Source organism: Arsukibacterium sp. UBA3155 (genome assembly GCA_002364615.1).
Taxonomy (GTDB): Bacteria; Pseudomonadota; Gammaproteobacteria; order Enterobacterales; family Alteromonadaceae; genus Alishewanella.
The window spans coordinates 1-56,683 of record DEYP01000015.1 but is presented as its reverse complement, the minus strand read 5'-3'; the positions used below and the strand labels follow the sequence as shown (position 1 = coordinate 56,683).

Genomic DNA, 56,683 nt, shown 5'->3' with positions numbered 1-56,683 from the left:
AGCAAATGATTGAAGATTATTATCAGATGCAACTGCAACGCTTTGAAACTGAACCCAAAGTGGCTGCCGAGTATGTAGAATTGTCCGCAGCAGCCATTGCTGAAGATATTGAGATTACTGATCAGCAGATCCAGACGTATTATGACGCCAATCAGGCACGTTTCAGCACTGATGAAGAGCGTGAGATTGCCCATATTATGTTGGAGTCTGAAGGTGCTGACGATGCGGTAGCGGCTGAAGCTGCCGCACTGCTGAGCCAATTACGACAGGGAGCAGATTTTGCCGAATTAGCCAAAACACGTTCAGCGGATACCTTCTCTGCTGAAAATGGCGGTGTACTTGGCTCTTTGGAACCCGGCCAAATGGACCCGGACTTTGAGCAAGCAGCTTTTGCCCTGACAAAAAGCGGCGAGCTGAGTGAAGTCGTACAAAGTGAATATGGCTATCACATCATTAAGCTGGTCAGTTTCACCCCGGGACAACAGCAACCTTTGGCTGAAGTTCAGGAAAGCATTGTGGAGCGCTTAAAGCAGGAGCAGGCGACAGAGCAATTCTATCAACTGCAGACCCGGATGGCTGAGATCGCATTTGAAGTGCCTGACAATCTGGAAGAGACTGCAGCCGTGCTGGGTGAACGTGTTCGTTCAACGCCATTGTTCAGCAAAGAGCAGGCCACTGAGCCGCTGACCCATCCTGCTGTGATCAACAAGCTTTTTGATCAACAGTTTATCAATGATGGCTTGAACAGCGATCCGATTGAAATTGGCAGTCAGCATTTGCTGGTTGTCCGGGTAAAGGAATTTCAACCTGCCAGGACTTTACCACTGACAGAAGTTACGGCAGAAATTACTGAATCCCTGAAGGTGGAGCAGCAGGCCCGGCTGGCGCAGGAGCAGGTAGCAGCACTATTGGCTGATCAGGCGGATATCGGTGCTCTGGCAGAGCAGGCTGGTGTCACGTTGCAAACCGCGGCGGCAACCCCGCGCTTCGGTGGTAGCTTAGATCCGCAAATTCGCAGCAAAGCGTTTAAAATGTCACGTCCTATCGAAGGCAAGGCCAGCATAGATTCCGTGACACTGGCCAACGGCGATGTGGCAATTGTTGCGGTGTCTGGTGTGCAGGATGCAGAAGTTACCGCAATACCTGCGGATGAAGAACTTAATAGTATGGCGCAGCGACAAGCAGAGCAGGGTTATCTTGCGCTGGTAGCTGCATTAAAAGCCAACGCCGAGATCAGTCGCAATTTACGTGCGGCTACCCCGGAACAAAACTAAACGGATTTAGCCCGCTTGCTAAAAAAAGAACCGTGCATGTAGCACGGTTTTTTGTTTTCTGGAGCAAGGTTTGCCACGGGGCTGGGTTTCAGACCCCTGAGCTGTTAATAAGCTTTCTGGTATACTCATGAGCCGGAGCAGCAAACACCGACGTGGTGGTGCCATAATCGACAGCTTGTCCCTGATGTAATACCATAATGCTGTCACTAATATGGCGAACTAATCGAAGTTGGTTACTGATAAGCAAATATGCTAACCCAGATTTTTGTTGCAACTCCAGCAACAAGTTGACAATTTGTGCCCGCAACGTCGGGTCTAGTGCGGTAAGTGCTTCGTCCAGTATAAGTAGCTTTGGATCTAAGATAAGTGCCCTGGCCAAAGCCACCCGCTGCAACTGGCCGCCAGAAAACATATGGGGATAGTATTCGGCGTGCTCGTCCAGTAAACCCAGTAATTTTAAAGTTTGACCAATTTTTACCCGGCGTTGCTGCTGGTCAAGCACCGTACTAAAACTCAAAACGTCTTCGAGCATCTGGCCGACCTTCTGCGACGGGTTTAACGATCGCCCCGCATCCTGAAAGATAAACCGGATAACATGGTTGTACTTTTTATAGTGGCTGATTTGCACCGGTTGACCCGCCAGTAAAATCTGACCGCTATCGGGCTTTTCAATGCCCACCAGCAGTTTAGCCAGCGTACTCTTGCCTGAACCTGTCTCACCAACAATGGCCAGCGTTTGTCCTTCTGCCAGGGTAAAACTAATGTTTTTAAGCGCGGTAATATGCTGGCGGCCAAACCAGCCACGTTGTTTACTGTACACTTTGCTAAGTGCCTGAACTTCCAGTAAATCACTCATTTGCTACCCTTAGTCGTTAACGGAAAATGACAGCTGAAATAGTGATTTTGCTGGCGCTCCAATGACGGAGTTTTTACGCATTCTTTGCGGGCATTGGGACAGCGTGGCCCGAGTCTGCAGCCTATTGGCACATGTTGTAATGTTGGAATACTGCCCGGTAGCGCATAAAGCGGCGTTTTGGCGGCTAAATCCGGCTGAAATTCTGGCACACTTTTAATCAGGGCATCGGTGTAGGGATGCAGAGGTGTCTTTAACAGCTGACTGGTTTCACCGGCTTCAACCAACTGACCACAATATAAAACACTGAGTTTCTGGGTGTAGCGCGCCACGCTTTCAAGCTCATGGCTTATCAACAGTACTGACATTCCCTTAAGCTGATTAAAACTGGCCAGTAGTCTGAATAGCTGGGCCTGGGTTGTGCTTTCCAGTGCCGTTGTCGGCTCATCAGCAATCAGTAATTTGGGGTTTTTCGCTATAGCCATAGCAATCATGACTTTCTGGCATATCCCCTCAGACAGTTGATAGGGGTAACTTTGCAATACCCGCTGATGGTCGCGCACGCCAACTTTATGTAGTAGCCCTATCGTTTTTTTTCGTCTGAGGGCATTGCGACGCCACCAGGGACCAATAAGCAGATGATCAGGTATTGCCTCTTCTAACTGTTCGCCAATGAGGGCGGTAGGGTCAAGACTTCGGCTGGGTTCCTGATAAATCATGGCAATGTCACGGCCAATTATTTGCCGGCGCTGCTCCGGGCTAAGTCGTAATAAATCTTTACCCAGCCAATGAAACCGGTCCGCGGTTACCTGCCAGCGGCGGTTTAATACGCCGACAATGGCTTTGGCTATCAGACTTTTACCTGAACCTGATTCTCCGACCAGGCCGCGAGTTTCACCTTCGCGCAAACTCAGGCTTACTCTGTCAACCGCCCGCACCAAGCCATCGGCGGTTTCCAGCTCAATGGTCAGGTTTTTTATATCGAGCAATAACATTTAACTTTGCCGCCTTTTCAAAATTGCGGTTTTCAAACCATCACCAACCAGATTAACCGATAATACTGCGGTGAAAATAAGTAAGCCAGGAATTGCAACACTGCTTGGTGCCAGGTAGATAAGATCAAGTGAATCGCTAATCATTGCCCCCCATTCGGACAAGGGTGCCTGGGCGCCAAACCCGAGAAAGCCCAGTGCCGCGATATCTAAAATGGCGGTAGAAATAGCCATAGTGGCCATTATTGTTAGTTTTTCCCAGATATTGGGGATGATCAGTCTACTCAATACATGCCAGTCGTTTGCACCATCTAAACGGTAGGCCGTGACGTAATCTTGTTTTAACTCTTCATCTATGGCATTGCGGATCCCGTGCACAAATTGGGGTAGCAATGCCAGCATAATAGCCCAGGTGGTATTAATTAGCCCTGGGCCAATAATGGCGACAATGATTATCGCTAGCAGCAAGGATGGGATCGTCAATGCTAAATCGAGGATATGGTTGAACACGCTGGACTTGACGCCCTTACTCATGCCCGCCAGCGCACCAAGCAGTAAGCCCATCAGCAGAGCTCCTGCAACGGTAATAAGCGCGAAACCAAAGGTGTAACTGGTACCTTTAATCATTCGGGATAACAGATCCCGGCCAAGGTCATCAGTACCAAAGGGATATTGCACCAGACCAGCAGCACTCCAGGAAGGGGGTAACAACAACAGTTCATCAACCTGTAAGTAGGGGTCATGTGGGGTGACCAGAGGCGCCAGCAGGCTGATAATAAAGAATCCGATAAACAAGATTAAGCCGGTCATCGCTGAGTGTTGTCGCTTGAACTCCCGCCAGAGTTGGGTTAACGGTGAGCGGTTGTTTTCTTCGAGGTATAAGCGGAATTTACTCATATTAACCTCGCCTTGCTAATGGATTAAAAAAGGCGTGTAAGATTTCAGTCAGCATATTAATGGTGATGACCATGGTGGATATTACTAACAACCCCGCCTGGATTGCCGGATAATTGCGCTGATAAATACTGTCGATTAGCCAGCGACCGATGCCGGGCCAGGAAAAGATGACCTCGGTTAGCATTGCCAGGGTAATCAGGGTACTGAACTGCAACCCAATTTGACGGATAACAGGGAGTAGTGCATTGCGCAGGCCATGCCGGTACAGAACCTGCCCCCGGTTTAAGCCTTTTGCCCGCGCTGTTTTGATATAGTTTTGTTCCCATACATTTAACATTGCATCGCGAACGAAGCGGATCATTACCGTCGTTGGAAAGGTTGCCAGTACCACCGTTGGCAGAAACAAATGCTGCAGTGCATTGTGCAGCGCTTCTGTGCGGTAGCTGATGTCTGCTTGCCAAATGTCGTACAGCATAAAGCCACTGCGGTGTGGAATTTCATACAGCACGCTAATACGGCCTGCAGAGGGTAGCAAGCCAAGTGCCAGCGAGAAAAACATGATTAGCAATAATCCCCACCAGAAAATAGGCAGTGAATAGCCAATCATCGCCAGTGCCGAAATAGATTTACCTATGATGCTGTCCGGTTTAAACGCAGCCACTATCCCCAGGGGAATGCCAATAACAAAAGAGAGTAACAACGCGTAGGCTGCCAACTCCAGAGTGGCGGGTAGTAACAGTTTTATTTCCTGAAGCAGCGGCTGCTGACTGGCAAAAGAGAGTCCCCAATCACCGTGGGCAATGCGGTTCAGAAACGCCAGGTACTGTTGTAAATAATTTTGATCAAGTTGATAATAACTGACCAGTTGCTGACGCTGATTTTCATCAATCTGGCGCAGGCCACTAAGGTTTTGCACGATGTCACCAGGAAACATATAGCCGAGACTAAACGCCAGCAGGCTTAGCGCCAACAATACAAACATCATCAGAAAAAGACGTCGAAATAAGTAGCGGGTCATGGCTCAACTCTTTTCGCATGTTGCAAAGCAATACCGCCATAGGGGTTAATGCTAACGCCGGTTACGGAGCTGCTGATTGCCTGAAAGCGCTGTGAATGGGCAATGGCGACCAGGGGTTGCTTTTGGTGAAGATACTGCTGAGCAGCTAAATATAGCGCCCGACGCTGCTGTTGGTTTGCGGTCAATAATGCTTGACTAATAATGTCATCAAACGCTGGATCACACCAGTTTGCCCGGTTACTGCCACTGTCTCTGGCCGCACAGCTTAACAGCGGACGAAAAAAATTATCAGGGTCAGGGTTGTCTGCCGCCCAGCCTATAAGTACGGAGTCGTGCTCAAAATTGCCCAGCTTCTGGCGAAAGCTATTCCACTCATAAGATACGATATTGGCTTTAACGCCAATCTGGGCTAAATCAGCTTGCATCAACTCCGCCATTTTTAACGCATTGGGGTTGTACAGTCGCTGAACCGGCATCGCCCAGATGTCCATGGTAAAGCCATTGGGATAGCCAGCCTCTGCTAATAACGCCCTGGCTTTGGCAGGAGAGTACAACGGCGCAGGCAAGCCATCATTGTAAGCCCATGAAGTGGGGGGCAAGATGCCATAGGCTGGCGTTGCCTGGCCATAGTACACCGCTTGCAAAATAGCGGCCCGGTTAATGGCCATTGCTAATGCCTGGCGAACGGCTAACTGATCAAACGGCGGCTTTTGCGTGTTAAATGCCCAGAAGCCAACATTCATACTGGTACTTTCCTGCACGGTAACATCAGGCCTGGCGGCAATCAGCTCCAACTCTGCTACCCGGGGATAAGACACAATATCGCACTCGTGGGTAAATAGTTTGGCCATACGCCTGGCATTATTCGGAACAATATCAAATACCAATTGTTCGGGTTGGGTATCGCCGCGCCAATAGTCGTCGTTGCGGTACAATCTGACCAGAATATCTTTCTGGTACTCACGAAAACGAAAGGGTCCGGTACCAATGGGCAAACGGTCTATCTCGCCCGGCTTTCCAGCGCCGAGTAATTTTTGCCCGTATTCGGCAGACAGGATGGCAGCAAAGTCGGTGGTCAGATTCGATAAAAATGAACTATCGGGACGCTGCAACTCAAACACCACAGTATGTTGATCCGTCGCCAGTACCTGCTTTACCAGTCCCGCCCAGTCAACGCTTTGAAAGTAGGGATAAACGCCTCCGCCCTGAAGATGAAATGGATGTTCAGTATCGGTTATACGATTAAACGTAAATACCACATCTTCAGCATTAAACTTTCGGCTTGGAGAAAAGTAGCGGGTAGTATGAAACGCGACATCCTGACGCAGGATGAATTCATAGCGGGTACCATCTGTACTCACTTGCCAGTCTGAAGCCAGCCCGGGAATAATATCGCCATTGGCCGGATTAATATCGACCAGCCTGTCATACAATTGCTGGCTTATTATATCTATAGTGGTACCAGAGGTAACCCGTTGTGGGTTAAAGCTCTCTGGAGAGCCCTCAGAGCAATAAACCAGACCACTGCGGGCAGTTTCAGGCAGATGAGGCTGACAGCCCGCAAGTAGCAGCAAGAGGCTGATTATTGTACTGCGGCAAACCAGAACATAAAAACCATGATGAGGTGACTTCATCCCTGCTGACTTTCCAGTAACTGATACTTTTTCATATAACCACGCAACTGATGATAGGTAAGGTTTAATAAGTCTGCCGTTTTTTTCTGGTTGTACTGACTGGCGCTGAGCGCTTCTTTAATAAGTTTCACTTCAAAATCTTGTGCCAGAGTTTTGAAGTCTACGCCATTACTAAAATCGATACCGTTGCCGGCAGGGCTATTACTGCTGCCTGTCTCGCTATTATCAATAGGATCAGGCGTGGTTACCAGTGGTTCTGCCGGTTTTTGTGCTGCATGTGCCCTGGTTTTAATACGTTGGGTTGGCCGGTAAGCCGATTCGAAAGGGTTTAACTGGATATGGTGTACCGGGACATAGGGATTATTTGTGCGATATACGCTTCGCTCTACGACATTCTTTAATTCCCGGACATTGCCGGGCCAATGATAGTCAAGCAGGGTATTTTTGGCTTTTTCACTAAAGCCACTAAACAGCTCAAAGCCGAGCTCCCTGGCCATATTCATCGCAAAATGCTCGGCCAGTAATAATATATCTTCGCGGCGCTCGCGCATTGGCGGCAGGGTAATAACATCAAAGGCCAGGCGATCGAGCAAGTCAGCCCTGAACTCACCGTTGTCAGCCATTGAAGGTAAATCCTCGTTGGTGGCACACACCAGTCTTACGTCAACCCGCACCGGTCGGCTACCGCCAACGCGTTCAAATTCACCATACTCGATAACCCGCAGTAACTTTTCCTGCACCAGCGCCGGCGTATTGGCAAGCTCATCTAAAAATAATGTCCCGCCATTGGCTCGCTCAAACCGGCCTTCATGCCTTTTGCCTGCGCCGGTAAAGGCGCCGGCTTCATGACCAAATAACTCACTCTCCAGCAGGTTTTCATTTAAGGCTGCACAGTTGAGGGTCAGGTACTGCTGATCCCAACGCTGTGATAAAAAATGCAAACGGGCTGCGATAAGCTCTTTGCCCGTGCCTCTTTCACCAATTATCAGCACTGGTTTATCCAGTGGTGCCAGTTGTGACACCTGGTCCAGAACATTTAAAAAACTGTTGGCCTGTCCAATCAGGTTATCTTGTTGATATTTTTTATTCATTGGCAGCTATAAAGTAGTTAATTTGGCTAATAAATAGTGTATTTCATAAAGGGCAGGAGCTAAAGCTTTTGTTTTAAATAAATAAAGTTGTTATATATTAAAGTGTTATGTTAATTTGAAAAGTTGGCAAGAAACCTGAATAAGCAATAGCGTAATAACATCAACATACAGAGGTAACTAAGATGGGTATTTTTTCACGCTTTTCAGACATTGTGAACTCAAACATCAACTCGTTGCTGGATAAAGCCGAAGATCCGGAAAAGATGGTCCGGTTAATTATTCAGGAAATGGAAGATACGTTGGTTGAAGTGCGTTCGTCTTCTGCCAAAACGATTGCTGAGAAAAAAGATTTGCAACGGGTAGTCAGCAGACTTCAGGGTGAAGTCGATGACTGGCAGGCTAAAACAGAGCTGGCATTAAGTAAAGATCGTGATGACCTGGCTCGCGCCGCGTTGATTGAGAAGCAAAAAGCCGCCGAGCAGGCAGACGCTTTACTTCGAGATATCGCAGTACTGGATGAACACATCAGTAAGTTGCAGGATGAAGTATCGCAACTACAGGAAAAACTGGCGGATGCCAAAGCACGGCAAAAGTCTATGCTGATGCGTCGTACCACGGTTGAGAACCGGCTTGAAGTGAAAAAATCACTTGATAGCAATCGGATCAATGATGCCATGTACAAGTTTGAACGTTACGAGCAGAAAATCGATTCGCTGGAAGCGCAGGTTGAGTCTTATGATCTGGGTAAGAAAACCCTGAAAGACGAGTTTGCACAGTTGGCTGCGCAAGATAAAATTGATAACGAGTTGGCTGAACTGAAAGCCAAAGTAAGCAAGAAAACCAGTAAAGGAGACGCCTGATCTCAGGCGTTGCAGGAGCAGCTAAATGGATATTCATGAGTTAATTTTTGTGCCCCTGATCTTGTTTATGATCTTTGTGGCACCTTTGTGGGTCATTATGCATTATCGCAGCAAAGGTAAAATGCAGCAGGGTTTAACTGATGTTGAACTGCAACAGTTAAATAACCTGGCGGCCCGGGCAGAGAAAATGGCTGAGCGCATCCATACCCTTGAAGCGATTTTAGATGCGGAAAGTCCCAAATGGAGGAACCAGCATGACTAAGCCAAAAAGAGAATTATTGCGGGACGATAGTAACGGCAAGTTGGCCGGGGTGTGTGCCGGCATTGCTGACTATTTTGGCTGGGAGTTGTGGTTGGTACGTATTATTACCGTGTCTGCTTTTTTTCTGGGCGCCGGTGGTTTTGTCGTCGTATTGTATATTGCAGCCTGGGTGGTGCTGGAAAAAAAGTCAGTGGTCGCTGCGAAGCGGCCGCTGGGCAGCAGAGTAGACGCTGATGAGCCCGGTGTTGAGGTAAAAACACGGGTGTGGCAGCGCGGTGAGCCACCAAAGCAGGCCTTGCAACATCTGGCAAATCGCTATAATAGTCTTGAGCTGCGGCTGCAGGATATGGAGCGCCATGTTACCTCAAGCCGCTTTCAGTTAAATCGGGAATTCAATAACTTATAAACGGAGTACTATGACCTGGCTTGATAAGCTGCAACATCAAAGTCGTCAGTTACGTCATCGCGCCCTTGACCGGCACGTCCGGCTGGGCGTGACGGGTTTAAGTGGAGCAGGCAAAACCGCATTTATTACCTCCTTGGTGCATCAACTGACCCAGGGAGACAGTCCGCAAAACTTACCTTTTTTTTCTGTGGTGCAGCAAGGACGTTATCTGGGGGGCCGCCTGGCAGCTGAACAGGCATTAACTATTCCTCGTTTTCCCTTTGAACATAATATGAGCTTTTTGCAGCAGGACCCACCGCAATGGCCGCCGTCAACGACCGGTTGGAGCCAGCTTAGTCTGGCGTTACGCTACAAAGCAGGACAGGGGCTGCGTTCTCATTTGCAAACTTACAGCGAGCTGGAACTCGATATCGTTGATTATCCCGGCGAGTGGCTGCTCGATTTACCGCTGTTACAATTGAATTATCAACAATGGTGTGAGTTCAGCTGGCAATTGTTTGCAAAGCCGCATCGTCAGGCCCTGGCAGCAGATTTTAAAGCGCTGCTGACAGCCACGGATCTGAATGACGCCAGCGAACAGCAGTTGCATCGTGTAACGGACGCTTACAAAGCGTTATTGCAACAGTTCAGTAGTGCAGCCGGTACTTATTTAAACCAGCCGGGACGGCTATTAGTACCGGGTGAATTGGCCGGTGCGCCAATGTTGCAGCTCATCCCACTGCTACCAGAACAGCTTAACGAAAACAGCGCTTTATTAAAAAAACTGACAGATCATTACCAAAGCTACCGCGATTATGTTGTTAAGCCATTCTATAAACAGCACTTCTCTCAACTTGATCGCCAGGTTGTGCTGGTCGACTGTTTAAGTGCACTGAATGCGGGGGCTGCGGCAACCGCCGAACTCAGTCAGGCGTTGCAGCTAATTATGCAGAGCTTTCAATATGGCCCGTCCAGTATGCTGCGACGCTTGTTTAAGCCGCAAATCAGCAAGGTATTATTTGCGGCAAGTAAGGCAGATCATGTTACCCCGGAACAGCACCAGGCGCTGACTTTATTGTTACAAAACTTATTGCGTCAGCCGTTGAAGCAAACGACCTATCAACTTGCTAAAACTGAAGCCATGGCGCTGGCTGCCGTTAGCGCCAGTAAGTCGGGCTATGTTGAACAACAGGGCCAGCGACAACCGTGCCTGACCGGAACCGACAGCGGCACTGCTAAGAAAATCAGTTTGTTCCCAGGTGATGTGCCGTCTGAGGTGCCGGATGAACACGTGTTTTCCCGTCACCAGTTTAGCTTTCCGTCCTTGTTGCCCTTGCCCTTTGCAGCTAATGCTAATGTACCCCATATTCGGATGGATCATGCGTTGCAGTTTCTATTGGGAGATAAATTACGATGAAAGCGCTAAAACCTGCTCAGGTGTTTACGCTGCCTGATGACAGCGATAAAGTTGTGCAACAGCCACTAAAAGCCCGGGCCGAGTTTGCCACATCGGACTGGCAGAAGGATCCTGAACCACCAGCGGCGGCAATGCCGGCTAAGCCCGCAGTGTTAAGCCGGTTGGTATGGCTGGCCCTGGTTAGTCTGATTGCATTAGCGTGCTGGCAATGGATCGATGCGTTAATAGTAAGCTGGCAGCAGAACGTGATAGAGGCGCTGCTATTTAGCGTGTTAAGTGCAGCAGTGCTTGGCGTGTTGAGCTGGTTGTTATGGCGGGAGTGGCGGTTGTGGCGCCGGCTTTCGCAAAACAATAACTGGCAACGCAGTGCCAGGCGCATTGCGCAAAGTGTTCAGTATGGTGAGGCCGATGCACTTTGCCAGAACATTATCAGCCAGTTGCCTGATACTCCTGCCAGACACATTACGGCGCAGCAGTGGCAATCGGCCGCACAGCCGCAGCATAGCGATCTGGAAAAGCTGCAGTTGCTGGATAAGCTGGTACTGGATCCTATCGATGCACAAGCAAAAACCATTATCTTGCGAGCCGGCACCGACACCAGTCTGGCCGTAGCGGTAATTCCGTTTGCGTTTATTGATATGTTAATGGTGGTCTGGCGCAGCAGCACAATGGTCCGTCAATTGGCAGAATTATACGGCGCGCCGGTTGGACAACTGCGAAGTCTGGTGATGTTAAAACGTGCTCTGGCGGCGATATTGTGGGCCGGTGGTAGTGAGCTGGCGCTGGATATGGCGTCTGATGTCATGAGCAGTGAACTGACCGCAAAATTGTCAGCCAGGGCAGGTCATGGGGTGATCGCTGGTTTACTGGTGGCCCGGCTTGGCAATATGGCGATGCAACAATTACGGCCATTGCCACTGGCTGAAAAACAACGGATTAACGTTGCAAGGCTGAGCCAAAGTCTGATCCAACGGTTGCGTGGCAACAACCCTGCCAGCGAAAGTTGACAGTTAACCATCAATTAAATGATTGCGGCCAGACTGCAAGATGTCTGGCATGCTTCCATAAATTCAAAATTCTGCTAAATCTGTGCGGGACTTTCATTACCTGACGCAGTAATCCAATGCATACTAAAAATGTTCATCCGCACACTCTGTGTATTCATGCGGGCAAAGAAAAAAATCAACATGGTACTTTAGCAACGCCACTTTACCAGACTTCGACCTTTGTGTTTGAAAATGCCGAGCAGGGTGCCGCCAGGTTCGCCGGCGAGCAGGAAGGTTACATTTACACCCGGCTGGGTAATCCTACTACCCGTGAACTGGAACAAAAAGTCGCGGCATTAGAGGGTATGGACGATGCGGCTGCAACAGCGACCGGTATGGGAGCAGTCGCCGCCAGTACCATGGCTTTTTTACAACATGGCGACCATTTAATTGCCAGCAAAGCCATCTATGGTTGTAGCTTTGCTTTGTTCAATCATATGTTCGCCCGCTACGGCATTGAGGTTAGTTTTGTTGATATGACCGATCATGCTGCAGTAGCCGCTGCGCTAAAACCCAATACAAAAATGTTGTTTGCAGAAACACCGATAAATCCTAACCTGGTGGTGCTTGATTTAGCTTTTCTGGGCCAGTTTTGCCAGCAGCATAAGCTGATTTCGGTAGTTGATAACACCTTTCTGACTCCGCTTTTGCAGCAACCTGCTAAGTATGGCATTGATATTATTATCCATAGCGCGACCAAGTATCTGAATGGTCATGGCGATGTCGTTGCTGGCATTATTGTGGCAAATAGTGAAAAAATTGCGACAATTAAAATGACCACGTTAAAGGATATGGGCGCCACGATTAGTCCGCACGATGCCTGGTTAATTATCCGTGGTTTAAAAACGCTGGCGGTAAGAATGGAGCGCCATTGTCAGAATGCACAACAGGTTGCTGAGTTTCTAGAACGGCACGACGCGGTAAAGGAGGTGTTCTACCCTGGGTTGCCCAGTCATCCTGGTTACCGTTTTCTGGGAGAACAAATGCAGGGCGCCGGTGGTGTGCTGGCTTTTGAACTCAATGCCAGCCTGGAGCAAAGCCGTTATTTCATTAATCAATGCCGGTTGTTAAGCCTGGCAGTAAGCCTGGGTGATGCCGAATCGCTAATTCAACATCCTGCTTCAATGACTCACAGCCCTTATACGGCGGAAGAGCGGCAAATGGCAGGGATCAGTGATGGTTTGATCCGGGTATCGGTCGGATTGGAACATGTTGCCGATATTATTGCAGATTTAGAACAGGCCCTTACAAAAATGCAGCAACTAAGCTGAAGCCTCGTTAAGCTGCGGCCTGCTCTATCGTTGTAATCTATACTTTACAACAGTGGCGGCAGCTTTACAGTGCTTTTGGTGAGCGTATGATACCCAGGCGTAGCCATATCCACTAGTATCCGCAGTACGTTTATGGCAGTGCGAGCTGCCCATTTATTTGCAACAGGTTATTTATGAGTAAGACAAGTCAGTATGTATCCAGACAATCAGATGAAAACGGTATTATTGCCTGGTCTGATGAAGAAAATCAGATTTGGCATGAACTGATTACCCGCCAGCTTGGCGTTATCGAAGGCAAGGCATGCGATGAGTTCCTGGCCGGGCTGGAGAAATTGCAACTGCCCACTGACCGGATCCCGCAGCTGGAAGATGTAAATAAGGTACTGCGAGCGACAACCGGCTGGGAATGTGCTGAAGTACCGGCACTGATTAGTTTTGATAAATTTTTTGAGTTGCTGGCTAATAAGCGTTTTCCGGTCGCTACCTTTATCCGCTCCCGCGAAGAATTTGATTATCTGCAAGAGCCCGATATTTTCCATGAGATTTTCGGTCACTGCGCGATGTTGACCAATCCGGCCTTTGCGGAGTTTACTCATACTTACGGTAAACTTGGCTTGGCGGCCAGTAAGCAGGATAGGGTATTTCTGGCGCGCCTTTATTGGTTTACCATTGAGTTTGGGTTGTTAAAGACCCCCGACGGTTTACGAATTTATGGCGGTGGTATTTTATCCTCCCCTGGTGAAACCGTTTATGCGCTGGAATCTGATACACCGGAGCGCAAACCCTTTGATGCTGTCGATATGCTGCGTACGCCTTATCGGATTGATATTATGCAGCCTATTTATTTTTTATTGAATAATATTGATGATTTATTTGATGTCGCTCATCTGGATATGATGGCGTTGGTTGAGCAAGCTAAAGCCCTTGGCTTGCACGCCCCTCGCTTTGAGCCCAAACAAAAACAAGCAAGTTAGGAGTGGTAATGACAGAATTAACAGCAATGAAATGTGAAGCCTGTAAGGCTGATGCTCCGAAAGTCTCTGATGCTGAGCTACCTGAGTTAATGCGGCAAATTCCAGACTGGACCCCGGTTGCTCGTGACGGTATTTTGCAACTCGAGCGGTTATATAAATTTAAGAACTTCAAGCAGGCTTGGGCATTTCACAATAAAGTGGCGCAACTGGCAGAAGATGAAGGACACCATCCCGCATTATTACTTGAATGGGGCAAGCTGACCGTCACCTGGTGGTCCCACTCTATTAAAGGGTTGCATAAAAACGATTTTATTTGTGCCGCTAAAACAGACAGTCTGCTGACTGACTAGGCTTACCACCCCGCTGCTTTTCGTGAGTCCGCGCGATAATATCGTCAGTGAGCAACCGCTCGCTGGCGTTAATCCTCAGAATTGATTATCTTTTTAGCCGCTATTTGTCTTATCCAGGGCCGACTCTGGCGTATTTGTTCATATATCTTTACAAACTGCTGGTCTGACAATGGCCAGATACCGTATCATAGCGTTATTAACTGGTATCGGGGTACGTCGCTATTATGCGTTTAGAAATTCAATGTCAAAACCGCCTGGGGCTTGCACAGGAGGTATTAAATATTCTGGTGGGTTATCAGCTGGACTTGCGTGGAATTGAGGTGGACCCATCACTCAACCGGATGTATGTGTCATTTCCCACCGTGAACTTTGAAAAGTTTCAGGAGCTGATGGCCAAAATACGAAGAATTGCCGGAGTAGAAGATGTAAAAACAACGGCTTTTCTGCCATCGGAGCGCGAACACAATGAGTTAACCACGTTACTGAAAACTTTGCCTGATGGCTTGATAGCCATTGATATTAAAGCCAATGTAACAGTAATTAATGACGCTGCTTTGGAAGCATTGTCAGTTGCTCAGCAGGATATTCAGGGGCAGTCTTTGCAGGGCATGGTTAAAGGCTTTAATTTTCAGCGCTGGCTGGAAAGTGATGAAGTACTGGCGCAAACGCGCCGCTTTGAAATTCACGGCAAGCGGTTTATTGCCGACATTTTGCCAGTGATGGTACCGGACGAAACCGGGCATGAGATCCTGGCCGGCGCCGTCATTAACTTAAAATCAGAGAGCCGGCTCGGTCAACACATGGTGGCCTTTAAAAAAGGCGACCAGGAAAGTTTTAATACCTTACAAGCCAACAGCAACCTGATGCGAAAAGTGGTGCGTGAGGCGAAAAAAATGGCTCAGCTTGATGCGCCAATTTTAATTATGGGTGAGACGGGTACCGGCAAAGAGCTATTGGCCCGGGCTTGCCATGCCGCTGGTAGCCGCGCAGGCAAACCTTTTCTGGCGGTTAATTGCGCGTCATTGCCCGACAATGTCGCTGAGTCGGAATTATTTGGTTATGGATCTCACGCCTTTGCCGGCAGTACCGAAGGCAAGAAAGGGATATTTGAACAAGCGAATGGCGGCAGTGTCTTTCTGGACGAAGTGGGCGAGATGTCGACGCAGCTGCAAACTAAACTTATTCGCTTTTTGCAGGACGGCAGCTTTAGGCGTGTCGCTGATGAAAACGAGGTGAAAGTAGACGTCAGGGTAATTTGTACCACGCAAAAAGATCTTCCCGGGATGGTGCAGGAAGGACGTTTTCGTGAAGACTTGTTTTATCGTCTGAACGTACTCACCCTGACGTTGCCTCCCTTGCGCGAGCGCAAGCAGGATGTGGTGCCGTTAGCCGAGTTTTTTATTGCACGTTTTGCAGCCCGGCTGGGTCGCAAAGTCCCCCGCTTAACGGAAAGCTGTAGCCAGTTTTTACAGCAATACCCGTGGCCCGGTAACGTGCGCCAGCTGGAAAATGCGCTGTATCGGGCAGTGACCTTACTTGACGGTTACGAGCTGGAAAAAGACCATTTGCAATTGCCCAGTTACACCAGTGATTTTGGTTATCTGGAGCAGGACTTTGATGGCACACTGGACGAGGCCGTCAAACGCTTTGAGGCTAACCTGCTACGCAAGCTGTATCCTGCATACCCCAGTTCACGCCAGTTAGCGAAAAAGCTTGGTTTAAGCCATACCGCAGTGGCCAACAAGCTCCGTGATTACGGCATAAACCGTAAGACTGTAAAAATATAATTACGCCTTTGTGCTGAATGCTTTACTAATGGCGGGCTGGCAGGCTTATCTGTCGGCCCTTGCATTCAGGTTTCCGGCTAATGGGCCTTTTGTAGTTATTTATGTACAACTTCTGCTATAAATCCGTTACGGGCTACAGTAAGCCCCCCTCTTTCTTTTTTTATTGGTAAGCGCATGATAGCGCCCACATTCGTTGTTCGGAGAACCCCTAAATGCCAACTACTAAAAATACAATTAATCCGCTGGGTACAGATGGTTTTGAGTTTGTTGAATATACCGCGGCAGATGCTGATGGTATTCAGAAATTAAAAGCGTTGTTTTTCTCGTTGGGCTTTACCGAAGTGGCAAAGCATCGTTCTAAGCAAGCCTGGTTGTATAAGCAGGGCGACATTAATTTTATTATTAATGCCGAGCCTAATTCACAGGCAGAAGAGTTTGCACGTTTGCATGGGCCTTCCGTATGCGCCATGGCCTTTCGTGTCACCGATGCTGCTGCGGCGTTAAAACACGCACTGGCCAATGGCGCGAAAGAATACAAAAACCAGGTTGGGCCGATGGAGCTGAATATTCCAGCGGTGTATGGTATTGGCAGCAGCTTGCTTTATTTTGTTGACCGTTATGGTGCCAGCTCTGTCTACGATATTGACTTCAAATACTATGATAACTGGCAATCTGACATGGCTGAACATAGTGTTGGCCTGGAAGTGCTGGATCATTTAACCCACAACGTGATGCGCGGTAACATGAACCTGTGGGCCGGTTTTTATGAAAATATCGGTAATTTCCGTGAAATTCGCTATTTTGATATTGAAGGCAAACTGACGGGTCTCGTCTCAAAAGCAATGACAGCACCCTGCGGCAAAATTCGTATTCCTATTAACGAGTCATCTGATGATAAATCACAGATTGAGGAATTTATTCGCGAATATAAGGGCGAAGGCATTCAGCATATCGCGCTTACTTCAGACGACATTTATGAAACCGTGCGGACACTGCGTAGCCGCGGCATGGAATTTATGCCAACCCCGGAAACGTATTATAACAAGGTAGATGAGCGGGTTGAAGGCCACGAGGAAGATTTAGATCAAATGCGTGAGCTACGTATCCTGATCGACGGCGCACCGATGAAAGACGGTATTTTGCTGCAGATTTTCACTAAAACGGTGATTGGACCGGTATTTTTTGAAATTATTCAGCGAAAAGGCAATGAAGGTTTCGGCGAGGGTAACTTCAAAGCACTATTTGAGTCTATCGAAGAAGACCAAATTCAGCGTGGAGTGTTAAGCAATGCGTAAATGGGCATCTTTTCCTTTAAAGGAAGGCGATGTATCACGGCAGGCGCATGCCGATTTCCCAGAGCAGGCAATATACGAGCGGGAAACGGGTCGCAGTGGTTTTTTTGGCCCGGCAACGCATTTCCATCATACCCACGCACCAACTGGCTGGAGTGAGTGGCAGGGGCCTTTGCGGCCCCACTTGTTTAACTTCAACGAAATTAAGCAGGATAAAACGCAATCGCCGTGGGCGGTACCGGATTTGCTGTTTAACAGCCACTGCAAGATGCGAACCTGGCGTCTTAGCGACAGCATGAGCGCTTTAGCGCGCAATGCTGATGGTGATGAGCTGTTATTTATTCATGAAGGCAGTGCAGAGCTGTATTGTGATTATGGTCATCTGAGTGTGCGTGACGGTGACTATATTGTGATCCCACGTTCAACCATGTGGCGGCTGGTACCCAATGAGCCGATGTTTATTCTGTTGATTGAGGCGACAAACGATAGCTATCAGCTGCCGGAAAAAGGCCTGGTGGGCAACCACGCAATCTTTGACCCGGCAATGCTCGACACACCAAAAATTAATGATGCTTTCAAAGCGCAATACAGCGAAGACAGCTGGCAGGTTGAAGTGAAACGCCACGGCCAGGTGTCAGTGATTACTTACCCCTATAATCCGCTTGATGCGATTGGCTGGCATGGGGATTTGGCGGTAATGCGAATTAACTGGCGTGATATCCGGCCATTAATGAGCCACCGTTATCACCTGCCGCCCTCTGCCCATACCACGTTTGTGGCGCAGCGCTTTGTGGTGTGTACCTTTGTTCCGAGGCCAATTGAAAGCGATCCGGGCGCATTAAAAGTGCCGTTTTATCACAACAATGATGATTACGATGAGGTTCTGTTTTACCACGCTGGTGATTTTTTCAGTCGCGATAATATTGAAAAGGGCATGGTAACGTTTCATCCGGCTGGTTTTACCCATGGCCCTCATCCAAAAGCGTTTGCTGCCGGGCGCGAGCATAAGAAAAAGTTTACTGATGAAGTGGCGGTAATGCTGGATACCCGTGATGCGCTATCGTTTGGTGACGCAGCGCTGGCAACCGAAAATCCGGATTACGTCAACAGCTGGAAAACCAAGCCTCAGGTATGAACACAGTTAAGGATTGATATGAAGTTAGCAAGTTTAAAAAATAATACCCGCGATGGGCAGTTAGTGGTGGTAAGCCGTGATTTAAGCCGGTGTATCGCTATTGATGATATTGCAAAAACCATGCAGCAGTTACTGGATAACTGGGCAGGCCTGGCACCAAAAGCTGAACAAGTGTCAAAGGCGCTGAATAGCGGTGCGCTGGATGGCGAAATGGCCTTTAATGCACAGCAGTGTGAGTCGCCGTTACCTCGCGCTTATCAGTGGGCTGATGGCAGTGCGTATGTTAACCATGTAGAACTGGTGCGAAAGGCACGTAATTCTGAAATGCCACCAAGTTTCTGGACCGATCCGCTGATGTATCAGGGCGGCTCTGACGATTTTATTGGTCCGCGTGACGACATTGAGGCGATAAGTACTGAGCATGGTATCGACTTTGAGGGCGAAGTAGCAATAGTTACAGATGATGTACCTATGGCCGTAAGCCCGGAGCAGGCGCTTAAGAAAATACGGCTGCTGATGCTGGTTAATGATGTATCTCTGCGCGGTTTAATTCCTAATGAGCTGGCTAAGGGCTTTGGCTTTTTTAACGCAAAGCCAGCCTCAAGCTTTAGCCCGGTTGCCGTTACCCCGGACGAGCTGGGCGATAAATGGCAGGATGGCCGGCTGCATTTACCGCTATTGTCGACGTACAATGGCCAGCCATTTGGTAAGCCGAATGCCGGTGTTGATATGACATTTCACTTTGGTCAGTTGATTGCCCACGCGGCGAAAACCCGCAATCTGGGTGCTGGTGCAGTAATTGGTTCAGGTACCGTGTCGAATAAACAAGGCACCGAGTATGGTACTGCCATTACCGAAGGTGGTGTAGGTTATAGCTGTATTGCGGAGATCCGGATGATTGAAACTATTCGCGACGGCAAACCCAGTACCGCTTTTATGCAGTTTGGTGATACCATTAAAATGGAAATGCTGGATAGCGATGGCCAGAGCATTTTTGGTGCTATCGACCAGCAAGTGGTGCAATATAAGGGTTAACCACAGGCCCAGCGGATGCGGATGTACTTTTTTCTGTGACCGTTGAAGCCCTGGACGGGCGGAAACGAGCCCCCAAGGATGGGTTCACGGCGTGTCGCAGGAAAATGTACGTAGCAGCAGCGGGTTCTAAGCGCTAAAGGTAACACGATGAAACTCTACAGCTATTGGCGGTCTTCCGCTGCCTACCGGGTGCGTATCGCACTGAATTTAAAGCAGCTCAGCTTCGAAACCATTCCTGTACATCTGTTAAAAGACGGGGGTCAGCAGCATAGCGCAGAGTATCAGCAGCTAAACCCCAATCAGTTGGTGCCCACCTATGTTGATGGTGAGCTGACCCTGAATCAGTCATTGGCGATTATTGAGTATCTTGACGAGATGTATCCTGAGCCAGCATTGTTGCCTAAAGATGCTGTAGCAAAAGCACAGGTGCGCTCACTGGCGCTGGATATTGCCTGCGATATTCACCCGCTGAATAATTTACGGGTGCTGCAGTATTTAACCGGGCCACTAACATTAACGGACGAGCAGAAAACTGAGTGGATCCATCACTGGTTACACACAGGCTTTACCGCGTTGGAGCAGCGTTTGCTGCGCACCGCTGGCGAGTTTTGCTATGGCGACAGCATTACCCTGGCCGATATATGTCTGGTGCCGCAGGTGTACAACGCTCTGCGTTTTAAACTCGACACCCTGGAGTATCCTACTATTAGCCGGCTATACCATCATTGCCAGCAACTGGCCGGGTTTGCCCTGGCAGCGCCAGAGCAACAAAGCGATGCCCAGGTTTAAGCCATGACGGATTTCAAGCAGCGGGTAAACGTGCAGCCGAAAAAACTGCCTACAATGCCAAAACGATTTCTTAATCGAGCGCTGGTGTATATCGGTGTGTTTGGTATTGTATTTCAGTTAACGGCTGCACTCTATGCGTTGTGGCATGGCGTTCAGCTACAGCCACTTTGGTTTGTTACCTTACTGGCGCCTCTGCTGTGCATCGCATCCGGCATGTTACCGGCGTTGCAATTGCAGCGCGAACCGGATTAAACCCGCCGTTTATTCCTGCGGTTTGGTGTTTGGCAGTTTGAACATACCTTTAATTTCTACTCTGGCTATGCCTTCGTCATTGAAAACAAAATTAACTTGTCCCGGACCGCGGTCGAAGCGGTAGCGGCCGCCGTCATAATGTAAGATAAAATTACCCCGACCGTCTTTTAGTTCAGGTTCCTGAGTCAGCTTAATGTTGAAGCCGCTTATTTCGTAGTCGAACGCCACAATCGGCGAATTGACAAAGTCTGGCACCCATACTTCGTCTTCATTTTGCAGAATTAGCGACAACGAATATTTCTGTGGCAGGCTGCTTACGGTAAGGCTTTGTTTACCGGCACTAAAATGAAACGCGCCGTCTTTTAAGGTATAGCCAAAGCCGTATTGCAAGGGTACGGTTTCTCCGCTTTGCAGGGTATAGCTGCCATTACCCATTACTTGAAACTGAGCAAACGCAGGTAAGCTAAACAGTAAGCTGAACATGATCGTTAATACTTTCATAGTGTTGCTCCTTAAACGGCGATGGGTAACCATGGGTTAGCTACAGTAAAGTAGATTACACTTGAGTCACATCAACAATCAGCTTCAGCTGCTGCCCGGGTTGCAGATAACGCTCGGTGTTAATATTATTCCATTTAATTATTTCAGCAACTGACACGCTAAAGCGTTGCGCTATCCTGGCCAGTGAATCACCTTTACGAACTTTGTAGTTTACTGTTCTGGTTATGGCGGTAACAGGGTTGGTTGTACTGTCGTGCCACATAACCAACTTCTGCCCGGTTTTTAACGGGTCACGTTGTACCATACCATTCCATTTTGCCAGTTCAGCTACAGTAACTTTGTGCGCCCGGCTAATATCCCACAAGGTATCGCCACTTTGGACAATATACTCGGTTTTTACATCACCGCTACTGCGATTCTGTGCTTTTGCTATCCGGTTTTGCTGGCTAAGTTCATAGCTATCGGCAGCTTTTGCTGACATAGGGATTAGCAAATGCTGACCTATCCGGATAGTATTGCCAGTGAGTTCGTTCAGTCGGGTGATGGCGTCTACCGTGGTTTTATGCTGACGGGCAATTTTACCCAGTGTATCGCCTCCGATGACGGTGTAACGTTGCCATTGCAAGCGGTCCTCACTGGCCGTTTCTGCCAGCATGCGACTAAAGTTGTCGACCTTCGCGATGGGCAATACCAGTTGATGCGGGCCATCCGGATCGGTAGCCCATTGATTAAACCCTGGGTTCAGTGCCTGCAATTCAGCGACACTTAAACCGGCCAGTTCGGCAGCAATAGCTAAATCAATCTGACCTTCAGTAGCGACAACCGCAATTTTTGGTTCATTGCTAATAAATTTCCAGACGATATCAAAATCGTCCGGGCGTTTTAATATATCAACCAGCGCAAGTAACTTCGGGACGTAAACGGTGGTTTCGGCGGGTAAATCCAGTGACCAGAAATCTGTTGGTAAGCGCCGTTTCTGATTGGCGCGAATGGCCCGGCCAATTCGGCCTTCGCCTGCATTGTAGGCAGCAATAGCATTTAGCCAGTCATGTTCCAGAGTATTGTAAAGGTACTGCAGATAATCCAGTGCCGCCCGGGTAGATTCAATCACGTCACGGCGGCCGTCATACCAGAAATTCTGTTTCAGGCCAAACCTTGTGCCGGTGGCGGGCATAAATTGCCACATCCCGGAGGCTCTGGCGTGCGAATACGCAAAAGGGTCAAAGGCACTCTCAACAATTGGCAGTAACGCCAGTTCCAGCGGCATATTGCGCTTTTCAAGCTCTTGCACTATGTAATATAAAAAGGGTTGTGCCCGATTAGCAACCCGGTCAAGGTAACTTTGATGCTGGCTGTAAAAATTGCGTTGCTCAACGATGGGTCTGGTTTGGGGCACTTCAAAAGTTAGCTGTAATTGAATTCGTTGCCATAAATCTTCCAGCTCAGTGGCATCGAGCGGTATAAGTTGTTCAGGTGTTGCAGCGCCATTCCATAAGCGACTGGCAATTAGCTCTGCACTGGCACCTTTCACCTGGACTAAAGGTGGCGTGTTGGTTTTCGGCTTGCTGCTGGCCGGAGCAGACGTTTCTGTCGTGCTGACACAGCCGCTTAGCAGTGCAACTAACATGACGGCAGAAATTTTTAAATGCATAAGGTCATTCCGCGAAAAAAAATTCATGTTACCTGTTCAAAGCATGATTGCAAGTCAGGATTTAAACTGATCTTTCATTGCTCTGAGCCGGGTAAACAGGCCAAGTGCATTATCTTGCTGGAACTGACGTTGCAAGATATTGTTTTCGCATCGCAAAAACGGATTTACCTGCTTTTCAGTAGCTAAACTCGATGGCAACGTAGGGCGGTTTTGTGCCCGTAAATTCAGACAATCTTGCTGATAACTCAGCAACGCCTGATTATCAGGTTCGATGGTTACAGCGAAGCGTAGGTTAGCCAGTGTATACTCATGGGTGCAATACACAGCGGTATTCTCGGGAAGCGCCGCGAGTTTCTGCAATGAGTGATGGAGTTGTGCCGCGCTACCTTCAAATAACCGGCCGCAGCCGGCACTGAACAGGGTATCGCCACAAAACAAGTAAGGTTCGCTGTAAAAACCAATATGGCCTAAGGTATGGCCGGGTAAATCTATCACCTGAAACTGACAGTCCAGTGGGGGCAATTCAACAATATCGTCTTGTCGCACTTGCTCTGTCAATAAAGATATTTTGCTTTGCTCAGCGGCAGGGCCAATAATCCTGACGTCCGGGTAGGCTCGTTGCAATTGTTCAAGGCCACCGGTATGGTCAGGATGGTGGTGAGTAATCAGAATGGCATAAAGTTTTTTTTGCTGTTGCTGCAAAAATTCCAATACAGGTTTGGCATCACCCGGATCAACCACAACACAATAAGAGTTGGCAGGCTGACACAGACACCAAATGTAGTTATCCTCAAAAGCAGCCAGCGGACTAATACTCAGCATCCGATCTTCTTTTAACATTAAAGCGCCCTCAATCTAAAAGCAGGCACCAGATTATCATGAAACCAGCATTGAACAAAAATGAACCGCAGGTACCAACAAGCTGGCAGGCATTTTTGCAGGGGCCGGCTTTAGCTCAGGCGATAGGCAAACAGTTGCAACCCTGGTGGCAGCAAATATTTGGCTATTACTTATTAAAAGTAGGTGATTTGAGTAGCGACTTAGACTTGCCGGGTTGCAATATTAAACATCAGGTGCATTTAGGCAGCAGTGATAATGGAAAAAGCCATCTGATTGGGTTGCCTGACACGTTGCCAATAGACAGTAACAGTATAGATGCTGTATTACTGAGCCAGTGCCTGGAATATCAGGCCGATCCTCACCATATTGTTCGCGAGGCCCATCGGGTACTTATTTCTGATGGCTACCTGTTATTAACGGGGTTTAATCCGTTAAGCGTGCTTGCGCTGGCTGGCATTGCGCCCTGGTTAAAACAACGATACCCCTGGCAAGGCCGGTTTTTTTCTCCAGGCAGGGTTAAAGACTGGTTGCATTTGATTGGCTTTGAAGTACTTGCGGAGCAGCGGTTTTTTTATGGCAGCATGCTGGTTAATGATTACGCAGATAACGCTGTGCAACGTTTTGCTGAACAATATCTGAATTATTTTGCCGGTTGTTATGTGCTGGTCGCCCGAAAGCGTGAACTGCCTCTGACGCCCATCCGCCAGCACTGGCAACTGACGCCGGCCTTTGCTGACGGGGTCAAAGGGGTCAGCGCCCGCCAGGGCTGCCGTTAACCAAAGCAGAATGAGTAACTTGCCGGCTTGTTATCTCTTCGCGCAGGCTTATTCTTTAAGCTGAGTTAAGGTATAGCCTTGTTGTTGCAACAACTTCAGCAGGCCGTCTTCGCCTGCCAGATGCAATGCACCTACCAGAACCATCGTGGTGTGTTCATTGCCGCTTAAAGCCTGTAGCATGGGCATCCAGGCATGGTTACGGTTCACCAGTAAAATCTCATACATTTGTGGCACCTGCTGCAAATCTTCGACAAACAATCGCTCTAATTTGTCAGTGTCACCGCTGCGCCAGGCGTGTTTCATGTCGGTTAACTGACCTTCAACTTTGGGCATGTCCTCCAATGTCGAGCGGATGATAACGTCAGCATCCAATTGGTTCATGCCATCAAGCACCGCCAAGTGCTGGTCTGTGGTCTCCAGTCCGCTGATTTTTTTACCTTGCTGCTGGCCTAATTGCAGATAATGCATGTCAACCCCGGTTTCCGCTGCTCCTAAACGTTTCATTTCGACACTGGCTAACATCATGGCAGCGAATCCTGGTTTGAACCGACTGACTGCGGCCACGGGCATTTGGCGTTCTGTGGCGTAATGTTTCAGTTGCTGATAAACCTCAGCTGACAAAACCTGCTCCAAGGTTCTACCATCGCTATAGGTATTTTGTTGCATCATTTTGCTTAGGCCAGCTGGGCTGGTCAGCGCATTTAAATCGGTTTCAAACAGTAATTCGCTGCTAGCCTCGAACGCAGTATCGTAGGGTGCAGGCAACGGGTAGTCATTTTTACTGAGTAAATGAACAGTGCCAGCCAGATAAAAATGCTGGCCCTCTTTACTGACTTTCCAGACACTGGAAGCCCACACGGAGCTGCTGATAAGCAAGAGCGTACAACAAAAAAAATGAGTGAATAAGCGCATGGTATTTCCTTTATAAGTAACTGACTTCAAACTGCAAATTACCACATTAAATCATCAGGGATCTGATAATCTGCATAGGGGTCATCTTCATCAGGTTGCTGTTGTTTGGTATTGAGCAGAACAATACTGCTGGCATCACGTTGCATAATTTTTTCTGCCACCTGAGCTGGTATTACCTGATATTGCTCTGCCTGGCGTGCTATGGCGACTAACCCTCGGCTAAGCTCATCGTGTAATTTATTACTAACGTATAACTTTTTAACCAATTTACCGTCAACAAAATTAAAACCCAGCTCGCCCTTACTGGTAATAGCATTGGTTTCGATCATTTGTTTTACCTGAGCGGCGATTGCTTTTTGCGCTAATTCGGCCTGTTTTTGCCGGTTAAGCTCTTTATCCCGAGCTACCTGTTCCGCTTTTGCTTGCTGAGCCAGACTAGACGCATCGTTGCTTAATACCGCATGCTTGCCAGCCTGGGTTTTTTGTTGGTGCTTCTCTTTTTTCACTTTTTTTACTTTTTTGGCATCGGCCAAACCAGCTTTAAGCAGCTGGTCACGAAACGCATTACTCATAATGGGGCTACTCAGGTTGCAGGGTAAATTAGTTGGCCTAGTGTAACCTAAGCAATCTTATTAACTCAAATGAGCCAGTTCGGTTATCATATAGCAGTACTCTAAGGTCATGAGGTTCATTTTGCCATTTAAAGATTTAGCATTAGATCCACGCTTACTCAGATCAATTCAGCATCTGGGCTTTGATAAGCCAACCGAAATTCAGCAAGAAGCTATTCCTGCGGTGATGGTCGGCCGTGATTTAATTGTGTCGTCGCAGACGGGGTCAGGTAAAACGCTGGCGTATCTGCTGCCCATGATGCAACGTTTATTGAAGAGCCGGGCGTTATCAAAACAAGATGCCCGGGCATTGATTCTGGCACCCACCCGAGAGTTGGCCAAGCAGGTTTATGCCCAGCTTCGCTTGCTGGTGTCTAATACGCCTGTTACCGCAGCATTAATTGTTGGTGGCGAAAACTTTAACGATCAGGAAAAAATCCTGAAACGCCAGCCGACAATCGTGGTGGCGACACCAGGGCGATTTGTTGATCACCTGGAACATAAAACCCTGTTTTTACAAGGTCTGGAGATGTTAATTCTGGACGAAGCAGACCGAATGCTCGATTTGGGTTTTCTGCCACAACTTACCGTCATTAATAAGGCGGCAGATCACAGATTGCGTCAAACCCTGTTGTTTTCGGCCACGTTGGATCATGCAGAAGTGGATAATCTGGCACTGGCATTATTAAAGAACCCGCATCGCGTTGCTGTCGGTGCGGGCTATCAGCCCCATCAGGATATCGAACAACGGTTTTTTCTGGCCGATAATTTGAGTCATAAGGAAGCGCTGTTAAGATTTTTTCTAACGCAGCAACAGATTAAGCAGCTAATCATGTTTACCGCTACGCGGGTCGATGCCGAACGATTAACCAGTGTATGTGAGGCCGCCGGTTATAGCGCCGTCGGGTTAAGTGGTAAATTAAGCCAGCAACAACGAAACAGTGTAATGCAACAATTTGCTACCGGTAAATTTCAGGTGCTGGTTACCACCGATTTAGCATCTCGTGGCCTGGACTTGTTGCAAGTGTCACATGTTATTAATTTTGATCTGCCCAAACATCCTGAAGAATATGTTCATCGTATTGGTCGCACGGGTAGGGCTGGCGCGAAAGGCCAAGCCGTTTCTCTGGTTGGTCCGAAAGATTGGCCAAGCCTACAAAATATTGAAGCATTTTTGCGTCATGCCATTGAGTTTTCAGTTGTGGACAGTTTGCCGGCGAAGTTTAGCGGTGTTGTCCCTGAGCCTGCACAATCTGGCGTGCGCAATAACGTTAAAAACACTGCCCCGAAAAAAGTGGCCAAAGCGGCTAAGACTAAGCCTGATGCGACAAAACCAAAAGGTCCTAGTTTTTTTGAGGGCGGTGATGATGGCAGCGGTCCGGTACGTCGTAAAAAATAATTGGTCGCTGGTTAAATGTTCAGCACTTTTGCTGCTACACTGAAAAGTGTAAGTCGTGCCAGTTGGCGTTAACCCGTTCTGGCGAATACGATTTCGCTGGTACGGCTGGCTGGAAAATATATTTTCTGCTCGTCCGGTATTTATATTGACCGCATGATCAGCTTAACTGATAATGCGTTTGAATATTTAGCCGCTCGATAAGCTGGCCGAGAATATTTAAGTCGCCGAAATTTCGGCAAATTTAGTTAAAGTAAGAGAGTGTTATGTCACAGTTAATTTCTGGTACAGTTAAGTGGTTCAACGAAGATAAAGGTTTCGGTTTTATTGAGCGCGAAGGCGGCAAAGACGTATTCGTTCATTTCCGCGCTATCAATGGCACAGGCCGTAAAACTTTAGTTGAAGGTCAGCGTGTAACTTTCGAAGTTACCGAAGGTCAGAAAGGTCCACAGGCTGAAAACGTCACTGTAACCGGTTAATCTGATAGTTTTCTTGTAAAGAGCCAGCCGCAGAGCTGGCTTTTTTATGTCTGAAATCCGGCCAGGCCCGATAACTAACTATTCGCTTAAAAAGGTAAATTAAGCTGGCCTGGGTTAGGCGCGGCAAAGCCAAGCTGTATGCCGACCAGACGCACGCCTTGTTGTTGCCGGCGTTGCCACGCTTGCTGTAACAAGGGTAGAAACTGCTCCAGTTTCGCGGTTTGAGCCTGACATTCCACCGTTGTTTGCCTGAAATCGCTGAATTTAAGTTTAACCCCGATCTTCTGCAGCCCTTTATCGCTTTGATGTTCCAGGCGCAATTGTAGTTTTGGCCATAAAGCACTTAAGGCCTCAACGCAATCCGGATAATCGTCGATATCTGTCGCCAGAGTGTGTTCAACACCGACTGATTTGGCATGACGTTCCACCCGCACCGGACGCTCGTCGATACCCTGACTACGCTTAAGTAAACTATCAGCCATTGCACCAAAATGCTTTACCAGCACTGCTAAATCGCAGTTGGCAATATCTTTGCATTTTGTCAAACCGAGCCGGCTAAGGCGTTCAGCGGTTTTAGTTCCCACTCCGGGGATTTTAGCAAGTGGTAAATTATCGACAAATGCCGCGACTTGTTGCGGCGTTATAACAAAAAGGCCGTCAGGTTTGTTTTCATCGCTGGCAATTTTGGCCAGAAATTTATTTGGCGCTACCCCTGCTGAGGCGGTGAGCCCGGTTTCTGCCAGAATGACCCTGCGGATATCATCAGCAATGCGGGTGGCACTGCCGCCAAAATGCTGGCTGTTACTGACATCCAGAAAAGCTTCATCCAGTGATAAGGGTTCTACTACATCACTATAGCGGTGAAAGATAGCCCGAATTTGCCTGCTAACCGTCTTATACTTCTCCATATTCCCGGCCATTAAATGCAGTTGCGGGCATAGCTTTAAAGCTTGCCCGGTAGGCATGGCAGAGCGGACACCAAAAGCGCGCGCTGGGTAATTGCAGGTGGCAATAACGCCGCGGCTACTGCGACTGCCGCCAATCGCCAATGGAATAGCGGCCAGCATCGGGTTATCGCGCATTTCTACTGCGGCAAAAAAACAATCCATGTCGATATGAATAATTTTACGCTGACTGCTCATAATGCTAAGTAGACTGTATTGATATACAGTATAGTAGTGTCAGCGGTTGGCCTTGTAAAGCGTTGTTAGCTGTAAAGCAGACTATCCAGTTATTAAAACAGTCAGTGCGCGGCCTTTAGTGGACGGCCGGATGGCTATATTTTCGGTGCATCCTGAATAAAATCAGGGTAGAATAAGCGCCAATTACCAGTCCCCAATTATTTAACCAGTAAGCGTGACCTGCGCCCAGGAGAAAGCATGTTAAAGCGTGAGATGAATATTGCCGATTTTGACCCGGAACTATGGCAGGCGATAGCCGATGAAACCGCCCGTCAGGAAGCGCACATTGAATTAATTGCTTCTGAGAACTACGCCAGTCCGCGTGTTTTACAGGCACAGGGTTCGCAACTTACTAACAAATATGCTGAAGGTTATCCACACAAACGTTATTACGGCGGCTGTGAATTTGTCGATGTTGCAGAGGATTTAGCGATTGCCCGGGCTAAACAACTTTTTGCTGCGGACTATGCGAATGTGCAACCTCATGCGGGCTCACAAGCCAACGCAGCAGTATTTTTAGCTTTATTGGAAGCGGGTGACACGATTTTAGGCATGAGTCTGGCTCATGGTGGTCATTTAACCCATGGCTCACATGTTAGTTCATCAGGTAAGTTGTATAAGGCTGTGCAATATGGTTTACATCCTGATACCGGCGTGATCGATTATGACCAGGCCGAAGCGCTTGCCCTGGAGCATAAACCAAAATTAATTATCGCAGGTTTCTCGGCGTACTCCGGGATTGTTGACTGGCAACGGTTTCGAGATATCGCCGATAAAGTAGGGGCGTATTTACTGGTTGATATGGCGCACGTTGCCGGATTAGTCGCTGCAGGCTTGTATCCTAACCCGGTACCGGTTGCAGATGTTGTGACCACCACTACCCATAAAACGCTGGCTGGTCCTCGTGGTGGTTTAATTCTGGCACGTAAAAATGAAGCAATCGAGAAGAAGCTTAACTCGGCGGTATTCCCGGGTAGCCAGGGTGGACCATTAATGCATGTTATTGCTGCCAAAGCGGTAGCTTTTAAAGAAGCATTAGAGCCGGAATTTAAAGTGTATCAGCAGCAGGTATTAAACAACGCCAAAGCCATGTGTGATGAAATGATCAAACGTGGTTATAAAATCGTCTCTGGTGGTACTGAAAACCATTTGTTTTTAATGGATTTAATAGATAAAGACATTACGGGTAAAGCGGCTGATGCGGCCTTAGGGCGGGCGCACATTACCGTTAACAAAAACTCAGTACCGAATGACCCGCGCTCACCTTTCGTCACCAGTGGCTTACGTATTGGTACGCCGGCGATTACCCGTCGCGGTTTTAAAGAAGAGCAGGCACGTCAGGTTGCCGGTTTTATTTGTGATGTACTGGACAATATTGATGATGACAGTGTTATCGAGCGGGTAAAGGCTGACGTCGGTCAGTTATGCAGCCGTTTTCCGGTTTATGCTTAAGCATTAATTTAGTGCTATTATGGCCGCATTTGCGGCCATTTTTATCTCTGAGAACTGTCCATGTATTGTCCCTTTTGTAATGCTGATGACACCAAAGTCATTGATTCGCGCTTAGTGGCGGACGGTCATCAGGTTCGCCGCCGCCGGGAATGCCTGGCGTGTCATGAACGCTATACCACGTTTGAAGTCGCTGAGTTAGTGATGCCCCGGATCATTAAGCGGGATGGTTCGCGTGAACCTTTTAATGAAGACAAGCTGCGCAACGGATTACTAAGATCGTTGGAAAAACGGCCGGTATCGACCGAACAAATAGAACAGCTTATCCAGAAAATTAAGTCACAATTACGTGCAACAGGTGAGCGTGAACTTGGCAGTAAAATGCTCGGCAATCTGATTATGGACGAGTTAGTTAAGGTCGATAAAGTCGCGTATGTGCGGTTTGCATCTGTGTACCGTTCGTTTAAAGATATTCGTGAGTTTGGTGAGGAAATTGCCCGCTTAGGAGAGCAGTAATGGCCTTTACTGCGGCCGACATCCAGTTTATGACACTGGCACTGCAGCTGGCCGCCAAAGGCAGGTTTACCGCTGATCCTAACCCCAATGTGGGGGCGGTGATCGTCCGGGATGATAGGGTCGTTGGCTCTGGCTATCATCATCAGGCCGGTCAGGGCCATGCCGAAGTTTATGCGCTGGCTGAGGCTGGTGACAACGCCCGTGGTGCTACCTGTTATGTGACACTGGAGCCGTGCAGCCATTTTGGCCGCACGCCTCCCTGTGCTGAAGCACTGATCGCAGCTGGCGTTTCACGGGTAGTAATAGCGATGCTGGACCCGAATCCTCTGGTTGCTGGCAAGGGTGCTGCGTTACTAACCCAGGCTGGGATCAACGTGCAAACTGGCTTGATGCAAGCTGAAGCGCGGGCAGTGAACCGGGGCTTTCTCAGTGCCATGGAAAGGCAAAGACCCTGGCTGCGGTTAAAGTTGGCTGCCAGCATTGATGGTCGTACTGCTTTGGCCAATGGCCAAAGCAAGTGGATAAGCAGTGAGCAGGCACGAGCCGATGTTCAGCAATACCGGGCACAAAGTAGTGCGGTGTTATCTACCGCCAGTACGGTGCTGGCTGACAACGCCCGCCTGAGCGTCAGACAGCCCGACGGGGGACCAACGCTAACGCCGTTATCCGATGGTCAGTTGCGGCAGCCAGTAAGAGTGATCCTTGATCGGCGCCGCCAATTAACCGGCAACGAGCCGTTATTCAATTTAGCCGGCGCTATTTTGCTGTGTGTGACGGACAATGCGCCACCGTTAGTGATGCCATCACAGGTTCAGCAGTTAGCCGTGCCGCTTGGCGTTGATGGATATTTTGATTTGCGCGCGTTGCTATATCTGCTAGCCGAACATCAGGTTCGTAGCATCTGGGTAGAAGCGGGTGCCACACTGGCCGGTGCGTTATTGCAGCAGCAACTGGTGGATGAATTTATTTTATACCAGGCTCCGATATTATTGGGTCCGCAGGCCAGAGCCATGGCGGAATTACCAGAATTGACGGCGTTGAGCCAGGCTTATAGGTTTGAATTTAATGATATTTGCCAGGTGGGGACCGACATCCGGCTGACGGCGCTACTGAATAAGATAAACACGCTCTGATACATTTAACAACCGGCTTAACGTCGCATCCTATTTACCGGTATTATTGTGCCAACTTATAACAAGGGTTTTTATGCAACTGAATACACCTGCTGAAATTATTGAAGATATTCGTCAGGGCAAGATGGTTATACTGATGGATGATGAAGATCGTGAAAACGAAGGTGATCTGGTGATGGCCGCAGACTATGTTACGCCCGAAGCTATTAACTTTATGGCGAAGCATGGCCGTGGTCTGATTTGTCTTACCCTGAGTAAAAAGCGCTGCAAACAACTTAATCTGCCACTGATGGTCGATGCAAATAAGTCTCCTTTTGCGACTAACTTCACTGTTTCCATTGAAGCGGCTGAGGGTGTCACCACCGGTATTTCAGCTGCAGATCGCGCTCGCACCGTTAAAGCTGCAGTGGCTCGTGATGCCGGCCCTGCAGATATTGTCCAGCCAGGACATATTTTTCCGCTGATGGCCCAGGATGGTGGGGTGTTGGTCCGGGCAGGGCATACGGAAGCCGGCTGTGATTTGGCAAGGCTGGCAGGCCTTGAGCCCGCAGCAGTTATCGTGGAAATCCTGAATGATGACGGCACTATGGCCAGACGGCCGGATTTAGAAATATTTGCCCGTGAACATAATATTAAGATCGGTACTATCGCTGATTTAATTGAATACCGAAACCTGAATGAAACAACCATCGAGAAGGTTGCTACCTGTCAGTTACCCACTGAAGTGGGTGATTTTCAGCTGGTTACGTTCAAGGATACCATCGACAATCAGCTGCATTTTGCTCTGGTTAAAGGTGATATTAAGCCGGATGAGGCGACGTTGGTGCGGGTGCATTTACACAATACGTTTTCGGATTTACTGCTGGCTGATCGTGCCGCGAATCGCAGTTTTCCACTACATACCGCAATGAAGCGGATTGCGGACGAAGGCGGGGTGTTGGTGTTGCTTGGCAAGCATGAGTCAACGGCAGAGTTGGTGCGGATGGTGCAGGCATTTGAAGCTGAAGATAAAGGCGAGCAACCCAAAACAGTACCCTGGAAGGGCACGTCACGTAATGTTGGGGTGGGTTCACAGATCCTGGCCAGTCTGGGCGTTAAAAAAATGCGGTTGTTAAGCCAGCCTAAAAAGTATCATGCCTTATCTGGTTTTGGACTGGAAGTCGTCGACTACGTCTCCGAATAACAGCGATGCCGCAATTGTAGATTTTGTGATATTATACGCGGCTGATTTTTGCAGCCCCAGATTCGAGAGGATTTACCATGCAAGTGATTGAAGCCGGCTATGTGGCCAAGGGCAAAAAGTTCGCGTTAGTCGTGGCTCGGTTTAACGGTTTTATCGTTGAAAGCTTGTTAGATGGCGCCGTGGATACTTTAAAGCGAGTGGGTAACGTCGACGATCAGGATATTACTGTCGTGCGGATCCCTGGCGCTTTTGAAATGCCACTGGCGCTGCAGCGGGTTGCAGCGAGCAAAAAATATGATGCCATTATTGCGCTTGGTGCAGTGATCCGTGGCGGTACCCCGCATTTTGAGTACGTCTCTGGCGAATGCACCAAAGGTATAGGCCAGGTTGCCATGCAACACGATTTACCGGTTGCGTTTGGCGTACTTACCGTTGATAGCATAGAGCAAGCGATAGAGCGTGCCGGCACCAAAGCGGGCAACAAGGGCGCAGAGGCTGCTATGTCAGCGCTGGAAATGGTTAACGTGCTGGACCAGCTGTAACAGGAAATTTTATGAAACCAAATGTGCGTCGTCAATCGCGTTCACTGGCGGTACAAGGGATATACAGCTGGCAAGTCAGCCATAACCCGATAGCCGACATTGAACAGCAGCTTTTGCTGGAAAATAATGTAAAACAACTGGATGTTGCTTATTTCCAGGATATTTTACGCGGTGTTGTCTTGCATCACAGCAAGTTAGATGAAGCATTAAAGCCTTATCTGGAACGACCGTTTGAAGATATCGATCTGGTAGAAAAAGCGGTGTTAAGGGTATCCGCGTACGAGCTGAAATACCGGCTGGACGTGCCTTATAAAGTGATTATTAATGAAGCCATTGAGCTGGCAAAAGCCTTTGCTGCAGATGACAGCCATAAATTTGTCAATGGTATTCTTGATAAAGCGGTTCGGGTGCTGCGAACCAACTAAAGGAGAGCCGGCATTTGTCGGCTTTTTTACTTACTATGGGTGAATTCGAACTTATTGCCAGCTTCTTTGCTGACGCTGGTATCGCGCGTCAGGACGTGTTGGTGGGCGTCGGTGATGATGGCGCTGTGCTGCAAATGCGCGACGGTTATGATCTGGTTGTCACAACCGATACGATGGTCAGTGGCACCCATTTTTTCCCGGATGTTGATCCCAGGGCACTTGGCCACAAGCTGGTCACGGTAAACGTCAGTGACTTAGCAGCAATGGGGGCTGAGCCAGCCTGGTTATCTCTGGCATTGACGCTACCCAAAGTTGATGAAGCCTGGTTGCGCCAGTTTGCGGCAGGTTTGGCAGAAACCGCTGATTATTATAATTGTCGTCTGATAGGTGGTGACACAACGCGTGGTCCGTTAAGCCTGACCATGATAGCAAAGGGCCAGGTACCACGTGGCCGGGCGATTACCCGCAGTGGTGCGAAAGTGGGCGATTACATTTACGTGACGGGTACCCTGGGCGATGCGGCGCTGGGTTTAAAAGTGTGTCAGGGCCATGCTCAGGCAAGTAAGAAACATCAGGCGCATTTGTTACAACGTTTTCATTTTCCCTCCGCCCGTGTTGCGCTGGGCCAGGCACTGCGAAACATTGCCAGTAGCGCAATGGATCTTTCTGACGGCTTATGTGGTGATTTGCCCCATATATTACGCCGCTCTGCTGTAGGTGCTTATATCGACGTGAATAAACTTCCACTGTCTCAGGCACTAAAAGACAGTTGCGATCACGCTACCGCACTGAACATGGCATTATCCGGTGGTGAAGATTACGAACTGTTGTTTACGGTACCAGAGAGCAAACGCGGCAGCCTGGATGTATTACTTTCGCCCTATGGTGTACCTGTCAGTTGTATAGGCCGGATTACCGGTGTTGCCGGAAAACTGGAATTAAAAGCCGGCGAGCAACCATTTGATTACCAGCATCAGGGGTTTGTCCATTTCCCATGAATAATAATAAATTTCAATTAGGTCGCTGGCAGCATTTGCTGGCATTAGGGTTTGGCGCAGGTCTTGCGCCCCGCGCGCCGGGAACCTTTGGTACTTTGGTTGCCATTCCATTTATCATTGCGTTCGCCGCTTTGGGTACCGTTTGGTATCTGGCATTTCTGCTGCTGGGGACACTACTGGGTATCTATATTTGTGGTAAAACAGCAAAAGATGTCGGTGAACACGATCATGGCGCTATTGTCTGGGACGAAGTTATCGGCTTTGCACTAACCATGCTATTGGTACCGCTGAGTGTGCAAAGTTTATTGGTTGGTTTTTTATTATTCCGCCTATTTGATATTGTAAAGCCGTGGCCAATAGGTTGGTTTGACCTGCGGGTGCACGGTGGCCTGGGAATTATGCTGGACGATATACTGGCAGCTGTGCCTGCCTGGCTGATACTGCAATTGCTTTTTTATTATCAGCTGCTGAGTTAGCGGTAAAAGACCACAGTGCGGGGCAAGGGAATGAATAAACTGATAATACCAGGATTAATGCTGCTCACTGTGGCTAACCTCGCGTTTGCTGAGCAAACTGGTTCTACTGGCAACAACGCAACAAATCACACGCCGAACATAGCAATGCAGTCAGAGCAGGATAAACAAGGCGTACCATCAGTTTACGATTTTGATATCCGGCACTGGACCAGTAACGACGGCCTCTCCAGTAATTCTGTGCGGGCCGTGACTCAGGACGAATTGGGTTATCTTTGGCTTGGGACCTTGTATGGCCTTAACCGCTTCGACGGCTTGCAGTTTGAACATTTTACCAGTGATAACACCCGGCATCTGGCCAGTAATACCATTACCCGCTTACTTATGGACAACACCGGCTATATCTGGGTTGGCACCAAAGCCGGGCTGTCGGGGCTTGATCCAACAACGTTAAAATTTGAACGTTATCCGATTGTGGCAGAGGTCACGGCTATTATCAGCATCGCCGATGATGAAGTCTGGGTGGCAGCAGATAATTTATTTCGAATTAAAGCAGGTAAAATCAGCAGAATTGAAGCGGTACGCAGTCAGGTGCATCAGCTCGAAAAAGCGCCTGAAGGTATCTGGGTAAGCACTGCCGAACATCTTTATCAATTGAGCCCCGATGGTAGCCAGCAGCGGCACGCCTACCCGTTACCTTTAGAGCTCGCCCAGACACCGGTTTATGATTTGACCGTGACCGAGCAGGGTTTACATCTGGCCAGCGAAAGTGGTTTTTATCATTTATCGCCAGAAGGCGAAATTCTTAAGTGTCAGCTACCTGATGGTGAGCACAGCGCTGTTTACCGGCTGTTCAAAGACAGTCAGCAAGGAAGCTGGATTTCAACCTATCGCAAGCTTTTTTACCGGCAACATCGGCAAGAATGGCAAACGGTTACTACGGCTGAACTTGGCACTACACCCTGGTTCAGTGACGTATTTGAAGATAAACAGCAAAATATCTGGCTGGCCAGTTACAGCGATGGAATTTACCGCGCCGCTGCCGGGCACGTTAGACGATTAGTTGATGGTCTGGCAGATCCGGTAGTACGCAGTGTTGGCTTAACACCTGATGATGAGCTTATTATTGCCAGTCAGTCAGCGCTGCAAACTCTGAATAAGTCAGGTGAATTTACCACCTTGCTTGGTGCTGAGATTATGGGCAGTCAAACCATACACGATTTCTTCTGGCCCGAATCACAATTGCTTTGGTTTGGAGCAGATAGTGGTTTGCTGCAATATAATCTGAAAACCCGGGAACTCAGTGTCCCTTTCCCGAGTTTGCAGGGCAATACGATTAAAGTGGTACAGCCTGCTGTTGACGGCGGGGTATGGCTCGGTGGCGTGCGGGGACTCTACTACTCCTCAGATAAACAGTTAACTCTGTCACCGTTAAATGAGCAATTTGAATCGCGTAATATCACCGCGTTGCAGCACAAAACAGATCAATTATTTGTCGGTACCACAAGAGGGTTATATCAGTATCAGCAAGACAAACTTCAACGGCTGGGCGTAGGCAACGCACTGTACAACAGTTATATATTGGCACTGCTGCATTTACCCGATGGCAGCTTGCTGGTCAGCACCATTGATGATGGAATTTTTATCCGGCGGCCAGAGCAGCAATGGCTGCAGCTTCACACCGGCAACGGCATGCCACATGGCCCAGCGGTTAGCTTCAGTTATGATGAGGTCGATCAACAGGTATGGGTAAGCAGCCATAAAGGTATATACCGGCTGGCACTGGCGACATTGCCAGAGAGTAGTAATCAGCCTTTTATTATTGATGAGGTGCTGACTCCTTTTGACCGGCAGTTAGGCAGTGGCCCAAATCGCTGCTGTAATGGGGCGGGGCACGCTAAAATAGTGCAGTGGCAGGACGAGTATTGGTTTCCGACGCTTAAAGGGTTGATAGCAGTACAGGCAAATTTAAAGCAAACGTCAGAGCAGCCGTTAAAGCCGCAGATAAAACAGGTTACCACCAGTCAGCAATATCAACTGACCCAGGGGCAGCAACAGCTCGTGCTGGAAATGGATGAGCGCAATGTCAGGTTGCATTATTCTGCGTTGGAGTACATTAAACCTGACGCGTTGCAATTTCGCTATCGTCTGGAGGGTTTTGACAGCCACTGGCACGAAGTAAGCCAGCGTCGAGAGGCCGTATATACTAACTTACCTCCGGGTGATTTCATTTTCCGGCTCCAGGTACGACAGGCCGGCCACAGCTGGCAATCTGCCTCCGAGACCAGTTTGGAATTGATCGTGCCGGAGCGTTTTGATGAAACGCTGCTGTATCGCTCATTGTGGTTGCTATTATTGTTGTGTTGTCTGTATGGCGTATTATGGCTGGTCAGGCGAAATACATTGCACAAACAATTGGAACTGGAGCGATTGGTCAGGCAGCGCACCCAGGAGTTAGAAAATAGTAATGTGCGGTTAAATGAGCTGAATGAGCAACTTGGGCAGTTGACCCATAAAGATAACCTGACGGGGTTGCGTAACCGGCGCTTTATGTTCGAACAATTACCAAAAGATATTGAACACTTCCAGCGTAACCGGGAATTAATGCAGGATCAGGGTAAGTGCCTGGCGCTATTGCATGTTGATTTAGATAACTTTAAACAAATTAATGATCAGTATGGTAACAGTGCTGGTGATAGCCTTATTCAGCAGGTTAGTGGCCTGTTGATCCGGGAAACACGCGGCTCTGATTATGTCGTGCGTTTCAGCGGCGCTGCGTTTGTACTGGTGTTGCGTGATATTCAGGCAGATTTGGTTCGCCAGTTTAGTTACCGGCTCAACGAGCAAGTTGCGAAAGCGGCATTTAACTTACCTGACGGTCAAACTGTCAGACTAACCTGTTCTATCGGTTATGCCCACTATCCGCTGCCGTTACTGGGTGGGCAGTTAATTAACTGGGAAGTGTCGCTGCAACTGGCCGAACTGGCGCTTTACCATGTTAAGCATCATGGCAAAAATGCCGTAGCCACCCTGGAATTTGATAGCCAACTGGATGCATTCGAATTTGAAGACTCTGCCCATATTGAAGCACAAATTGAAAAACTGCTGGCAGAGGGACTGGTGTGGTTTGAACAGGGAGATAGCCAGGCACTTTAAGATGCCTGGCTAATGCCGGTTTTATGCTGATAAAAACGCGTTTATTTGTCTGCTGATACCCTCGCTGTCTAAACCCAGCTCGGCATAGATTTCCTGCTGACTGCCATGTTTTACAAATTGATCAGGCAGTCCAAGGTTAAGCACGCTCACGTTGCAGCCATGGCGCAACAATACATCGTTAACAGCAGAACCTGCGCCACCAATAAGCGCGTTATCCTCTACTGTGACAAAATGGCTGTGACGGCTAACCAGTTGCAGCAACAGGGCTTCGTCTAACGGTTTAATAAAGCGCATATCTACCAGAGTGGCATTCAGATCTGCAGCAATGGCTTGGCATTGTTGCAGTAATGGTCCAAACGCCAGAATGGCCAGTTTTTCACCCTCTCTGACAACACGGGCTTTGCCGTGCGCCAGTAACTGCATATTTTGCTCTGCTGCAACGCCTGAACCAATTCCGCGTGGATAGCGCACTGCAGCAGGCCCCGGGTGCTGATAACCGGTATAAAGCATTTGACGGCATTCATTTTCATCCGAAGGCACCATCAAAAGCATGTTAGGAATACAGCGTATAAAGCTGATATCAAACGCGCCCTGATGAGTAGGGCCATCAGCGCCGACAATACCGGCCCGATCAATTGCGAACAAGACATCAAGATTTTGCAGGGCTACATCATGAATGAGCTGATCATAACCGCGCTGCAGAAAACTGGAGTAGATGGCCACGACCGGTTTTAATCCTTCAATCGCCATACCTGCAGCCAGCGTAACTGCGTGTTGTTCCGCAATGGCAACATCAAAATAACGTGTCGCAAAACGTTTAGAGAACTGCACCATATCAGAGCCTTCACGCATGGCGGGAGTAATGCCCTGCAAGCGTTCGTCCTGAGCTGCCATATCACAGAGCCAGCTACCAAAAATATTGGAAAAGGTTGGCTTACCGGGTTTTTTTATCGGTTGGCTACTGGCTTCAGGATCAAATTTCGCGACAGCATGGTAGCCAATAGGATCGGCTTCAGCCGGAGCATAGCCCTTACCTTTTTTGGTGACGATATGCAGTAGCTGCGGGCCTTTCAGATTTCGCATATTGCGAATCGTATCGGCCAGGGTAATCACGTCATGGCCATCAATTGGGCCGATATAGTTAAAGCCCAGTTCTTCAAAAAAGGTACCCGGCGTTACCATGCCTTTAAAATGCTCCTCTGCCCGGCTGGCCAGTTCATGCAGCGGTGGCACGCCCTGTAAAATCTTTTTACCACCCTCACGCAGGCTGGTGTAGAAGCTACCAGATAAAATCCGGGCAAAATATTGGTTTAACGCACCGACATTTTCTGAAATCGACATTTCATTGTCATTCAGAATAACCAGCATATCGGGTCGAACCTCACCGGCATGGTTAAGCGCTTCAAACGCCATACCTGCGGTAATCGCGCCATCGCCAATTACCGCTACGATTTTGCGTTTTGACTTAGCCTGCCTGGCGGCAATGGCCATACCTAATGCGGCGCTAATCGACGTGCTGGAATGGCCTACGGTCAGGGTGTCATATTCACTTTCCTGGCGGCAGGGAAAAGGATGCAAGCCGTCTTTCTGACGAATACTATGCATTTTATCACGCCGACCGGTTAAAATTTTGTGCGGGTAGGCCTGATGACCGACATCCCAGATTAGCCGGTCAAAAGGCGTGTTGTATACGTAATGCAGTGCAACGGTCAGCTCTACCGTACCCAGGCCCGAGGCAAAATGGCCACTGCTCTGGCTGACGGTTTTTAACAAAAAACGCCGCAACTCAGCACTCAGAGCCGGCAGCTTATCCTGTGGTAATTTACGCAGTTGCTCTGGCACATCGGCTTTAGCTAACAGCGGGAAATCGGTCATATCTAATGCCATCTTCAATGCCTTTATTAAAACTTGCGGGCAATAATGTAATGCGCGAAGGCTTGCAACTCAGCGGTATTGTAGGGCAGTCTGGCCAGTGCGGCCAATGCTTCCTGATACAAATGATGCGCTTTATTCTTGGCTTCCTGCAGCCCTAACAGTGCCGGATAAGTCAGCTTATTTGCTTTGCTATCAGAACCCTGTGGCTTACCCAGTACTAAGGTATCGCTCTCAATATCAAGGATATCGTCCTGAACCTGAAACGCCAGACCCAGCGCACTGGCAAAAGCAGTTAATGCCTCAAGTGTAGCAGGGCAATCCAGTTCACTGCTGTAATAGGCCAGTTGTACGGCACACTCTATTAAGGCACCTGTTTTCAAACGGTGCATTTGCTCCAAAGTGGCTAAACCGGTGTGTTGATTGGTTTGCGCCAAATCAATCGCCTGTCCTGCACACATCCCTGCTACGCCACTGGCTTTTGCCAACAGCGCGACGCGCTTTAATCTGCGCTGGATGCTTAACTCACCCTCAGCACTGGCGAGAATGTCAAAGGCCAATGCCTGCAGCGCATCGCCAGCCAGAATAGCAGTGGCTTCATCAAATGCTTTATGGCACGTTGGCTTGCCGCGACGCAGATCATCGTTATCCATTGCCGGTAAGTCATCGTGAATGAGCGAATAACTGTGCAGGCATTCGATGGCACAGGCTGCGCTGTCCAGTGTATCCAGTGACACGCCGAGCATGCTGCCACAGCTATACACTAAATAAGGCCGGATCCGCTTGCCGCCATTAGTCAGGCTGTACTGCATTGCATCGTGTAAGCGGCCGGCAATCTGAGGTTGAGCAGCCATAGTAAGTTGTAATTGTTGCTCAATGCGATATTGATACAATGTCAGGCTATCAGGTACCAAGCTACTCTCCAGGCGGTGGTGTGAACGCTTGCAGACTCTCCTGCTGTTGCTGTTGCAACAGCAACTGGACTTTCTGCTCCGCACTTTGAAGTTGTTGCTGGCTTTGCTTAACCAGGCTGATACCGCGTTCAAACTGGCTTAGTGAGGCATCAAGTGACAAGTCGCCTTGCTCAAGTTGCTGCACTATACCTTCAAGTTCGGCCATCGCCTGCTCAAACTGGCTCAGGTCGGCTTTCTTTTTACTCATGACGATCCCCAAAAAAACTGTGCGCAACGTTACCTTAGCAGGCTATTATGGTCAATCATAACCCATAAGTGAAAGCCTAAATTGCGTCTTTTAAGTAATTGCGCACTTAATATTTACGAAGCTTTGTCGATAACCGACTATAAGCTAATATAAAATAATCAAAATTGCCGTTTGGGCGTGTGTTGAGGAGTAAAGAGTGGATATAGCAACCCTGGTTGGGATGATTGGCGCTATTGGTTTTGTTGTTATGGCGATGATTATCGGTAGTAGTGGCGACCCGGCTATGTTCGCTGATTTGGTGTCAGTACTGATTGTGGTCGGTGGCTCAATTTTTGTGGTTATTGCCAAATTTACCATGGGCCAGTTTTTAGGTGCCGGTAAGGCGGCTGCAAAAGCGTTTATGTTTAAAATAGAAGCACCTGAAGAGCTGATCGAAAAAGCAGTGCAGTTAGGAGACTCTGCGCGGAAGGGGGGCTTTTTAGCTTTGGAAGAAGCTGAAATACCCAACGCCTTTATGCAAAAAGGGGTTAACATGCTGGTGGATGGCCATGACGCCGATGTGGTCCGGGCAACGTTGTTAAAAGATATCAGCCTGACCGAGAAGCGCCATGAGACAGCGATCGCGATATTCCGCAGTCTGGGCGACGTTGCGCCGGCAATGGGTATGATTGGTACCTTGATTGGTCTGGTGGCAATGCTGTCGAACATGGATGATCCTAAGGCTATCGGTCCGGCCATGGCAGTAGCATTGTTAACCACGCTGTATGGTGCATTTATCGCCAACGTTATTGCTATTCCGCTGGCGGATAAGCTGGCCATCCGTAATCAGCAGGAAAAGCAAAATAATCAGCTGATCCTCGATGCGATTCTGGGTATTCAGGATGGTCAGAACCCGAAAGTGATTGAAGGTATACTGCGCAATTACCTGGCACAGGGTAAGCGCGAGGTTGCTGTCGGAGAGCCGGCATGAATAACGAGGAAGAACAGGAGTGTAAATGCCCACCCCCTGGGCTACCTCAATATATGGGAACTTTCGCCGATTTAATGGCCTTGTTAATGTGTTTCTTCGTGCTGCTGTTGGCATTCTCTGAAATGGATGTGTTGAAGTTTAAACAAATTGCCGGCTCGATGAAGTTTGCTTTTGGGGTGCAAAATAAGATTGAAGTAGAGGACATTCCCAAAGGTACCAGTGTCATTGCTATGGAGTTCAGACCCGGCAGACCTGATCCGACACCGATTGAAACCTTGCAACAGCAAACCATGGAAATTACCCAGCAGGTCATTGAGTTTCAGGCGGGTGAGGAAGATTCTGCTGGCGGGCGCCAGGAACAACGTGATGATATGACGGGCGGCCAGTCGGCAGCAAACGCTGAAGAAATGGCCGATGCTGAAGCGGCGGCAGAAGCAGCCGCGGAAGAAATGCAGCAACAAACCAATGAAATGGTGAAAAAGCTGGCGGAACAACTGGAGCAGCAAATTGTAGACGGCGCCGTTGAACTGGAGTCATTGGGCCAGCAAATTATTATCCGGATCCGTGAGAATGGCTCGTTCCCCTCTGGCTCTTCATTTTTACAACCGCGTTTCAGGCCGATTATTCAGCAAATTGGCACCTTGCTAAATGATGTGCCTGGTGAAATTACGGTTAGCGGTCATACAGATGATATTCAGGTGTCTGACGAGCTGCACAGCAACAACTGGGAACTCTCTGCAAAGCGGGCGGTATCAGTGGCAACCGAGCTGATCCGCGCGCCAGAGTTTGACCGGCAACGTGTGGTGGTTATGGGGCATGCTGACACCCGACCGTTGGTTGAAAACGACTCTGAGTTAAACCGCAGACGCAACCGTCGGGTAGAAATATCCATTTTGCAGGGTAAGGCCAAAGAGTCTGATCCCATCAGCTTTGAGCCGCAGGCTAATTAGCCTGGCGGCATTCTGCCGTAACGAGAAAACATTAAAGCCAGCAATCGTCTTCACGCCCTAGGTGTTCTGCTGGCTTTACGCTATAATCCGCGCCACTTTTTAACGCCGTAACCGCCATGTTTGAATGTTATGCTTGAATTCATTATTAAATTACACCCTGAAATTGCCATTAAAAGCAGGTCGGTGCGTAAGCGCCAGACGAAGTTACTTGAACGCAATCTGAAAACTATCCTGACGCAGGTAGATCCCGGCGTTATCGTGACTAACCTGTTTGATCATCTGATCGTCAGTTGCCCTAATACGTCACCACGCATTCGTACTAAGCTGATTGAGCGCTTAACGTGTATACCGGGCATCGTCACGTTCTCTGAGATGCGTACCGCATCCTTTACTGATTTACATGATATTTTTCTGCAGGTGTTGGCGGTATATCAGTCACAGCTATCAGGTAAAACGTTCTGTGTCCGGGTGCGACGTCAGGGCAAGCACAGTTTTAGCTCTATTGAAGCAGAGCGTTATATCGGTGGCGGGCTAAATCAGCAGGTGGTGTCGGCAAAAGTCCAGTTAAAACAACCTGATATTACTATTAAGCTGGAAATTAAACAGGACAAGTTGCTGCTGCTTAGTGAAAGTTTTCGCGGTATGGGCGGGTTTCCGCTGCCCTCTCAATCCGATGTACTATCGCTACTCTCCGGTGGTTACGATTCGGCCGTAGCCAGTTACCTGATGATCCGAAAAGGCCTGCGTACCCACTACTTATTTTTTAACCTGGGCGGAGCAGCCCACGAAGCCGGTGTGCGGGAGGTCGCGAATTTTTTATGGCAAAAGTTCAGCTTGTCGCATCGGGTAAAGTTTGTCAGTGTTGATTTTGCGCCCGTGGTTAATAACATTCTGGAGCACGTTGATAACGGTGTTATGGGCGTTATTTTAAAACGGATGATGTTAAGAGCCGCCAGCGCCGTAGCGCGGGATTTGGGCATTAATGCGCTGGTTACCGGAGAAAGTATCGGTCAGGTATCCAGTCAGACGATCGCCAATCTGGCGGTTATTGACAAAGTGGTTCCGGATTTAGTGCTACGACCACTTATTTACCATGATAAACAGGATATTATTGATATTGCCCGTCAAATCGGGGTGGACGAGTTGTCAAAAAGCATACCGGAGTATTGCGGTGTTATTTCAAACAAGCCCACCGTTAATGCTGTGCAGTCAGACATTGAGCAAAATGAAGCCCGCGTAGATATGACGCTGCTGGATCAGATGGTTAAGGCGGCAAAAATTCTGGATATCCGTACCATTGATTATCAGGCAGAGCAGGAGGCACACGTGGTGTGCGAGCTTAGTGAACTGGCTGACAACGCGGTTATACTTGATATTCGCAGCCCGGAAGAAACAGAGCTGGCACCGCTTAATGATCTGGGTATACCTGTTGTCGAACTGCCTTTTTTCAGACTGGCCAGTCAGTTTGTAAACCTTGACTCAGGTCGCCATTATTATTGCTACTGCGCTCAAGGCGTGATGAGCAGGTTGCAAGCGGTGTTGCTGCATGAGCAGGGCCATCGCAATGTGTCTGTTTACCGGCCGGTCAGCTAGTCGCTGTTTTTGCCAGAACCCGGTCCAGCATCTGCTGATTGACCGGCACCGACAGTTGCAGCTGCGCTGCTTGCTGACAAATGTAACCACAAATAGCGGCAATCTCAGTCTGTCTGCCGGCTTGCATATCCTGTTGCATTGATGAAAAGTTGCCGGACGTTGCCGTTATTACCTGATAAACCCTTTGCACCGTAGCAGTAGGTTCCATCGGATAACCCAGTGCGTTGGCGACCAGGCATACCTCTGTGGTAAGTGCGCTGATCTGAGACTGATATCGCGGGTGCGCTAACTGACCGTTCTGACAATTCTCTAGTGCGGTCAGTGGGTTAATTGCTACGTTTATCGCAAGCTTTTGCCATAGCATGGGATAAATATCCGGCACTACCGTAACGGGTCCTAACGCGGCGTTCATTGCCGCGATGACTTGACTGTCATTGCCATCAGAAGCCGTCAGTTTTGCCAGATAACTTAGCCCCTCACCACTATGAACAACATGATCTGCTGCGGGTTTATAGGCCGCCTGACTGGTTGATAAAAACCACAACCCCTGCGCAGGGCGTAACCGGGCCAGCAAGGGTGCAATAGGTATCATGCCATTATGGCTTATTACCAGCTGGGCATTGGGGCTAAGATAGGGCAGCAACTGCGCTACCGCGTTGAGGACATCATAGGCTTTTACCGGCACAAGCAGGCGTGCAATAGCCTGATCCTTTGGCTGAGGCAGCAGTATTTGTTGCTGGTATTGCTGCGTTAGATCGGTGAATTGCAGTGGAATGGCATCAGGTTGTTTTAACCACAGGGTAGCAGTATAACCCGCCTGTTGCAGCCGCGCGCCCGCAAGCAGGCCAATGGCGCCACGGCCAACAATACACCAGCTTAGCGCTGACTGCGGGGACGAAATTGGTGCCATAGTGCCCGGGCCAGATAAAAAGTAACGATACCCGCAACATCGGCCAGCCAGTCTAACCAGTCACCGGTGCGGCGGGTAAAATAGTGTTGCGCTAACTCTACGCCGCCGCCGTAAATGCCCAGCAGCAAAAAAGCCGGAATGACGGTGAGTTTAAAGCCTTTCCAGAGTAACGCAGTTAACAGGATAAAAATGCCGAAGTGAGCGACCTTGTCTACATGCGCGAAACCTCCGGCTATCCGGTGACCACTTAGCTCAGCCAGAAAACCAGCGGTAGCCAGCACAAAACATAATACACATATCCAGCGATAAAAAATCTGCGGCACAGCGAGCCCTCTGTCAGAAACTGCGCTCGGATTGTAGCAGTTTTCTGGTTATAATCACCAGCAGACAGAATGGCTTATGCTAAGGAGAATTTTAATGCCCTCATTTGATATCGTATCGGAAGTGGACCAGCAAGAAGTACTGAATGCTGTAGAAAATGCAAACCGTGAATTGACTACCCGCTTTGACTTTCGCGGGGTGCAAGCAGAATTCATCCTGAAAGAAAAGGTTATTACCATGAAGGCTGAAGCGGAATTTCAGCTGCAACAAATGCTGGAAATCTTTTTAGCAAAAGCGGTAAAACGTGGGCTGGATGTTCGCTCTTTTAAAGAAGGCGACGTGGTGCACTCTGGTAAAACCTATAGCTTGGCCGTCAGCTTATTGCAAGGCATAGAGCAGGATATGGCAAAAAAGCTGGTTAAGCTTATTAAAGATAATAAGCTTAAAGTTCAGGCTGCTATTCAGGGAGATCAGGTCAGAGTTACCGGTAAAAAACGCGATGACTTGCAAGAAGCCATGGCGTTGGTGCGCGGTAGTGAGCTGGAACAAGCTTTTCAGTTCACTAATTTTCGGGACTAATAACCTAACTGGTTATTTTAGACATCCAGGCATCTATTGACATTTTCTGGTGCACGGTTACACTGCTCGCGGCCTTAAATAAGGCCGCTTTTTTTCAGGTGCTGCAGCACGCTGCAGTTAAACGGGAATCTGGTTAAAGCCAGAGCTGCCCCCGCAACGGTAAACAACCATCAGAACTTTAAAAACCACTGTCATTTGATGGGAAGGTAAAGTTTTGGCGCAAGCAGGTTGTAAGCCCGGAGACCGGCCTGAAAAGTCCACTAACTAACGTAGATGTGCGGTGGGCACATTCTAGGAGCTTTGATGTTTAAACCTGCTTTTGCAGCCTTGCTGGTTGCATCCTGCTGTCCGGTTACTGCCAGTACCCTTGTTACCGATAGCCTGAACGACACTTCTGTTGCAAATAATAACCCTGATGGGGATATTGAGCGTATCAGTATCTACGCTAATCGCGCGGCAACGTTGCAGCAAGACGTGCTGGCCAGCGTTACGGTGCTGGAGCGGGAGGATATAGTCGCGCGTCAGACCAATGATTTACCCGAGTTATTGGCGCAGTTGCCCGGGATTAACTTAAGCCGGGATGGTGGCCGTGGTCAGAACAGCAGTATTTACGTGCGCGGCGGCAATACCGGTCATACCCTGGTGCTGGTCGATGGGGTGCGCAGTGGCTCTGCGACCTTAGGATATAAAGCCTTATCGATGGTGCCGCTGGAGTTGATTGAACGCATTGAAGTTATCCGCGGGCCGCGGGCAGCCTGGTATGGTTCTGATGCACTAGCCGGGGTTATTGCTATTACCACCCGACGTAGCAGCGCATTAGAATTACATGGCCGGGTTGGTAGTTATGGCCAGGGCGGCGCTGATATCAGCGTTAGCCAGCAACGTGAGCGGCTAACGCTGCGGGCGAGTACCGGTTTCAGCCAGGCGGATGGTTTTAATGCGCAGCCAGCATTGGATCCAGACAGCGATGGTTATCAGCAACAGTATCTGAAAGTAGCTGCTGACTACCGTTCACCGTTTGGGCTGTGGACAGCTCAGGCTGACGTGAATTCCGGTTTTAATCAGTTTGATACCAGTTTTGGCAGCGAAGATGAAACTGACACCCTTAACCGCGCCTATCTGCTTGGCTGGCAGCAGCGGCTAAGTCGCTGGCAACATCAGGCTCAGCTTAGCCGTAATCTGGATAGCGATACTACTTTTGGTCCTGTTTCGCGCAGCCCATTTGTCACTGAGCGCGATGAGTTCAGCTATCAGGCAGCGTCAGAGCTGGCTGCAGGCTGGCAATTTGTTGGCGGCGTTAACTGGTATCAGGAGCAGGTGGCAAAATCTGCTACGGCTTACGAGCAAACCAGCAGAACTAATCGTGCAATATTCGCCGGCATTAATTATCAGTTAAACAGGCTACAGCTGGAATCGGTAGCACGCTATGATGAGATTAATCAGTATGGTGCTCAGACCACCTGGCAACTGGCTGCAGGGTATCAATTAACCGACCGTTGGCAATTGCGGGCCAGTCGTGGCACTGCCTTTAAAGTACCGTCGTTTAATCAGTTGTACTTTCCTGGGTTTGCTAACCCGGATCTTAAACCTGAGCGCTCGATATCCGATGAAATTGCCCTTAACTATCTGACACGTAGTTTAACGCTGCAGCTTGCCTGGTTTGATCGCGAGGTTACCAACCTTATTCAGGGAGTTGAGCTGGCTGAGAACGTGGTGTTGGCAACGGTCAGTGGAATTGAATTCAGCTTGCTCCAAACCTGGCAGCAATGGGCCAGTAATTTCAGCTATAGCTGGCTGGATACCGAGAATCGTAGCAATGGCCTTAAATTGGAGCGCCGGCCTGAAAATACCATTAACTGGCGGGGCAGTTACATCGCTGACAATTGGTCTGCATTTATTACGGCAGACTATCAAAGTGCGACCTACCAGGGCGCCGATTGGTTTACCGGCGACGCTTTCCCTGATGCGCCGGCCCATACGGTGTGGGGGCTGGGGCTGAGTTACGCTATGACACCAGCGCTAACAATAAGGGCCAGGCTGGCGAACCTGACTGATAAAAATTATTACACCAGCCGGGGCTATGCTACCGCCGGTGCTAATTTTGGTCTGTCAGTCAGTTACATTCTGCAGTGATCAGAGCCAGGCTTTAATCAGCCTGGCAACCTCGCTGGCGGCTGTCATATGACAATGATGGCCGCCGGTTATTTGCTTTACCGTCAAGCGCTCATACCAGCTTTGTAGCTCTGCCAGTTTACTGTTAAAAGGACCATCACTGGCTAAAATAGCCAGTACCGGCGCCTGAACTTCCAGGCAAAGCGCCTTGGCCTGAGCGTCAGTCAACCGATGTACCGAGCGATAACGTAAACGATAGTCATTGTCCCAGCTAACACCCTGTTGATTGGTCACCGTGCCACGTTCAGCCAGTAGCAACGCTTCCTGTAAGCTAAAATCACTTTGCCGGAGCCGTGCCTCTGCAGCAGCGGTAAGGCTCTGGTAATAGGGTTTTCGTGCTGGCGGCCCTTTTAACCGCGACACAATACCCTGACGCAATTGCTCACAGGTATCGTTAGGCTCAGCGGTAACAAAGCCCAGGCTATCTATCAGTACCAATCTGGCCACCAGCTCCGGGAAAGCCGCAGCCAGCGCAGTGGCCACCATCCCCCCCATGGAATGGCCAACCACAGTCAGCTGTTGCCAGCCTTGTTGCTGACAGAGGGCAACCACATCTTCTACCCAGTCAAAAAAATAATAATGGGCGTCATTGCTTCGGTTAGCCGACAGACCATGGCCCGGAAAGTCGAGCGCCAGTAAAGGTAGTGAAGCAAGTTCACTGGCCAGAGGCCGGAAACTGGCGGCATTATCCAACCAGCCATGCAGGCAGAGTATCGGTGGTTGTGACGCGCTAAATGTCGGCCGGTTAGCCAGAGCTGCCAGTTGCATGCTATTTTTATAGCCAGCTAACCTAAAATATAAAGAGTGATCCATAACAGGTGTTTATTGCGTTAGTTTGTTCACTATTAGTGAAATTAGCAGTATTGCTGACAGGCTATACCAGCGAACTGCTTTACACAACAAAGGTTTAAATATGCCCTATACCCACAATACTATTGTTAAATTACAGAAGAGCAGCCCGGCACAAACCGAGTTTTATCAGGCCGTTGAAGAAGTCCTCGATTCATTGGGGCCGGTACTGGATGAAGAAAGCCGCTTTTGTCAGCATGCCATTATCGAACGCATGGTAGAGCCGGAGCGACAAATTATGTTCCGGGTAGCATGGGTTGATGACCAGGGCAAAGTGCAGGTTAATAAAGGATACCGGGTAGAATTTAACTCTGCGCTTGGGCCTTACAAAGGCGGGATCCGCTTCCATCCCAGTGTTAATGCCAGCATTATGAAGTTTCTGGGGTTTGAGCAAGTATTAAAAAATGCACTGACCGGTCTGCCACTGGGTGGTGGTAAAGGCGGTGCCAATTTTGACCCTAAGGGTAAGTCAAACGGCGAGATAATGCGATTCTGCCAGGCATTTATTAACGAGCTGTATCGGCATATAGGCCCCAGAACAGATGTCCCGGCCGGTGACATTGGGGTGGGAACCCGTGAAATTGGCTATATGTTTGGTCAGTATAAAAAGTTAACCAACAATTTTGATGGTGTGTTTACCGGCAAAGATCTGCTTTGGGGCGGTTCTCTGGCGCGCAAGGAGGCGACGGGTTATGGTTGTGTTTATTTCGCCGAACATATGCTTGAAGGCAATAAAGACACCCTGGAAGGTAAAGAATGTCTGGTTTCAGGCTCTGGCAACGTCGCCATTCATACCATAGAAAAGTTACTGGCGCTGGGGGCCAAACCGGTGTCCTGCACTGACTCTCAGGGCACGATTTATCAGAAGAGTGGAATTGATATTAGTTGCTTGAAGCAGATAAAAGAGGTTGAGAACGGCAGGCTCAGTGATTATGCAAAACGTCAGTCAGATGCAAAATACATTAGTCGCGACAACTATCCTGAAGATGGTCATGCCGTGTGGCGTCTGCAGGGGCAAGTTGCCTTCCCGTGTGCGACCCAGAATGAGTTAACTGCAGCTGATGCCCGCGCTCTGCTTGACAATGGCTGCATCGCCGTGTGCGAAGGTGCCAACATGCCCTGTACTTCCGACGCGGCTGACGTGCTGTTAAAAGCCAAAATTGCCTACGCTCCCGGAAAAGCGGCGAATGCAGGCGGGGTAGCAACCAGTCAGCTGGAAATGGCTCAGAATGCTAGTATGCAGCGCTGGACCTTCGATGAAGTTGATCAGAAATTGAAGGACATCATGCGGGGTATTTATCAGCGTACCAGAGACACCGCTATCGAGCTTGACCAGCCGACAAACTTTATTCTGGGCGCTAACGTTGCAGGGTTTCGTCGGGTAGCCGACGCCATGATCCAGCAGGGCGTGGTGTAGTCTTGTTTAGCGGTGTGTGATTAACGGTCTGGCGACAGGTACTCATTGTCATAAAAGGTTCTGAGCCAGTGGGGCCGGTATACGCTCATTAATGTAATGGCCATGCCGTTTAACAAGGCTTCGGCGAACCAGATAAGCAGTGCCAGTTGCAGATAATTCTGGTAAATGCTGTTCCAGCTGTAGTCGCTTTGCCAGTATACCCAGACTGAGGTAAGTAACATCTTAAAAGTAATGGTCAAGGCGGCGTTGGCGAACCCGGCAATAAAAATATAGATGAATAAGTGGCGCGGCAAATACTGATAAGACAGCACAAAAATTAAATAACTGAACAGGGCGGGAAGCAATACCGTCAACAATGCCATATTGCCGGCATCAGCCAGGGATATTTTCCCTATTGCAAGCAGAATGACAATAGCGACACTGCCAATCAGCCAGGCAATCCGCCAGCCATGGCATAGTACCAGAGTGGTGATCCCAAGCAGATGCAGCTCTAGGCCAGGTTGAATCCCGGCTTGGGCCAGCCACAGTAAAGCGACAATGATGGCGGAACTACACCACAAATGCTGATAGCCACTGTCATTTATCAGCCGGCTAATAACGTCACGTGGGAAAAAACGTAATAACAACCCCAACCACAACAGCCAGCTCGCCCCTTGCCAAAAGGTCATTAGTCACTCCGGATTACGTCATGTTCAGAACAGTATACCGGGCAGGTTCCTCTGGATCAGTACACCGTTTAAAAATCCGGGTTATTTGCTTAGGGTATTGGCAGTATCCAGATAGTGCTTGGCTTGTTGTTTCACTTTGCCAAAATCCATGCTCTCTGAACCGAGGTGAACATCTTCCAGCACATTTTTTAATTCCATCGTTTCACTGTGAATTTTATCTAATGCATTTTCAAGGGTATAAGTTAACTGATGTATTTCTACCATCTTTGCAGGAGTGAGTTCACCTTGCAGCAATTGCTGCAATTTCTGATTACCATCACGAAACAACGTCACAGCTTCAGATAGTGTGCCGACTTGCTGACCTTTAAAGTGATCCGGGCGCTGCTCGTCCGCCACGCTGCCAAAGGCAAAAGTGCATAGACATAACGTGGCGGAGATACGGATAACTGTTTTCATAAAACCTCACCTTTATAAATGATAATAATTATCAGTTACAATACCACAGCCGTTAACTGTTGCAACATGATTATTAGCATAATGCGATTCACTCTTTAGACGAGAATCTTGCCGGGTCATATCTGCCCGGCGGCTATTATTTTGTCCGCAGGTAGTCAATCAGCGCCAGATACGCATCCAGGCTATTGATATCCTCGTTTGGGGTGATTAAGTAGCGACCATTTACTACTAACGCCGGCACGCCGCGAATAGTATTGTCCTGCATCTCGCGCGCACTGCGGCGCATTTTTTCTACGACCTGTTCGCTGTTTTCCGCTATATCAAAAAATGCTTTCTGATCAACCTGATGTGTTGTTAAAAACTGTTGTAAATCTAAGGGGGTAAGCTGACGCTTTTCTTCATAAAGCTTAAATAACGGTGCCGTCAGGTGCTCTAGCCCCATTTGCTGCAGGCTGTAAAATATTCGGGCGTCGGTTTGCCACTGTGGTACGGCAGCGGCATGTTTGCGTACCAGGCTGAGTTCAGGGCGACGCAGCATAATAGCTTCCAGCACAGGTTCAAATTGCTGACAATGCTGGCAACCAAACCAGAAATACTCTACAAGAAAAGGCGGCTTGGCATTTTCAGCGTCAATATTTTCCACCAGTTTATAATGCACGTCTTGCTGAAACCGGACCGTGTCAGGGCTTATTTGCTGCGATTTATCGGCCCCGGCAGAGGTGTTTTCTGGTTTCGCAGGCTCAGAGCAGGCAAGCAGCAAACTTACACTGGCAACTGCCAGTAATTTTGCATAATGGGTTAAATAAATTTTAGTGCTCATAACATTCTATGGTATTGCCAATAAAGTGACGTTATAACAACAGGGCCGGTAAAGCTTGTCAACTGGCGATTAAAAAAGGCCGCGAAGGCGGCCTTGTCAGACGGGAAAGTTTAAATTTTCTTATATTTTATCCGGTGAGGCTCCAACGCAGCGGCACCATAAGTGGCTTTAAGCCACGCTTCGTAGTCGGAGTAGTTTCCTTCAAAGAAATTTACCTGGCCCTCATCGCGGTAGTCGAGAATATGGGTCGCTATGCGGTCAAGGAACCAGCGATCGTGCGAAATCACCATCGCACAGCCTGGGAAGTCCAGCAGAGCGTTTTCCAGTGCTCGCAACGTTTCCACGTCTAAATCGTTGGTCGGTTCATCCAGCAGCAACATATTGCCACCCGCTTTTAACAGTGCAGCTAAATGCACCCGGTTGCGCTCACCACCGGAAAGCTCGCCAATAAATTTCTGCTGGTCGTTGCCTTTAAAGTTAAAGCGACCGACATAGGCACGGCTGGGGATTTGGAAACTGCCAATTTGCAGCATGTCCTGGCCATTGGAAATTTCCTGCCAAACCGTGTTTTTCGAGTTCATGCTATCGCGAAACTGATCAACACTGGCCACCTGGACGGTATCACCAATCTCAATATTGCCGCTATCAGGCTTTTCGCTGCCAGTGATCATTTTAAATAACGTTGATTTACCGGCGCCGTTAGGGCCGATAATGCCGACAATCGCACCTTTTGGCACACTAAAACTCAGGTCGTTTATCAGCAAGCGATCGGCGAAAGATTTTCGCAGGTGGTTAACTTCCAGCACCTTATCACCGAGGCGCGGCCCTGGCGGAATAAACAGCTCATTAGTTTCGTTACGCTTCTGGAAGTCCTGGCTTTGCAACTCTTCAAACCGAGCCATCCGTGCCTTGCTTTTGGCATGACGGCCTTTGGGGTTAGTGCGTACCCACTCCAGTTCTTGCTTAATGGAACGCTGGCGGGCATTTTCAGTTTTCTCTTCCTGTTGTAAGCGGGCATCTTTTTGCTCCAGCCAGGAGGAGTAATTGCCTTCCCATGGAATACCATAGCCGCGGTCAAGTTCTAAAATCCAGCCGGCGACATTATCGAGGAAATAGCGGTCGTGGGTAATCGCGACCACGGTTCCCGGATAGTCATGTAAGAAGCGTTCTAACCAGGCGACTGACTCGGCATCCAGGTGGTTGGTTGGCTCGTCCAGTAGCAGCATATCCGGCCGTTCCAATAACAGCCGGCAAATGGCCACCCGACGGCGTTCGCCACCTGACAAATGGCCAATATTAGCGTCCCATGGCGGTAAACGCAGCGCATCGGCAGCCCGTTCCAGGGTGTTGTCCAGGTTATGACCATCTTTAGCCTGAATAAGTGCTTCCAATTCGCCTTGCTCGCGGGCAAGTGCATCAAAGTCAGCGTTCTCTTCAGCGTACGCGGCATAAACCTGATCCAGCCGGCCAAACGCTTCTTTTACATCGGCAACGGCTTCTTCAACAATTTCCCGCACGGTTTTACTGGTATCCAGCACCGGTTCTTGCGGTAAATAGCCAATTTTAGTACCAGCCAGTGGCCGGGCTTCACCTTCAAATTCGGTATCAACTCCAGCCATAATTCGCAGCAGGGTAGATTTACCCGAACCGTTTAAGCCCAACACGCCAATTTTAGCGCCGGGGAAAAACGAAAGTGAGATATCTTTTAAGATGGTTTTTTTCGGCGGGACAACTTTTGACACCCGATGCATTGAGTAAATATATTGCGCCATAGAGTTATTACAACCAGTTATTGATGATGGCGCAAATTGTACGTTATTTTAAGCCATCAGGGAAAGCCGCTGGCTGATACAACGATAATGATGGCTTTTTACCCGCTAAATCTGTTCTAATAGCAGCCATTATAAGCCACCAAAATGCGGGTATATTATGGCCGAGTTTGAACACGATCCGAGTTATCAAAAATTTGTTGAAGAAGCCAAAACCAATGGCATCGTCTGGACCCTGGCCGACGGCGAAGATTTGCTGGTCGTAGAGTCTGTAGAGTTTGAAGAAACCGATGTTATGCCATTTTGGTCAAATAAAGCTGACGCCCAGGCGCATTGTTCAGATGAGTGGGCAGGTTATAAACCAGAAGCCATTCCGCTGGATGTATTTTGCGATGGCTGGTTAAAAGAAATGTACGACGATGGTGTATTAATTGGCACTAACTGGGACGAGTCGTTAAACGGTCCGGAAGTTGAGCCTCGCGAACTGCTGGAGTCACTGGCCCGGGTGCAGTAATAGTCAATTTCGTCACAACAGTTGGGTATTTTTCGGGTATTTCGTAGAAAGTTGAGTTAATGACTAAACTAATGGTTTTGTTGTGCCGTAAAAGCATCACATAACGCTTAGTTGGATGTAAAGTATGTTGTCAGATGAAGCCGTATTAGTGCGCAGTGCGCTTGAAGCTCAGGGTTTAGAGACCCCAATGCTGGACAATGGCCTGTCCAGAGATGAAAAGTATCAAAAAATCTCTCAGTTAATGACAGAAGTGGTCAGTACGCTTGGTTTGGATTTAACCGATGACAGTTTAAGTGAAACGCCGCATCGTATTGCTAAAATGTATGTCGATGAGGTGTTTGGCGGTCTCAATTATAAAAACTTTCCAAAAATTGCCCTGATTGAAAACAAAATGCAGGTGCGGGAAATGGTAAAGGTAAAAGATATCAGCTTTACCAGCACATGCGAGCATCACTTTGTGACGATCGATGGCAGCGCTACTGTCGCCTATATTCCGCAAGGCAAAATAATCGGTTTATCTAAAATAAACCGCATTGTCCGGTTTTTTGCCCAGCGCCCGCAAGTGCAGGAGCGGCTTACCCAGCAAATTTTGCTGGCATTGCAAACCTTGCTGCAAACCAAAGATGTGGCGGTTACCATGGAAGCGGTGCATTATTGCGTTAAATCTCGGGGCGTAATGGACATGAATTCGAAAACCCAGACGACAGCACTTGGCGGCATTTTTAAAGACGATGGCCGCACCCGCGCTGAGTTTTTAGCGCGCTATTAATCACCGATAATTTAAAACAAAAAAGGTGCCTATGCATAATGCCGATCAGATAAGAAT

General features: G+C 48.8%; 57 protein-coding genes and 1 riboswitch (1 of these 58 cut by a window edge). Of the genes, 35 read left to right on the top strand and 22 right to left on the bottom strand.

Going from position 1 to position 56,683, the window contains the following annotated elements; translation table 11 throughout:
* Positions 1-1,274 carry the 3' portion of a SurA N-terminal domain-containing protein gene (locus tag B2X65_RS05410; RefSeq protein ID WP_290611145.1) on the top strand. Its footprint begins 631 nt before the window's first position, so the window shows 1,274 of its 1,905 coding nt (coding positions 632-1,905); its start codon lies off the left edge, out of view; the stop codon is at positions 1,272-1,274.
* Between the two features lie 88 nt (positions 1,275-1,362).
* On the opposite strand, the gene B2X65_RS05405 is transcribed toward B2X65_RS05410, so the two are convergent.
* Genes B2X65_RS05405 through pspF form a run of 6 tightly spaced genes read right to left on the bottom strand, consistent with a single transcriptional unit; the run spans position 1,363 to position 7,759 of the window.
* On the bottom strand, positions 1,363-2,130 hold the full coding sequence (locus B2X65_RS05405) for an ATP-binding cassette domain-containing protein (protein ID WP_290611144.1): 768 nt from the start codon (positions 2,128-2,130) through the stop codon (positions 1,363-1,365).
* The gene (locus B2X65_RS05400; protein ID WP_290611143.1) at positions 2,127-3,122 is read right to left on the bottom strand and encodes an oligopeptide/dipeptide ABC transporter ATP-binding protein; all 996 of its coding nucleotides are present in this window, start codon (positions 3,120-3,122) and stop codon (positions 2,127-2,129) included. The genes B2X65_RS05405 and B2X65_RS05400 overlap by 4 nt, the downstream gene beginning before the upstream one ends.
* Positions 3,123-4,016 (bottom strand): ABC transporter permease subunit, encoded by an 894-nt coding sequence (locus tag B2X65_RS05395; RefSeq protein ID WP_290611142.1) that lies wholly within the window; start codon positions 4,014-4,016, stop codon positions 3,123-3,125.
* A gap of 1 nt (position 4,017) precedes the next feature.
* Positions 4,018-5,034 (bottom strand): ABC transporter permease, encoded by a 1,017-nt coding sequence (locus B2X65_RS05390; RefSeq protein ID WP_290611140.1) that lies wholly within the window; start codon positions 5,032-5,034, stop codon positions 4,018-4,020.
* The gene (locus B2X65_RS05385; protein ID WP_290611139.1) at positions 5,031-6,668 is read right to left on the bottom strand and encodes an ABC transporter substrate-binding protein; all 1,638 of its coding nucleotides are present in this window, start codon (positions 6,666-6,668) and stop codon (positions 5,031-5,033) included. The genes B2X65_RS05390 and B2X65_RS05385 overlap by 4 nt, the downstream gene beginning before the upstream one ends.
* Positions 6,665-7,759: a phage shock protein operon transcriptional activator gene (gene pspF / locus B2X65_RS05380; protein ID WP_290611138.1), complete on the bottom strand. Its 1,095-nt coding sequence runs from the start codon at positions 7,757-7,759 to the stop codon at positions 6,665-6,667. Before pspF ends, B2X65_RS05385 begins: the two co-directional genes overlap by 4 nt.
* 182 nt (positions 7,760-7,941) lie before the next feature.
* Between pspF and pspA the strand changes: the two genes are divergently transcribed.
* From pspA to B2X65_RS05310, 14 genes are all read left to right on the top strand, one after another.
* Positions 7,942-8,619 carry a phage shock protein PspA gene (gene pspA, locus B2X65_RS05375; RefSeq protein WP_290611137.1) on the top strand — a complete coding sequence of 226 codons (678 nt, stop codon included), beginning with the start codon at positions 7,942-7,944 and terminating at the stop codon, positions 8,617-8,619.
* A gap of 25 nt (positions 8,620-8,644) precedes the next feature.
* Positions 8,645-8,881 carry an envelope stress response membrane protein PspB gene (pspB, locus tag B2X65_RS05370; RefSeq protein ID WP_290611136.1) on the top strand — a complete coding sequence of 79 codons (237 nt, stop codon included), beginning with the start codon at positions 8,645-8,647 and terminating at the stop codon, positions 8,879-8,881.
* On the top strand, positions 8,874-9,287 hold the full coding sequence (gene pspC, locus B2X65_RS05365) for an envelope stress response membrane protein PspC (RefSeq protein ID WP_290611135.1): 414 nt from the start codon (positions 8,874-8,876) through the stop codon (positions 9,285-9,287). Before pspB ends, pspC begins: the two co-directional genes overlap by 8 nt.
* A 10-nt stretch (positions 9,288-9,297) precedes the next feature.
* Entirely contained in the window at positions 9,298-10,683 is a 1,386-nt protein-coding gene (locus B2X65_RS05360) for a YcjX family protein (RefSeq protein WP_290611133.1), read from the top strand.
* Entirely contained in the window at positions 10,680-11,690 is a 1,011-nt protein-coding gene (locus B2X65_RS05355; RefSeq protein ID WP_290611132.1) for a TIGR01620 family protein, read from the top strand. The genes B2X65_RS05360 and B2X65_RS05355 overlap by 4 nt, the downstream gene beginning before the upstream one ends.
* Before the next feature lie 116 nt (positions 11,691-11,806).
* Entirely contained in the window at positions 11,807-13,000 is a 1,194-nt protein-coding gene (locus B2X65_RS05350; RefSeq protein WP_290611131.1) for a trans-sulfuration enzyme family protein, read from the top strand.
* 173 nt (positions 13,001-13,173) lie between these two features.
* Positions 13,174-13,974: a phenylalanine 4-monooxygenase gene (phhA, locus tag B2X65_RS05345; protein ID WP_290611130.1), complete on the top strand. Its 801-nt coding sequence runs from the start codon at positions 13,174-13,176 to the stop codon at positions 13,972-13,974.
* Between the two features lie 8 nt (positions 13,975-13,982).
* Entirely contained in the window at positions 13,983-14,324 is a 342-nt protein-coding gene (locus B2X65_RS05340; protein ID WP_290611129.1) for a 4a-hydroxytetrahydrobiopterin dehydratase, read from the top strand.
* 224 nt (positions 14,325-14,548) lie between these two features.
* The gene (tyrR, locus tag B2X65_RS05335; RefSeq protein WP_290611128.1) at positions 14,549-16,111 is read left to right on the top strand and encodes a transcriptional regulator TyrR; all 1,563 of its coding nucleotides are present in this window, start codon (positions 14,549-14,551) and stop codon (positions 16,109-16,111) included.
* 212 nt (positions 16,112-16,323) lie between these two features.
* The gene (gene hppD / locus B2X65_RS05330; protein ID WP_290611126.1) at positions 16,324-17,406 is read left to right on the top strand and encodes a 4-hydroxyphenylpyruvate dioxygenase; all 1,083 of its coding nucleotides are present in this window, start codon (positions 16,324-16,326) and stop codon (positions 17,404-17,406) included.
* Positions 17,399-18,538, top strand: a complete 1,140-nt coding sequence (locus B2X65_RS05325; protein WP_290611125.1) for a homogentisate 1,2-dioxygenase — start codon at positions 17,399-17,401, stop codon at positions 18,536-18,538. Before hppD ends, B2X65_RS05325 begins: the two co-directional genes overlap by 8 nt.
* A gap of 18 nt (positions 18,539-18,556) precedes the next feature.
* On the top strand, positions 18,557-19,573 hold the full coding sequence (locus B2X65_RS05320; protein WP_290611124.1) for a fumarylacetoacetate hydrolase family protein: 1,017 nt from the start codon (positions 18,557-18,559) through the stop codon (positions 19,571-19,573).
* 147 nt (positions 19,574-19,720) lie between these two features.
* Complete coding sequence (maiA, locus tag B2X65_RS05315; RefSeq protein ID WP_290611123.1) at positions 19,721-20,362, top strand: maleylacetoacetate isomerase; 642 nt, start codon at positions 19,721-19,723, stop codon at positions 20,360-20,362.
* A 3-nt stretch (positions 20,363-20,365) separates the two neighbouring features.
* Positions 20,366-20,614 (top strand): hypothetical protein, encoded by a 249-nt coding sequence (locus tag B2X65_RS05310; protein WP_290611122.1) that lies wholly within the window; start codon positions 20,366-20,368, stop codon positions 20,612-20,614.
* A 9-nt stretch (positions 20,615-20,623) separates the two neighbouring features.
* Here the strand turns inward: B2X65_RS05310 and B2X65_RS05305 are convergent, their stop codons facing one another.
* From B2X65_RS05305 to gloB, 3 genes are read right to left on the bottom strand one after another with little or no spacing between them, the layout of a single operon-like run.
* Positions 20,624-21,115, bottom strand: coding sequence for a hypothetical protein (locus B2X65_RS05305; RefSeq protein ID WP_290611121.1), 492 nt, complete (start codon positions 21,113-21,115; stop codon positions 20,624-20,626).
* Positions 21,116-21,170: 55 nt separating this feature from the next.
* Positions 21,171-22,766, bottom strand: coding sequence for a lytic transglycosylase (locus B2X65_RS05300; RefSeq protein ID WP_290611119.1), 1,596 nt, complete (start codon positions 22,764-22,766; stop codon positions 21,171-21,173).
* Between the two features lie 54 nt (positions 22,767-22,820).
* Positions 22,821-23,606 carry a hydroxyacylglutathione hydrolase gene (gene gloB, locus B2X65_RS05295; protein ID WP_290611118.1) on the bottom strand — a complete coding sequence of 262 codons (786 nt, stop codon included), beginning with the start codon at positions 23,604-23,606 and terminating at the stop codon, positions 22,821-22,823.
* Between the two features lie 38 nt (positions 23,607-23,644).
* Here gloB and B2X65_RS05290 point away from each other — a divergent pair, with 38 nt between their 5' ends.
* A complete protein-coding gene (locus B2X65_RS05290) occupies positions 23,645-24,382 on the top strand; it encodes a methyltransferase domain-containing protein (RefSeq protein WP_290611117.1) in 738 nt (245 codons plus the stop codon).
* Positions 24,383-24,430: 48 nt separating this feature from the next.
* Here B2X65_RS05290 and B2X65_RS05285 read toward each other — a convergent pair whose 3' ends face one another.
* Positions 24,431-25,294, bottom strand: coding sequence for a TraB/GumN family protein (locus B2X65_RS05285; protein ID WP_290611116.1), 864 nt, complete (start codon positions 25,292-25,294; stop codon positions 24,431-24,433).
* A 38-nt stretch (positions 25,295-25,332) separates the two neighbouring features.
* On the bottom strand, positions 25,333-25,866 hold the full coding sequence (locus B2X65_RS05280) for a DUF2058 domain-containing protein (RefSeq protein WP_290611115.1): 534 nt from the start codon (positions 25,864-25,866) through the stop codon (positions 25,333-25,335).
* A 121-nt stretch (positions 25,867-25,987) separates the two neighbouring features.
* On the opposite strand from B2X65_RS05280, the gene B2X65_RS05275 reads away from it, so the two are divergent.
* Together B2X65_RS05275 and B2X65_RS05270 are read left to right on the top strand one after the other, a co-directional pair.
* Positions 25,988-27,304 (top strand): DEAD/DEAH box helicase, encoded by a 1,317-nt coding sequence (locus B2X65_RS05275; protein ID WP_290611114.1) that lies wholly within the window; start codon positions 25,988-25,990, stop codon positions 27,302-27,304.
* 263 nt (positions 27,305-27,567) lie between these two features.
* On the top strand, positions 27,568-27,780 hold the full coding sequence (locus B2X65_RS05270; protein WP_019674773.1) for a cold-shock protein: 213 nt from the start codon (positions 27,568-27,570) through the stop codon (positions 27,778-27,780).
* Positions 27,781-27,866: 86 nt separating this feature from the next.
* Here B2X65_RS05270 and dinB read toward each other — a convergent pair whose 3' ends face one another.
* Positions 27,867-28,922, bottom strand: a complete 1,056-nt coding sequence (gene dinB / locus B2X65_RS05265; protein ID WP_290611112.1) for a DNA polymerase IV — start codon at positions 28,920-28,922, stop codon at positions 27,867-27,869.
* A 237-nt stretch (positions 28,923-29,159) separates the two neighbouring features.
* Between dinB and glyA the strand changes: the two genes are divergently transcribed.
* From glyA to B2X65_RS05220, 9 genes are all read left to right on the top strand, one after another.
* The gene (gene glyA, locus B2X65_RS05260) at positions 29,160-30,413 is read left to right on the top strand and encodes a serine hydroxymethyltransferase (protein ID WP_290611111.1); all 1,254 of its coding nucleotides are present in this window, start codon (positions 29,160-29,162) and stop codon (positions 30,411-30,413) included.
* Positions 30,414-30,473: 60 nt separating this feature from the next.
* Positions 30,474-30,926, top strand: a complete 453-nt coding sequence (gene nrdR / locus B2X65_RS05255) for a transcriptional regulator NrdR (protein ID WP_290611110.1) — start codon at positions 30,474-30,476, stop codon at positions 30,924-30,926.
* Positions 30,926-32,059, top strand: coding sequence for a bifunctional diaminohydroxyphosphoribosylaminopyrimidine deaminase/5-amino-6-(5-phosphoribosylamino)uracil reductase RibD (gene ribD / locus B2X65_RS05250; RefSeq protein WP_290611109.1), 1,134 nt, complete (start codon positions 30,926-30,928; stop codon positions 32,057-32,059). The genes nrdR and ribD overlap by 1 nt, the downstream gene beginning before the upstream one ends.
* 73 nt (positions 32,060-32,132) lie before the next feature.
* On the top strand, positions 32,133-33,242 hold the full coding sequence (ribBA, locus tag B2X65_RS05245) for a bifunctional 3,4-dihydroxy-2-butanone-4-phosphate synthase/GTP cyclohydrolase II (protein WP_290611107.1): 1,110 nt from the start codon (positions 32,133-32,135) through the stop codon (positions 33,240-33,242).
* 77 nt (positions 33,243-33,319) lie between these two features.
* Positions 33,320-33,784, top strand: a complete 465-nt coding sequence (gene ribE / locus B2X65_RS05240) for a 6,7-dimethyl-8-ribityllumazine synthase (protein WP_290611106.1) — start codon at positions 33,320-33,322, stop codon at positions 33,782-33,784.
* A gap of 11 nt (positions 33,785-33,795) precedes the next feature.
* On the top strand, positions 33,796-34,209 hold the full coding sequence (gene nusB / locus B2X65_RS05235; RefSeq protein WP_019674766.1) for a transcription antitermination factor NusB: 414 nt from the start codon (positions 33,796-33,798) through the stop codon (positions 34,207-34,209).
* Positions 34,210-34,223: 14 nt separating this feature from the next.
* Positions 34,224-35,207 carry a thiamine-phosphate kinase gene (gene thiL / locus B2X65_RS05230; RefSeq protein WP_290611104.1) on the top strand — a complete coding sequence of 328 codons (984 nt, stop codon included), beginning with the start codon at positions 34,224-34,226 and terminating at the stop codon, positions 35,205-35,207.
* Positions 35,204-35,683 (top strand): phosphatidylglycerophosphatase A family protein, encoded by a 480-nt coding sequence (locus B2X65_RS05225; RefSeq protein ID WP_290611103.1) that lies wholly within the window; start codon positions 35,204-35,206, stop codon positions 35,681-35,683. Before thiL ends, B2X65_RS05225 begins: the two co-directional genes overlap by 4 nt.
* A gap of 30 nt (positions 35,684-35,713) precedes the next feature.
* Entirely contained in the window at positions 35,714-38,836 is a 3,123-nt protein-coding gene (locus B2X65_RS05220; protein ID WP_290611102.1) for a ligand-binding sensor domain-containing protein, read from the top strand.
* 21 nt (positions 38,837-38,857) lie between these two features.
* On the opposite strand, the gene dxs is transcribed toward B2X65_RS05220, so the two are convergent.
* The 3 genes from dxs to B2X65_RS05205 are packed head-to-tail and all read right to left on the bottom strand — an operon-like array spanning position 38,858 to position 41,869.
* Positions 38,858-40,723: a 1-deoxy-D-xylulose-5-phosphate synthase gene (dxs, locus tag B2X65_RS05215; protein ID WP_290611101.1), complete on the bottom strand. Its 1,866-nt coding sequence runs from the start codon at positions 40,721-40,723 to the stop codon at positions 38,858-38,860.
* A gap of 14 nt (positions 40,724-40,737) precedes the next feature.
* A complete protein-coding gene (ispA, locus tag B2X65_RS05210) occupies positions 40,738-41,622 on the bottom strand; it encodes a (2E,6E)-farnesyl diphosphate synthase (RefSeq protein ID WP_290611099.1) in 885 nt (294 codons plus the stop codon).
* A 1-nt stretch (position 41,623) separates the two neighbouring features.
* A complete protein-coding gene (locus B2X65_RS05205; RefSeq protein ID WP_290611098.1) occupies positions 41,624-41,869 on the bottom strand; it encodes an exodeoxyribonuclease VII small subunit in 246 nt (81 codons plus the stop codon).
* Between the two features lie 196 nt (positions 41,870-42,065).
* Here B2X65_RS05205 and pomA point away from each other — a divergent pair, with 196 nt between their 5' ends.
* The 3 genes from pomA to thiI all read left to right on the top strand — a co-directional run bounded on the left by pomA (position 42,066) and on the right by thiI (position 45,382).
* Positions 42,066-42,839, top strand: a complete 774-nt coding sequence (gene pomA, locus B2X65_RS05200; RefSeq protein WP_290611097.1) for a flagellar motor protein PomA — start codon at positions 42,066-42,068, stop codon at positions 42,837-42,839.
* Positions 42,836-43,789, top strand: coding sequence for a flagellar motor protein MotB (locus B2X65_RS05195; RefSeq protein ID WP_290611096.1), 954 nt, complete (start codon positions 42,836-42,838; stop codon positions 43,787-43,789). Before pomA ends, B2X65_RS05195 begins: the two co-directional genes overlap by 4 nt.
* A gap of 129 nt (positions 43,790-43,918) precedes the next feature.
* Positions 43,919-45,382 carry a tRNA uracil 4-sulfurtransferase ThiI gene (thiI, locus tag B2X65_RS05190; RefSeq protein WP_290611095.1) on the top strand — a complete coding sequence of 488 codons (1,464 nt, stop codon included), beginning with the start codon at positions 43,919-43,921 and terminating at the stop codon, positions 45,380-45,382.
* On the opposite strand, the gene B2X65_RS05185 is transcribed toward thiI, so the two are convergent.
* Together B2X65_RS05185 and B2X65_RS05180 are read right to left on the bottom strand one after the other, a co-directional pair.
* Positions 45,375-46,292 carry a ketopantoate reductase family protein gene (locus B2X65_RS05185; protein ID WP_290611094.1) on the bottom strand — a complete coding sequence of 306 codons (918 nt, stop codon included), beginning with the start codon at positions 46,290-46,292 and terminating at the stop codon, positions 45,375-45,377. The two genes, thiI and B2X65_RS05185, sit on opposite strands and share 8 nt — an antisense overlap.
* Positions 46,259-46,615: a VanZ family protein gene (locus B2X65_RS05180; protein WP_290611093.1), complete on the bottom strand. Its 357-nt coding sequence runs from the start codon at positions 46,613-46,615 to the stop codon at positions 46,259-46,261. The genes B2X65_RS05185 and B2X65_RS05180 overlap by 34 nt, the downstream gene beginning before the upstream one ends.
* 94 nt (positions 46,616-46,709) lie before the next feature.
* Here B2X65_RS05180 and B2X65_RS05175 point away from each other — a divergent pair, with 94 nt between their 5' ends.
* Both B2X65_RS05175 and B2X65_RS05170 read left to right on the top strand, forming a co-directional pair.
* Positions 46,710-47,192 (top strand): YajQ family cyclic di-GMP-binding protein, encoded by a 483-nt coding sequence (locus B2X65_RS05175; protein WP_290611092.1) that lies wholly within the window; start codon positions 46,710-46,712, stop codon positions 47,190-47,192.
* A gap of 79 nt (positions 47,193-47,271) precedes the next feature.
* A riboswitch (cobalamin riboswitch) is annotated at positions 47,272-47,458 on the top strand.
* 37 nt (positions 47,459-47,495) lie between these two features.
* Positions 47,496-49,325 carry a TonB-dependent receptor domain-containing protein gene (locus tag B2X65_RS05170; RefSeq protein WP_290611091.1) on the top strand — a complete coding sequence of 610 codons (1,830 nt, stop codon included), beginning with the start codon at positions 47,496-47,498 and terminating at the stop codon, positions 49,323-49,325.
* Here the strand turns inward: B2X65_RS05170 and B2X65_RS05165 are convergent, their stop codons facing one another.
* Entirely contained in the window at positions 49,326-50,132 is an 807-nt protein-coding gene (locus tag B2X65_RS05165; RefSeq protein WP_290611090.1) for an alpha/beta fold hydrolase, read from the bottom strand. It lies immediately after the preceding gene.
* A gap of 145 nt (positions 50,133-50,277) precedes the next feature.
* Here B2X65_RS05165 and gdhA point away from each other — a divergent pair, with 145 nt between their 5' ends.
* A complete protein-coding gene (gdhA, locus tag B2X65_RS05160; protein ID WP_290611089.1) occupies positions 50,278-51,630 on the top strand; it encodes an NADP-specific glutamate dehydrogenase in 1,353 nt (450 codons plus the stop codon).
* 20 nt (positions 51,631-51,650) lie between these two features.
* Here gdhA and B2X65_RS05155 read toward each other — a convergent pair whose 3' ends face one another.
* The 4 genes from B2X65_RS05155 to ettA form a co-directional block, all read right to left on the bottom strand.
* Entirely contained in the window at positions 51,651-52,298 is a 648-nt protein-coding gene (locus B2X65_RS05155) for an energy-coupling factor ABC transporter permease (RefSeq protein WP_290611088.1), read from the bottom strand.
* An 81-nt stretch (positions 52,299-52,379) separates the two neighbouring features.
* Positions 52,380-52,754, bottom strand: coding sequence for a DUF6746 family protein (locus B2X65_RS05150; protein ID WP_290611087.1), 375 nt, complete (start codon positions 52,752-52,754; stop codon positions 52,380-52,382).
* Between the two features lie 136 nt (positions 52,755-52,890).
* Entirely contained in the window at positions 52,891-53,574 is a 684-nt protein-coding gene (locus B2X65_RS05145) for a thiol:disulfide interchange protein DsbA/DsbL (protein WP_290611086.1), read from the bottom strand.
* A 110-nt stretch (positions 53,575-53,684) separates the two neighbouring features.
* Positions 53,685-55,346 (bottom strand): energy-dependent translational throttle protein EttA, encoded by a 1,662-nt coding sequence (gene ettA / locus B2X65_RS05140; RefSeq protein ID WP_290611085.1) that lies wholly within the window; start codon positions 55,344-55,346, stop codon positions 53,685-53,687.
* Positions 55,347-55,503: 157 nt separating this feature from the next.
* Here ettA and B2X65_RS05135 point away from each other — a divergent pair, with 157 nt between their 5' ends.
* Both B2X65_RS05135 and folE read left to right on the top strand, forming a co-directional pair.
* Positions 55,504-55,857: a DUF2750 domain-containing protein gene (locus tag B2X65_RS05135; protein ID WP_290611084.1), complete on the top strand. Its 354-nt coding sequence runs from the start codon at positions 55,504-55,506 to the stop codon at positions 55,855-55,857.
* Positions 55,858-55,981: 124 nt separating this feature from the next.
* Entirely contained in the window at positions 55,982-56,626 is a 645-nt protein-coding gene (folE, locus tag B2X65_RS05130) for a GTP cyclohydrolase I FolE (protein WP_290611083.1), read from the top strand.
* The last annotated feature ends 57 nt before the right edge of the window (positions 56,627-56,683 follow it).

What these genes read in the sequence shown, in the direction of transcription:
- B2X65_RS05405 (WP_290611144.1), bottom strand. Translation starts at nt 2,130, where the DNA reads ATGAGTGATTTACTGGAAGTTCAGGCACTTAGCAAAGTGTACAGTAAA.
- B2X65_RS05400 (WP_290611143.1), bottom strand. Translation starts at nt 3,122, where the DNA reads ATGTTATTGCTCGATATAAAAAACCTGACCATTGAGCTGGAAACCGCC.
- B2X65_RS05395 (WP_290611142.1), bottom strand. Translation starts at nt 4,016, where the DNA reads ATGAGTAAATTCCGCTTATACCTCGAAGAAAACAACCGCTCACCGTTA.
- B2X65_RS05390 (WP_290611140.1), bottom strand. Translation starts at nt 5,034, where the DNA reads ATGACCCGCTACTTATTTCGACGTCTTTTTCTGATGATGTTTGTATTG.
- B2X65_RS05385 (WP_290611139.1), bottom strand. Translation starts at nt 6,668, where the DNA reads ATGAAGTCACCTCATCATGGTTTTTATGTTCTGGTTTGCCGCAGTACA.
- pspF (WP_290611138.1), bottom strand. Translation starts at nt 7,759, where the DNA reads ATGAATAAAAAATATCAACAAGATAACCTGATTGGACAGGCCAACAGT.
- pspA (WP_290611137.1), top strand. Translation starts at nt 7,942, where the DNA reads ATGGGTATTTTTTCACGCTTTTCAGACATTGTGAACTCAAACATCAAC.
- pspB (WP_290611136.1), top strand. Translation starts at nt 8,645, where the DNA reads ATGGATATTCATGAGTTAATTTTTGTGCCCCTGATCTTGTTTATGATC.
- pspC (WP_290611135.1), top strand. Translation starts at nt 8,874, where the DNA reads ATGACTAAGCCAAAAAGAGAATTATTGCGGGACGATAGTAACGGCAAG.
- B2X65_RS05360 (WP_290611133.1), top strand. Translation starts at nt 9,298, where the DNA reads ATGACCTGGCTTGATAAGCTGCAACATCAAAGTCGTCAGTTACGTCAT.
- B2X65_RS05355 (WP_290611132.1), top strand. Translation starts at nt 10,680, where the DNA reads ATGAAAGCGCTAAAACCTGCTCAGGTGTTTACGCTGCCTGATGACAGC.
- B2X65_RS05350 (WP_290611131.1), top strand. Translation starts at nt 11,807, where the DNA reads ATGCATACTAAAAATGTTCATCCGCACACTCTGTGTATTCATGCGGGC.
- phhA (WP_290611130.1), top strand. Translation starts at nt 13,174, where the DNA reads ATGAGTAAGACAAGTCAGTATGTATCCAGACAATCAGATGAAAACGGT.
- B2X65_RS05340 (WP_290611129.1), top strand. Translation starts at nt 13,983, where the DNA reads ATGACAGAATTAACAGCAATGAAATGTGAAGCCTGTAAGGCTGATGCT.
- tyrR (WP_290611128.1), top strand. Translation starts at nt 14,549, where the DNA reads ATGCGTTTAGAAATTCAATGTCAAAACCGCCTGGGGCTTGCACAGGAG.
- hppD (WP_290611126.1), top strand. Translation starts at nt 16,324, where the DNA reads ATGCCAACTACTAAAAATACAATTAATCCGCTGGGTACAGATGGTTTT.
- B2X65_RS05325 (WP_290611125.1), top strand. Translation starts at nt 17,399, where the DNA reads ATGCGTAAATGGGCATCTTTTCCTTTAAAGGAAGGCGATGTATCACGG.
- B2X65_RS05320 (WP_290611124.1), top strand. Translation starts at nt 18,557, where the DNA reads ATGAAGTTAGCAAGTTTAAAAAATAATACCCGCGATGGGCAGTTAGTG.
- maiA (WP_290611123.1), top strand. Translation starts at nt 19,721, where the DNA reads ATGAAACTCTACAGCTATTGGCGGTCTTCCGCTGCCTACCGGGTGCGT.
- B2X65_RS05310 (WP_290611122.1), top strand. Translation starts at nt 20,366, where the DNA reads ATGACGGATTTCAAGCAGCGGGTAAACGTGCAGCCGAAAAAACTGCCT.
- B2X65_RS05305 (WP_290611121.1), bottom strand. Translation starts at nt 21,115, where the DNA reads ATGAAAGTATTAACGATCATGTTCAGCTTACTGTTTAGCTTACCTGCG.
- B2X65_RS05300 (WP_290611119.1), bottom strand. Translation starts at nt 22,766, where the DNA reads ATGCATTTAAAAATTTCTGCCGTCATGTTAGTTGCACTGCTAAGCGGC.
- gloB (WP_290611118.1), bottom strand. Translation starts at nt 23,606, where the DNA reads ATGTTAAAAGAAGATCGGATGCTGAGTATTAGTCCGCTGGCTGCTTTT.
- B2X65_RS05290 (WP_290611117.1), top strand. Translation starts at nt 23,645, where the DNA reads ATGAAACCAGCATTGAACAAAAATGAACCGCAGGTACCAACAAGCTGG.
- B2X65_RS05285 (WP_290611116.1), bottom strand. Translation starts at nt 25,294, where the DNA reads ATGCGCTTATTCACTCATTTTTTTTGTTGTACGCTCTTGCTTATCAGC.
- B2X65_RS05280 (WP_290611115.1), bottom strand. Translation starts at nt 25,866, where the DNA reads ATGAGTAATGCGTTTCGTGACCAGCTGCTTAAAGCTGGTTTGGCCGAT.
- B2X65_RS05270 (WP_019674773.1), top strand. Translation starts at nt 27,568, where the DNA reads ATGTCACAGTTAATTTCTGGTACAGTTAAGTGGTTCAACGAAGATAAA.
- dinB (WP_290611112.1), bottom strand. Translation starts at nt 28,922, where the DNA reads ATGAGCAGTCAGCGTAAAATTATTCATATCGACATGGATTGTTTTTTT.
- glyA (WP_290611111.1), top strand. Translation starts at nt 29,160, where the DNA reads ATGTTAAAGCGTGAGATGAATATTGCCGATTTTGACCCGGAACTATGG.
- nrdR (WP_290611110.1), top strand. Translation starts at nt 30,474, where the DNA reads ATGTATTGTCCCTTTTGTAATGCTGATGACACCAAAGTCATTGATTCG.
- ribD (WP_290611109.1), top strand. Translation starts at nt 30,926, where the DNA reads ATGGCCTTTACTGCGGCCGACATCCAGTTTATGACACTGGCACTGCAG.
- ribBA (WP_290611107.1), top strand. Translation starts at nt 32,133, where the DNA reads ATGCAACTGAATACACCTGCTGAAATTATTGAAGATATTCGTCAGGGC.
- ribE (WP_290611106.1), top strand. Translation starts at nt 33,320, where the DNA reads ATGCAAGTGATTGAAGCCGGCTATGTGGCCAAGGGCAAAAAGTTCGCG.
- nusB (WP_019674766.1), top strand. Translation starts at nt 33,796, where the DNA reads ATGAAACCAAATGTGCGTCGTCAATCGCGTTCACTGGCGGTACAAGGG.
- B2X65_RS05225 (WP_290611103.1), top strand. Translation starts at nt 35,204, where the DNA reads ATGAATAATAATAAATTTCAATTAGGTCGCTGGCAGCATTTGCTGGCA.
- B2X65_RS05220 (WP_290611102.1), top strand. Translation starts at nt 35,714, where the DNA reads ATGAATAAACTGATAATACCAGGATTAATGCTGCTCACTGTGGCTAAC.
- dxs (WP_290611101.1), bottom strand. Translation starts at nt 40,723, where the DNA reads ATGGCATTAGATATGACCGATTTCCCGCTGTTAGCTAAAGCCGATGTG.
- B2X65_RS05205 (WP_290611098.1), bottom strand. Translation starts at nt 41,869, where the DNA reads ATGAGTAAAAAGAAAGCCGACCTGAGCCAGTTTGAGCAGGCGATGGCC.
- B2X65_RS05195 (WP_290611096.1), top strand. Translation starts at nt 42,836, where the DNA reads ATGAATAACGAGGAAGAACAGGAGTGTAAATGCCCACCCCCTGGGCTA.
- thiI (WP_290611095.1), top strand. Translation starts at nt 43,919, where the DNA reads ATGCTTGAATTCATTATTAAATTACACCCTGAAATTGCCATTAAAAGC.
- B2X65_RS05185 (WP_290611094.1), bottom strand. Translation starts at nt 46,292, where the DNA reads ATGGCACCAATTTCGTCCCCGCAGTCAGCGCTAAGCTGGTGTATTGTT.
- B2X65_RS05175 (WP_290611092.1), top strand. Translation starts at nt 46,710, where the DNA reads ATGCCCTCATTTGATATCGTATCGGAAGTGGACCAGCAAGAAGTACTG.
- B2X65_RS05170 (WP_290611091.1), top strand. Translation starts at nt 47,496, where the DNA reads ATGTTTAAACCTGCTTTTGCAGCCTTGCTGGTTGCATCCTGCTGTCCG.
- B2X65_RS05165 (WP_290611090.1), bottom strand. Translation starts at nt 50,132, where the DNA reads ATGCAACTGGCAGCTCTGGCTAACCGGCCGACATTTAGCGCGTCACAA.
- gdhA (WP_290611089.1), top strand. Translation starts at nt 50,278, where the DNA reads ATGCCCTATACCCACAATACTATTGTTAAATTACAGAAGAGCAGCCCG.
- B2X65_RS05155 (WP_290611088.1), bottom strand. Translation starts at nt 52,298, where the DNA reads ATGACCTTTTGGCAAGGGGCGAGCTGGCTGTTGTGGTTGGGGTTGTTA.
- B2X65_RS05150 (WP_290611087.1), bottom strand. Translation starts at nt 52,754, where the DNA reads ATGAAAACAGTTATCCGTATCTCCGCCACGTTATGTCTATGCACTTTT.
- B2X65_RS05145 (WP_290611086.1), bottom strand. Translation starts at nt 53,574, where the DNA reads ATGAGCACTAAAATTTATTTAACCCATTATGCAAAATTACTGGCAGTT.
- ettA (WP_290611085.1), bottom strand. Translation starts at nt 55,346, where the DNA reads ATGGCGCAATATATTTACTCAATGCATCGGGTGTCAAAAGTTGTCCCG.
- B2X65_RS05135 (WP_290611084.1), top strand. Translation starts at nt 55,504, where the DNA reads ATGGCCGAGTTTGAACACGATCCGAGTTATCAAAAATTTGTTGAAGAA.
- folE (WP_290611083.1), top strand. Translation starts at nt 55,982, where the DNA reads ATGTTGTCAGATGAAGCCGTATTAGTGCGCAGTGCGCTTGAAGCTCAG.